The following is a 57,671-nucleotide window of genomic DNA, read 5'->3' on the forward strand; positions in this document are numbered from 1 at the left end:
AAGCTTGCCACCCACTTGTGCCTTCGCCTCGTAGGTCAGCACAGTTTCAGCACCGTCTTCTTCCAGCTTGACGTCAGCGGACCCCTTGGCGAAGCCGGCCACGCCGCCCTTACCTTCACCGGTTATGGTGTAGCTTTCCGGAGCATTGATGTTTTCAAGGGTGACAGCACCTTTGAACTTCGCCTTGACCGGCCCGATCTTCGTGGTGACCTGCGCGTTCATCTCGGTATCGGACGTCTTTTCCAGACTTTCACAGCCAGGAATGCAGGCCTTCAGAACCTCCGGATTGTTGAGAGCCTCCCAGACGGCTTCTCTTTTCGCCGGTATCCGGCGGGAGCCGTTCATGTCCATCTTGTTCTCCCTCAGATCACACTTATCCAAGTCGTCTGAATGCCGCCCTTTGGGAGTGTTTAAGACATTCCCCAAAGCAGGCATTCACGTTATGAGAGCCTGCTTTATCTCAAAATTCAATCACTTATGTCGGGAGAAAGGAAGAAAAGACTGTTTCACCAGGCAGCAGGTAGCAGAACCTGAAAGTTTCTCCGGCATTTAAGGGAAAAGACTGACCAGCGGAAACTCAGTGCGGCGGCGTTTCCGGATCGCCGCCACGTCTTATGAAGGAACCAAGTTCGGGACCGGGTAGCGGTTTGGCATAAAGGTAACCCTGCAGATAATTGCACTTCAGCTCCTGCATCAGCTTGCGCTGGTCAACCGTCTCAACACCTTCGGCAGTTATACTCAGATCGAGTGCCTGCGCCACGGCAATGATCGACTTGACCACTGCCAGGGCATCCGGATCCTGTTCCATGTTCATGATGAAACTGCGGTCGATCTTGATACCGTCAACAGGCAGTTTGCGAAGATAGCTGAATGAGGAGTAGCCCGTGCCAAAGTCGTCGATGACCACCTTTGCTCCCTTGTTGCGCAACCAGGTCAGCAGCGACATGGTCACCTGATCATTTGCGACAAAAAGGCCTTCCGTAACCTCGAAGACCAGACGGTCCAATGACAAGTCTGCAGCAGACGCGGCATCCTCTATATCCTTGTAGATCCGATTCGCCTGAACCTGCCTCGGCGACAGGTTTACGTTGAGACGTATCCTGTCCGAGACCCCCTCAAACGTGTTGAACTCCGCAAAGGCCGCCTTGAACATCCAGGCGCCGATTTCGGTAATGAGGCCACTTGCCTCCGCCGCTTCGATCATTCGCGCGGTGTTCAGGAAACTTCCGGAGGGTGTCCTGAACCGCATCAACGCCTCGAAGGAGGCAATGCTCTCATCGCGTGCCTGCATGATCGGCTGATAATTCAGCGAAAACTCCGTCTGGTTGTCCTTGCCCGTTAGGAGCGAAGCAAGGCGCAGCCTTTCCAGGGCCGCTTCCTGCATGAGCGGGTGGAAGATTGCGTGATTGGTCAATCCCTTCTGCCTGACGTCATTCAGCGCAATGGAAGCGAAGCGGACAGTCTCTTCTGCGCCGCGGCCGACGCTTTCCGCCGCCGCAAACCCCAGCCTCAACCTGAGTGTGATCTGGTTTTCGCCAAGTGTAATGGGATCCTGGAACGCTTCCTCCACACGCGCCACAACATCCTGTACCTTGTTTTCGGTACCGCCTTTCAGCAGGATCAGGAACTCGTCTTTTTCCTTGCGGGCGATTGTCAGCGCGTCCGGAAACGTTTGCGAAAGCCTGTGCCCGGTCCGTTTCAGAACAGCGCCCGCCCTTTCATCACCGATCCCATCGACGATCACGCGAAAACGCTGAATGTCGGAATGGACGACCAGCAACGGACGCCCATCGCTCGCGTGTCGTTGGAACGCTTCCAGAAAACCCGAAAACGTGGATAGGCCTGTTGTACGATCGACATAGGCAAGGTTGCGGATGTGTTCCAGAAGTCCCGTCTTTTCGTATCCAAGGGCAACGTTGGATACAAACAGCTGAATCACTTCGGACCCGACTTTCTCGTCGAGTTTCGCCATCGGCAGGCCGGCATAGATTGCACCTGCCATACCATTTCTCGTCACAAGAGGCAGCGCGACACCCTGCGGCGTCGAGAAAGTCGATTTGCTATCGATACATTCGAAGATTGCCTTTCGAACAAGATCCTCGCCCACCACATCCAGCGGCAGGTCCACCTTGTCTTCGAAGGCACCTGCCGATGCCAACACACGAACACGCGAAATGTCGGCGCTGCCGTATTCCGGCAACGCTTCCATGCCGCATAACAATCCGTCAATCGGCTCACCAACGAGATCGGAAAGATGCGTGAGAACCGCGGATGCAAATTCGCTCAGCGCGTTCTTTTCCACAATCGCCGCAAACTGACCATTCAGTTGCTTGAGTTTTTGCCGGTTGGCTTCGAGCGACAAGACCAGCTTGTATCCGCGGAGAGACGTCACGATCGCTGTGATCAGTTTGGTGCGCGAAAGCTCGGCTTTTTCTGCATACCCATCAATATCGAATTTCATGATGACGTCAGTCTGCGGCGCATAGCCGGGCTGACCAGTCCTCAGAACAAGACGCGTGAACGTATTGCCAAGATCGGAGCGTATCCAGCTGACAAGAGCCAGTCCCGCCGTGTCACTTTCCATGACCACATCAATCAGCGCGACCGCAATATCGTCATGCTTGCGGAGCAATTGCCGCGCTTCTTCGGCGGAAAGGGCATGCAGCAGGGCAAACGGACGATCTTCGAAAGAGCATCCTGCGACCGCGATCTTAGTGACTTCATGAACGTCGGGATCGTCATCCACGATCAGGATCTTCCAGGGCGCTTGCGTTGCGCCTTTTCCTTCCGGCTCGGAGGGTGCAAGAAAATCCATCACCATGTTCAGTGTACTTTCTTTCCTGCGGCATCCGCGTCGGCGCGGGAAGCTTTGACCGGCACTTCAATCGTGAATTCGGTACCCGAACCGACCTTTGACGAAACGGAGATCGTACCGTCGAGCGCTTCGGTGACAAGCTGATAGCAAATCGCCATTCCGAGCCCTGATCCGCCTTTTCCGAACTTGGTCGTGAAGAATGGCTCGAAGACTTTCTTGAGATTTTTTTCCGGAATGCCCACACCAAAGTCTTTACAGGAAAGAACGATCTTTTTGCCGTCGTCTTCGGAGCGAGCGGCTCTGCCTGTCGGTAGAACCTTTGAGCATAGCTTGATTCTGCCGTTACTCTGGCCTTCGTAGCCATGTTTCATAGCATTTTCAACCAGGTTGGAAACCAGCTGGCTGACTGCACCCGGGTAACTCTCCATCATCGTATCAGCATTGAGATCGAGTTCCAGATCGAATGAGGTTTTCTTAAGTGTCGGCTGCAAGGTCGCAAGGGTCTCCCTGATAATGTGGTCGAAGTTGAACGACCGCATCCTTTCGCTCTGCCGGTCCACCGCCACCTGTCTGAAGTTGCCGACAAGCTCACGTGCGCGCCCTAGCGTCTTTTCGATGATATGGGCGGTGTCGGTAATCCGCTGGACTTCGTTTTCGAGCATTTCCTTGCTGAGGCGTTCTTGCTCAAGTTCGGTTTTGAGAAACTCGGTCGAATCCGAGATTGTTGTGGCTGCCACCAGCGCATTCCCGAGCGGCGTGTTCAGTTCGTGCGATACGCCGGCAACAAGGGCACCAAGCGCGGCAAGATTGTCAGCCTGGATGAGCTCTTCCTGCACAAGCTTAAGCTGTTCGGTTCGATGAGCGACAAGATCTTCAAGATTGGTCTGGTATTCCTGGATCTTTTTCAGGTCCAGATGGCGCCTGCGGACCATTGATTGCAGACTTTCGGCAAGAATACCGATTTCGTCTGCGCGCTCTGGCATGATCCGCGCTTCGGGTGGGTTCTCAATGAGGCGCGGCGTTGAGAGGTAGTCAACGATTGCGGACAGCGGCCGTCCTATCAGGCGACGGAAAACCGCTCGAATAACGACTGCCAGCAGCAGAAGGTAAACGATAATCGCCGCTACAATGTATCCGACCGTCAATACGATTTCGTGCGAAATCGTATTCTGGTCGATCAGGATGAAAACCTGCCCGATTGCGTCTTTGTGCAGGATCGTGCTCGGGGAATTAAGCGTATAGCTGAGCGCTTCACTGCGGCGCGGCCCATCGACCGGCTCACCGAAATCGCCAGTGTCGGGAGTTTCAACCCAGACCCGTTCGACGACTTCCAGACTTTCCAATCCCCTGATTAGTTGCAGAGTTGCATCTGCATTCACGGTCCAGATCGCCCTTTCAAAGGGGCGCTTGGTTGCCTGAAAAAACGCTTCCGTAACTCGAATTGCGCGCTCGTGCGAAGCATCCCAGGTAATTTTGGTCAATATAGCTATGAAGACGATGCCAAGCAGTGCAAACAGTCCGAGCGTATAGAGGATGAACGTTCGAGACAGGCTGACACGGCCCATCTCCTTGGGAGCATATGGCAACGACGCACTGCCGCTAACACTCAAGACCTTCACCTCTGATCTGCGGAGACGGCTTCTCCGGTTTTTCGCTGCAGTTGGGACCTGGAACTGTGTTCTGAGAAACATAACTGACGACCGCTTTTGGGTGTCGCAAGATATGCATCAACAGGATTTTACATGTTGTTGGCGCCGTGTATTGAATAAAGTCTCTTAGCCCGCCGCTTCTGCTTTTACACAATCGCACACATACTGCGTAGATTTTCTAAATTTTCTATAAAAATCAATTGTTAATTGAAACAGTCTCTCTGGTATTCTGCTTCGAAAACTTGGCTCGATAGATCCAATTTGATGATGCGGTTTTTTGCAGGCATTCGCATTCGCGCTACTTGAACATTGCCATAGAACTCAATCGAAAGAATTCTCTTAAGTTAATTCTTATCTCCCAAATAATAAAATAGACCATTCAGTCCGGAACCGTACGTGATAAGTTTGATTACGCAGTCTTACGTATAGATTTAGCGAAATATCCAGTGTCTTAAATCATGAATAATATGATAAATACTTTAGTATCCGAGACGTCTGAAGGAGACAAATTGTTGTTTGAATTGCCGGACAGAGTGCTGACATCCCTGCCAACGGGAGCCGTCAAAGACACTGTGGAACAACTGGGCCGGCGAATAACACTTGGATACTATCCGATCGGCCAAACTCTGCCCAAGGAGGATGAACTGGTAAGTTCTCTCGGTGTCTCCAGAACAGTCATTCGGGAGGCAGTCAAAGTGCTCTGCGGCAAAGGCCTCGTCAGAACAGCGCGCCGTTACGGTTCAAAAGTCTGTTCGTTCGATGACTGGAACCTTCTGGACCCCGATGTCATCCGATGGCACACGCCTGAATGTCCGATGACGGCCAGAATATATGTCGAGGCAACGCAGTTGCGGGCGATTTTGGAGCCCGAAGCAGCTGCTCTGGCTGCTCTCAACGGCACCCAGAGCCAGAAAGAAACAATTCTGACCGCAGCGCAAGGTGTTCATTCCGACCATGGCCTGGAAGCAATGATCGGCGCTGACTACGCGTTTCACTCCACTATTCTTCAGGCAAGCGGAAATCTGATGCTTGCACAATTTCAGAACCTCATCCACGCTGTGCTCGTGTCTTCATATAGGGCTGGCAAAGACCGGGTTCCGGAGGAAAAGGTTTCGCGCAAAAACCATATCAGCGTCGCGACCGCAATTCTGTCGGGCGAGCCTGAAGTGGCCCGCACAAAAATGCAGAACATGCTTCAGTTAAATCAGGAAATTGCCGACCGGATTACCGGCATTGCCTGACACGCGCTGCGCGTCAAACGATTAGCGAGACAACAGAACATCAGTCAACTCGCTGTCCGCATCCAGCAAATCGTCAATGACATCGAAATGATGCTTGCCAGGCGCTGCGTGAAATTTCGCATTTGGCCATGCGTTCGACAGCAATTCCGATTGACGAACAAACTCAGGCCGTTCTTGTGCGCCGACCCAGGCAGTTACTGCGCATTCGATTGCTGGCTGTGTTAACGCGGCACTCTCGGCGATCGCCTGGTCCTCCGACATCTTGAAGGATGCGTTCATGCTGGTGTTGCGTAGCGGCCGAAGATCATGGAGCCCGCTGATTGACAAAACGGCTTCCACTCGATCAAGAACACTCGTTGCGACAGGTGCGTTTTGACAGACCATGCGGGTCACAAGGTGCCCGCCTGCTGAATGCCCCGACAAACGGATCGGGCCCTCAACTTCCTTTGCAGCAAACTGTATTGCCGATCCGATCTGGCGGGTTATCTGCGCAATTTCCACATCCGGCGACAAATCGTAGCTGGGGAGACAAACCGTCCAGTCCCGCTCCAGGGCACCTTGCGCAAAATGCGACCAGTAGCTCTTGTCAAACCGTAGCCAGTAGCCGCCATGCACAAAAACCACCAGACCTCTGGACGAGTGCTTGGGGAAGAACAAATCGAAGCATTGCCGGGGTGAGTTTCCGTAAGAAACATCGATGTCCTTGTCAGCCCATGATGACCTGAATTTTCCGGCGTCAGCTGCCCATTTGGGCGGATAGGCTTCCGCGCCTGGGATATGGGCTGCATTGGCGTAGGCATCATCCCAGTCGGTAATCGTCGTTTCATTCATGGCAATGTTTCCCACCCTTGTCGCAGATAGACGCTAAGGCTGTTCGGCACTGCAAGCGCAGCGACTTGTCAAACGACACATGACGCGCCTAACGTCCTTCGAAGACATACGAGGAAGAGGAATTGGTCGTCAAATGACGGAGCGCTGTTCAAATCGTGTCCCGAACCTGTCGCATCACCTGACGAAGAATGCCCGTCGCTGGCCGGCCCATCCCGCGATCATCTGGGAAGACAAGACCTGGACATGGAGCGAACTCGACCAAAGAGTGAGCGCGCTTTGTCATGTCCTGCAACAAAAATTCGGCCTGGCGAAAGGTGACAGCATTCTGGTCCAGGCGCAAAACTCAAACCAGATGTGTGAGACAATGCTGGCGGCTTTCCGCCTTGGCGCTGTCTGGGTCCCCTGCAATTTTCGTCAGGCACCGGGTGAAACCGCATTTGCCGCCCATAAAGCCGCTGCGAAGGTCTTTGTATGTGACGCAGATTTTGAAGAGCAGGCGAATGCCGTTAGAACCGAGATCCCTGACCTCGCCGGTACCATCAGCATTGGCGCAAGCAGCTTTGGCGCATCTTACGAAGACCTGATTTCAGGATTTTCCGGTGAACCGTTTGCAGACGAAGCCGTCGACTACAATGATCCGTGCTGGCTGTTCTTCACGTCCGGCTCAACCGGCAAACCCAAAGCAGTCGTCCTCACGCATGGTCAGATCGGCTTCGTAACCGTCAACTACCTGGCGGATCTTATTCCCGGCACGAGCGAACAGGACGCCTCGCTCGTAATTGCTCCACTGTCTCACGGCGCCGGATTGCAACAAATCGCGCAGCTCCCGCGGGGAACAACGCATGTCCTGATGCCAAGCGGTGGTTTCAATCCTGCAATCGCTTTTGAGTTGATCGAAAAACATCGCGTGAGCAACATGTTCACGGTTCCGACAATCGTAAAACGGCTGGTCGAGGATCCGTCGGTTGACCGGTATAACCATTCGAGCCTTCGCCACGTCATATATGCCGGTGCGCCGATGTATCGGGAAGACCAGAAATACGCGCTTGAAAAGCTCGGACACGTCCTGGTCCAATACTATGGCTTGGGCGAAGTCACCGGGAACATCACGGTCCTGCGCCCACAAGACCATTTTCTGGAGGACGGACCCGAAACCAGGGTCGGAACATGCGGCACCGAACGCACGGGAATCGAGGTCAGTATCCAGGATGACGATGGCAACATACTTCCGGCCGGTGAGACCGGCGAGGTATGCGTGATAGGACCAGCGGTCTGTGCAGGTTATCTGGAAGACGATGCAGCGAACCAGGCGTCGTTTCGAAATGGTTGGTTCCGAACCGGTGACATCGGACATCTTGATGAGAATCGCTATCTTTATCTGACCGGACGTGCGTCAGACATGTACATTTCCGGTGGCTCGAATGTGTATCCGAAGGAAATCGAAGAGGTTCTATTGACGCACCCTGGGATTTCGGAAGTCGCTATCCTTGGCATCCCGGACCCGCAGTGGGGCGAGACAGGACTGGCGGTTTGTGTTGCGACAGGCGAAGATCACGGCCTGCAAGATGAACTGATGAGTTACCTTTCCGGCAAGATCGCCCGCTACAAGATGCCGGCCAGGTACCTTTTCATCGAAACGATGCCAACCAGTGCCTATGGAAAGATCACCAAGAAGCTCGTTCGGGAATATCTCGTCGAAGAAGGCCTCTTATGAGACGGCCGCCACCAAACAGCCTTGCCGAGATCCGGCACCCGGGACCGCCGAACAAGACAAGACGCCCCTTCGCACGTTGCAACGCGACGCGAATTGATCTGCAGCTTTCGGCAGGACAATCATTGCTCGGCGCTTTGGGAGATTGGGCTGAACGCGAAGGCTTCTCTTCTGCGATGCTGGACTTGTCCGGTCTCAGACTGAAGTCGTTTGAGTACGTGATGCCGGACCGAGCGATCGATGACCGGCACGTCGCATGGTACAGCGACACTCAGCATTGCGAATCTGCAACCCTGCAGGAAGGCGTCGCCATACTGGGCCGTCGAGATGGTCGTTGGTTCGCACATGTTCACGCGTACTGGACCAACAAAAACGCTGAACACCTGGGGCATTTGCTGCCGGACACACTCATTGTGGATCAGGCGAGCCTGATCAGCGGCTGGGGGTTAACCGGTGCGTCTTACGTTGCCGAGGAAGACCCGGAGACTGAGTTCACGCTTTACAGGGTCAGGCAGGAAAATCGCGTCAAATCAGATATAGCCAACGCGCTGATCACCACGCTGGCACCTTTTGAGGATCTTGCTGCAAGCGTATCTGATCTGGCTCAGCAGCTGGATAGCGAAACGTTTGAAGTGTCGGGTCTTGGAAGTCTCGCGGGAGCAACTTTCATGGACGGTGAACCCATGACCGGCCTGATCTCCGAGATCCTGCTCCAGCCTGGTGGCGGACGGCAGAGTAACGGGGAACGGAAAATACCGATTCGGTGCATCGATCTGGAAGGCCGTCTTCATCAGGGAAACGTTCTTGAAGGCGGTGCACCGACACTCGTCACCTGCGAACTGCTCCTGGTGTCACGAAGCTAAAGTCCGAAAGAAATCAGTAGCTTTTGGGAGAGAGCGCCGTCCAAAAAGAACAGTAAGAGAACATTTACCCTTGCAGAACACAATAGGAACAGGTAGATTGTTCTCGATTTGTACCAGCCTGTTCTGTGGTCAGGGGAAGCCAAAAATGCTCACGCGCAAGCAGTATGAACTGCTCATGTTCATTCACGAGAGACTCAAGGAAACCGGTGTTCCACCGTCTTTTGATGAAATGAAAGACGCTTTGGACCTTCGTTCCAAATCCGGTATCCACCGATTGATCACGGCGCTCGAGGAACGCGGCTTCATAAGGCGGCTGCCGAACCGTGCCCGCGCAATGGAAGTTGTGCGCCTTCCCGACTCCATCGCACCTGGTTTGGGCACTCCGCGACCGCGGGGCAGTTTTTCACCCGAAGTCATCGAGGGATCACTCGGGAAACCTGAAGCCCCTCGCCCTGCCCCTGCTCCTGAGCCGGTGCATCAGGGAACGGAGATCCCGGTTATGGGACGCATTGCGGCGGGTGTTCCGATTGAAGCTATCCAGACCCACAGCCATTCAATCTCCGTACCGCCTGAGCTTCTGGGTAAAGGCGAACACTATGCCCTGGAAGTGCGCGGCGACTCCATGATTGAGGCTGGAATTCTGGACGGTGATACGGTCCTGATACGCAGGACAGAAAGCGCCGACAGCGGCGATATTGTCGTGGCACTGGTTGACGAGGAAGAGGCCACGCTTAAGCGCTTGCGCAAGAAAGGCGCATCCATCGCTCTTGAAGCGGCCAATCCTGCATATGAGACGCGCATCTTCGGACCTGGCAGAGTGCGTGTTCAGGGGCGCCTGGTTGCCCTCTTCCGCCAATACTGACGCATAAATGCGCAGCACTGCGGACCCGCCTTGATGTTAGTGAGCAGGTCTGATCCATGACCGGGCATCTCAAGGGACCGCGGGCTGTTTATGGCATCTATCGCAGGCTCGCGCGCGTGACCTCACCTTTCTTGTGCCAGGGCCTCGGTATGATCGGTATGGCATATTGGATCGCGTCGATCTGGGGCGCCGCAGCCTTCTCCTCAGAGGGTAGTCGCAATCTATTGTTTTCCTGAATGGCTCGGTCGGAATTCACCTGACGAGATAACCACAAGGAGATTGCGCCTCGTCGCTCACGCACCTCGCGATCGATCACGAGGCTTGCACCGCACACACCTGGCACGACTAAGTCGCTTACGATAAGATCGGCATAACGGCAATCCATGACAAGAGCATCCAATGACTTTGGCATGGCGATGTAAAACGGTCTGTCGGGGAAGGATCCCTTTGGTTCGAACGGCCGTTTTTCAAAAGCTTTGATGACGCACCCGCTTGGATCACATACTCTTTGTGGCGACTTCATCTTGCGCGACTTGACCGCGTCACCCGTTATACCCTCTGCCTGATACCAGATGTCTGTCTGGAAAGAACCTCGCGCGCCATTCCAGTTTAAGTTCCCGCCGGCATCACGTGCCGCGATGCGACCGCCAGAGGCGGAAATCTGAATGTCGGGCGGAGGTGACAAGTGCAAGAGCACGCCTCCAACAACAAGCGGAAGAACCGCGCTGAACCGCCACTTGCCCCGCAGCAACAACGCCGCGAACAGGGCTGCGCAAAATGCGATGGTTTCGACTGCGGTCAACTGACCGATCGCACCGATACCACCGTCGAGCTCTGCCACGAAGGCCGCGATTTCAAGCAAGAGTGTGAGGCCAAAGGACATGATTGCGAGAGGAATTGCGGCCAGCCCTAGAGGCATGAGTACCAGGGACAGAACACCCATCGGCATGACAAGCAGCGTGAAGACAGGCATTCCAAGCATGTTTCCAATCAACCCGTAGGGCGCAATGCGGCCAAAATGGTGCGCGGCGATAATGCCGGTTGCGACCCCAGCTACTAGCGCCGTTATCAAAAGCCCTGTCATCCACCGGCCCACGAACAGGGCAATCTTGCCGGAAAGCGTTTTGCGGTATCTTTGCCCGGCTGCGAGTGGTTCAACGCGGTCCCGCCACGTCTCATAAACAGCAATGAGACAGATCACCGCCGCAAACGACATCTGGAACCCCGGGTAAAACAAACGCTCCGGCGCTAAAACAAGGAGGACAAGACCAGCAAACGCGACACTGCGCACCGTCAGGCCGCGGCGCCCGACAAGAATGCCGAGAAAGACGAGCGAGATCATCAGGAAGGACCGCTGCGTTGCGACAGAGCCCCCAGAAATGAGCAAATAGAAGAAGGCTGCGGAAAGAGCTGCAATGGCTGCGAATTTGTGAATGGGAAATCGCAGCGCCAAAGGTGGAAGCAAAGCGAATAGGAAGAGCGCGGCAGCGTAAGTTCCGCCTGCAAAAAGGGCCATGTGAAGACCCGATATTGCAAGAATGTGCGCAAGCCCTGCAGCTCTGAGATTCTCCTGCTGGAGCCCGTTTATTCCTCCGCGATCACCGACAAGCAGCGCGACGATGAGAGCCGCTTCCTGATCATCAGGCAGACTGGCGCGTATTTTCGTTGCTATGCGATCTCTGATTGCCTGGATCCACGTATCTGGATGCGGCCCAATCGCAACATCTTGTGCTGGTAGAACTTCCGGCGGCCCGAAACTGAAACCCGTCGCGCCGAGTTGCATGAAATAGGCTCGGAATGAAAAATCATATCCTCCAGGAGCAACCGGCCCCGCCGGTGGAAAAAGGCGTGCCCTTGTTTTGATCCTGTCTCCAACACCAATTTTTGTGTCTCCAGGAACGCGCAGGCGCACTCTTGACGGAAACACAATTTCTTCGAGCGCACGGTCATTGATGGTTTCAATCTGTATGAGCAACCTTTTGCCATTGGGCCGGTCAGAAAGCTCCAGAACCTCGCCGGTCAAACCGACATTCATTTCCTCACCTATCCGAGGGCCGTCCACATATGCCGTTCGAAGGCTCGACGTCGTCAGGCCCGCAAAACATGCAAGGACCAACAGAAGCGCCGGTGACAGATATCGTTGGCGTGCGTGCCAAACGACAAACAGTACCAGTCCCGTGAAAAAAACAGAGAGCAGCAGCCATGATGGTTCTTCTGGAAGCGCCGCGTAAACTCCGATCCCGACTGCAAAAGAGAAGCTGAACCAGAGTAAGGCCTGATTTTCCCAAGGTGAGCTTGTCGCACTTGAAGGATCACGTTCTCCGGCACCTGATTGCTTTGACCAGAAAGGCTTCAGGCCGAAACTGCGGCGCGACCCGTCTGCGTCGTCACCAGGCGATGCCAATTCAACATAGCGAATGGAATTCGCCCGGTTCTTGCGGCCGTCTTCTGCTTGCAAAGTGTCTTGGCGATAAACCAACGCGCATTACTTTCCGTGCCGAAACGAGAAACGGGCAAGGCACTGTTTTGCCCCGGCTAAGCCTGTGCTAAGACCGCGCCACGCAACCGGCGCGGTCCGCGCCTTCATTCCAGATGAGACTTTCAAATAAAGCACCATGACACAAGAGATCGTCACGCGCTTCGCACCTTCTCCGACCGGATTCCTGCATATTGGCGGCGCTCGTACTGCGTTGTTCAATTGGCTTTTCGCCAAACACAGCAGCGGAAAGATGCTGCTCCGCATCGAGGACACGGACCGGGCCCGCTCCAGCAAGGAGGCGGTTGATGCCCTGATTGACGGTCTGTCATGGCTGGGCCTTGATTGGGAAGGGGATCCGATATCCCAGTTCTCGCGCGTGGAAAGGCACAAGGAAGCCGTCGAACAGATGCTTGCCGATGGCGCTGCCTACAAGTGTTACTGCACACCGGAAGAAGTCGAAGCAATGCGTGAAAAAGCACGCGCAGAAGGTCGCCCGCCGCGCTACGACGGCACTTGGCGGGACAGGGATGCTTCGGAAGCCCCCTCGGGAGTTGATCCTGTCGTTCGCCTCAGGGCACCGCAAGAGGGTGAAACAGTCATTGAAGACCTGGTGCAGGGCCGCGTTGTAATTCCCAACAAGGATCTCGACGATCTTGTTCTTTTGCGTTCCGACGGAACCCCGACCTACATGCTGGCCGTTGTCGTGGACGATCACGACATGGGGGTTACGCACATCATCCGTGGAGTAGACCATCTCACGAACGCCGCAAGGCAGACGCTCATCTTTAAGGGACTTGGTTGGAATGTACCCCAAATGGCCCACATTCCGCTGATCCACGGCCCGGACGGAGCCAAGCTCTCAAAGCGTCACGGAGCGACTGGTGCAGAGGCTTACAGGGCATTGGGCTATCTGCCGCAGGCCATGCGCAATTATCTGGCGCGGTTGGGGTGGAGCCACGGGGACGAGGAAATCATGTCGTTGCAGGACATGATCGACTGGTTCGGCCTCGATGCGGTCGGGCAATCCCCTGCCCGGTTCGACTTCAAGAAACTCGAAAATCTCAACGGCCACTACATGCGTTCGACCGAAGACGCGGAGTTGCTCAGCCACTGGAAGATCTATCTTCAGCACGCTGAAGACGGCTCAAAGGTCCTTTCCTGGCTTTCACAAGGCAACAACGGACAAACAGCATTAAAGGCCCTGCCCGGATTGAAAGAGCGCGCGAAAACACTGGTCGAATTGACCGAGAGCGCGTCATACCTTTGGCGCGAGCGACCGTTGGACACGGATGAAAAGGCTGAGAAAATTCTCACTGATGACGCTAGGAAAATCCTGGGCGACCTCTACGGTGTTCTGGAAGCCGCCCCACAGTGGGAAGCAGAGCCGCTGGAAGTCGCGGTGAAGGCCTATGCAGAGCAGAAGGATTTGAAACTCGGCAAAGTCGCCCAACCACTGCGCGCTGCGCTGACCGGACGTGGAACGTCACCGGGCATCTACGACGTTCTTATAGCGCTTGGCCGAGAAGAATCGTTGGGTCGCATCCGCGATCAAGTTTCCTGACACATCGTGCGGTTGATTCAGAAAAACTGAGTGGTGTCGGTAAGTGGCAGCTTCCGGACCTCCCGGGAGCTGCGAACTGGCTCAATAGACAAAAGAGCAGCCCGGGCGACTTAACCTGCATTATGGCTTGATAAGTCCCTTTTGTATGGCAATCGCCAGTGCTTGTTCCCGCGTTTTTGCACCCAGCCGGTGGCGCGCGTTGCGAACATGCATATCCACGGTGACCGGTCTGATGCCAAGCTTGTAGGCTATCTGGTCTGTGCGCATTCCGTTCGCCAGCCACAAAAGGCATTCAGCTTCCCGATTGGTCAATCGAAGGTTCCTGTTTTGCTTGCCGACAGAAAGCATTTTTTGATCTGCAAGCGCTGCACAGACTTGAAAGAGCGAGCCGGACCGTTGCCTGAGCTCCTCCATCTGCTTCCGGTTCATATCGGAAAGCAGGTTCCAACCCCGGCGCATCTGAGGGTTTTCGCTTGGCATTTTCATTGCCAAACCACTGATCAATCCAAAGTCGGACGCGCGGTGGATTACCGCTTTTTCTTCAGCCCCCAAAAACGGATAGTCGCAGAGAAACTCCCGTCCGGTTGCAAACATTTCGGGGGTGTGCTCGCTTCGGGTGAAAAGAGGATCAATGAGATCGTCTTCTTCTGAAAAATAGGCTGCCTGCCAATCGGCAACAGAGGTGGATAGCCGCGTATCTTCTTCAGTCAGCCTGACCCTGCCATTTCTGACACCATGCTGTACGCCAACGAACCCCTGGTTCTCGAAAAACTCGCACGTTGCGCTCCAGACTAGTTCAGTATCTTCGGCAAAAACAATTTTCGTAGCAAAATCTTCGAGCACTCGATTCATTCAAAATTCCTGAAAGACGGCTAAGGTTCATACAAACCGTAACAGCTAACTATACGGAAATCGATAACGCCACAAAGTTAGATTGCGCCAAGACTTGCTTGAAATTCTCTGCGTGCAAATAACACTAGAAACAGAGGAAATCTTGGCTTTTTTAAACCTGTCAAATTTGAAAATCGATGTATTCCGGCAAGATCGGCCCTTAGTTTTTCTCTAAAGTGATGCGGAAGAGTTGGAATTACCCAAAAAGCGTTTCGTACTAAAATTACGCGGCAATGGTCAAATCCTAAGGTATCTTTACAAGGTAGTGAACTGCTTTTCGAGCACAGAACCTGTCTGTTCGCACCAGGCAAGGCCAAACCTGAACCGTTATTTCTCACCTTTGACCAAAGCGTTATATTGGCCAGCTTGCGGCACTGCAGTAAATGGGCTACGCAAGACCCGAAAATTTCTCAGGTGCAGGTCGGGATTGAGCCCGTAAGCGTGACGGGCAGTTAAAATCGGACAGCACATCAGGATAAACAAAAGGGGTTTCTGTATGGCCGACAACAACGCCAAGCTCAACGTCGGTGGCGCCGACCACGATTTCGACGTTCTTGACGGATCCATCGGACCGTCAGTCATGAACATTTCGTCCTTGTACAGGGACACCGGCATGTTCACATATGACCCGGGCTTTACGTCAACGGCATCCTGTGAATCTAAGATCACATATATCGACGGCGACGAGGGCACGTTGCTGTATCGCGGATATCCCATCGATCAGCTTGCTGACCATGGTGACTTTCTCGAATCCTGTTATCTGCTTCTCTATGGCGAACTGCCGACCAAGGCGCAAAAGGACGACTTTGTGAATCGCGTGACCTATCACACGATGATTCACGAGCAGATGAACCGCTTCTTCTCCGGTTTCCGCCGCGACGCCCACCCGATGGCCATCATGGTTGGAACCGTTGGCGCACTATCGGCGTTTTACCACGACTCGACAGACATCACGGATCCGCACCAGCGCATGGTGGCATCGCTACGCATGATCGCAAAGATGCCGACAATTGCCGCTATGGCCTACAAGTACCACGTCGGTCAGCCTTTTGTTTATCCGCGCAACGATCTCGGCTATGCGGCGAACTTCCTCCATATGTGTTTCGCGGTTCCGTGTGAGGAATACAAAGTCAATCCTGTTCTCGCCCGTGCAATGGATCGAATTTTCATTCTCCATGCGGATCACGAACAGAATGCGTCAACCTCAACCGTGCGGCTGGCCGGCTCATCCGGCGCGAACCCATTCGCCTGTATCGCTGCAGGCATTGCATGTCTGTGGGGACCGGCCCATGGCGGGGCAAACGAAGCCGCACTGAACATGCTTTCCGAAATCGGGTCCGTGGACAACATCCCTGAGTACGTCGAGCGTGCCAAGGACAAGGACGATCCGTTCCGCCTGATGGGTTTTGGCCACAGGGTCTACAAGAATTACGATCCGCGCGCCCGAATCATGCAGAAGACCACACATGAGGTCCTGGGTGAGCTTGGCATCAAGGACGATCCACTACTCGATGTGGCCATTGAGCTCGAAAAAATCGCCCTGAACGACGAGTATTTCATCGACAAGAAGCTCTATCCTAACATCGACTTCTATTCAGGGATCACACTGCGGGCTCTCGGCTTTCCTACGACGATGTTCACTGTTTTGTTTGCGCTCGCAAGAACGGTTGGCTGGATCGCCCAGTGGAAAGAGATGGTTGAAGATCCGTCACAGCGAATCGGACGTCCACGTCAGCTCTACACTGGGGCGACCAAACGGGATTACACGCCGATCGACCAACGCCGTTAAGGCCCGTCGAACCAACGCTATTTCAGGCACGCTAAAGAATATTGCCCCCGGTTCGCCGGGGGCATTTTTTTGGTACGGGCCCAACATGAAGACACTAAACGGAACTGTCGGTGACGCGCTTCAAGATGCCTGACGCTTCTGAAACGCGCTTCGAGCTCTAGTGGCTCGCAGTGCCGAAACACACCTCGGTCTTTAGTCTACAAGCAGCTACGAGTGCCTTGTCTTCAGGCCTGCGCCGCAGTTTTCATAGTCCGAATGACGACATCGGCAGCTGCGTCTTTCTGACTGTGACCATCCGGCAAACGCATGAGATCATCCAAGCGCCTGAGCTCGCCCAGCTGTTGATGCCGCTCCGGCCCATCGGTCAGCAGGCCAATCAGATGTGCTGCAAGGATCTTCGCATCAACTTCTTCATCAAGGAACTCCGGTATAGCTTTGTTTTTTAATATGATATTTGGTAAAACGAACGAGTCAATATTGGCAAGTTTGAAGAGCTTATTGAGTTCTTTCAACCTACGAAAAAACCAGTCAACCCTGTAGGCAACCACCATCGGAACACCTGATATCGCAAGTTCGAGCGAGACTGTGCCCGAGGCTGCCAGAGCAGCATGCGCGCGCCGAAATGCCGCTTGCTTTTCGTCAAGGCCACTGAGAACCGTCGGCTCAAATTCCCAACTTCTGACTTCCTGCCTGATCCGTTGTTCCAGGTGTCCGACAGCTGGCAGCAACACTTCAAGATCCGGCATTTCCCGCTTGACGAGCGCGACCGTTTTGCCGAAATCGCCCAACAACCGGTCGATTTCACTGCGGCGGCTCCCCGGAAGCACCACAAGAACGCCGTTGTCCGCCGACAAGGGCACACGCTCATTTCCAGCCGGGCGAAGGTCATCCACGTTCTCAATAAGCGGGTGGCCGACATAATGCGTCGGCGGCCCGCCCAGCTTTTTGTGCGCCTCCGGCTCAAAGGGCAACAATGCCAGCAACTGATCGACATAGGCACTCATTTTCTTCGCCCGTCCCGGTCGCCAGGCCCAGACCGATGGGGAAACGTACCCGACGATGGGAATATGCGGTGCACGTTTGCGAACCCGGCTTGCGACATTATGCGTAAAGTCGGGACTGTCGATGATTACAAGAACCGCAGGATCTGCAGCGACTATCGCATCGACCGTCTGATAAACGCGCCGAACGATAAGCGGCAACCGCGCCAGAACGGCGCTCAGGCCCATAACCGATACATCCGACATGTCAAAGAAACTTGTGAGCCCAAGGTTCGTCATGCGTTCACCGCCAACGCCGCAGTAACGTATTCCCTCTCCAAGCTTTGCGTCGAGTGCTCTGATCAACTCCGAACCGAGCTGATCTCCGGACTCTTCACCGGCGACCAGACAAATCGTCGGCCCCATGCTCATCGTGTCCCGGTATCCCCGGGCTCCGTTGTCCGCTCAATACCAAGCACGAATATGTCTGAAGCATCAGCTTTTTGGAGCGTTTCGTCCTTGTTCGCAATCAGAGCTCCCTGTGCCTCGACAGCAATTCCCGCGAGACCCGCCGCGACAGCAAGCTCTATTGTCCTTGGACCAACAGTCGGTAGGTCGACGCGAAAATCCTGATCGCGTTTGGCTGTCTTCACGAGCACGCCGGCGCGACCCTTTGTCCTGACGCGTCCGTTCCGCTTCAATTCACAACAGCGCTCCAGCATCGCATCTGTGCCTTCTGCGCCCTCAAGTGCAACCACACGACCTGCAACGGCCACCGCAGCCTGCCCGATATCAAGCTCGCCAAGTTTTTCCGTAGCCCTCATAGCAAGATCAAGATCGTGCATGTCGTCCGAGCTCGGCTGAACCCGTCCTAGCACACCGCTGGATGCCAAGAGCTGCGGTGCTACATCCTTGATACCCACAACACGAAACCCCTCGATCTCAAAAAGACGTATCACTTTCGTCAAAAGGCTGTCGTCACCACCGGTTAATGCCCGAATTATAGTCGGTAGTCTTTTCAGTGTGCCGAAATCGCCAAAAATGGACGTGAAATCAGGTCTGCTGGAAACACCCCCAATGAGAAGCACATCGCGGCATCCGGTTTCGTCCAGGAAACTGTAGAGCCTGCCGACTTCCCCCCATCCGAGTTCAGCGCTTGCCCGCTCTCGTGTCGCGGCGTCGGCCTCGCCTTTGATTGCGACAATCTCAAAGTCGCGCCCGGCCATAGTTAGCGCATCAGCGATCTGTCCTGGAAGGTCTCCGTTGCCGGCAATAAGAGCAAGGCGCTCACCTTGCTCTCCGTTCGGGTGGGACATGGCCCTAGTCTTCGTTGCGCGGCGTACAAAAACGCCGGTCTTCCTTTTCCAGAATGAAGTCCGTTACGGTCTTCACCAGGGGTTGATCGCCCGTTTCCTGCGCAAGTGTTTCTGCGCGGCTACGGAGCGTGCCTTCCTCGCTCTCAAACAATGTCCGATAAGCGGCGCGCAGAGCATGGATCTGCTCGCGCGGGAAACCTTTGCGCTTAAGCCCAATGAGATTCAGTCCGGCAAGCCGTGCTCTGTCACCTATGACGGACCCGAAAGGAATGACGTCAAACTCAACGCCCGTCATACCACCGACAATCGCACCAGTCCCGATACGCGACCATTGCCGAACTGCGCTCAATCCACCAAGGATGACAAAATCATCGAGTTCAACGTGACCCGCCAGCGTTGCGTTGTTCGCCAATATGGCATTGTTTCCAACCTGGCAATCATGGCCAATGTGGGAACCCATCATGAAAAGGCCATTGTCCCCGACCTTGGTCAGGCCACCACCGCCCTCGGTCCCCGGGCTCATGGTTACATGTTCGCGGATCTGGTTGTTCGAGCCAATTTCAAGTCGTGTCACCTCGCCTGCGAACTTGAGATCCTGTGGTTTGTGCCCGATGCTCGCAAACGGAAAAATGTGGGTTCCAGCCCCCACCGTCGTATGTCCCGCGACCACGACATGTGCCTCAAGGATCACGCCCTCAGCGAGACTCACGTTCGGTCCGACGATTGAATAAGGACCGATGCGAGCTCCCTCGCCGATCACGGCCCCGTCTTCAACGATGGCCGTTGGATGTATTTGTGTCATATGTCCTCACGCATCTACCAGCATGGCGCTGACTTCTGCTTCCGCAACCTTTGTTCCGTTCACCTGAGCGACGGCATCGAATTTCCAGATATTGGAGCGTTGCTTGATTTTCTTTACGTGGAAATGCACCTGGTCCCCGGGTTCCACGGGTTTGCGAAACTTGGCCTTGTCGATGGTCATGAAGTAGACCAGCTGCGGTGGTGCATCGCTTCCACGAGCATGAACACACAACGCACCGGCCGTCTGCGCCATCGCCTCGATGAGCAAAACACCCGGAAACACCGGTCTTTCCGGAAAATGACCAATGAAATGCGGTTCGTTGATGGTGACGTTCTTTATTCCAATGCAACTGTTATCGCCATCCATCTCAATGATTTTGTCGATAAGCAGGAAAGGATACCTATGCGGCAGAAGCTTCATGATCCTCATGATGTCTGCGCTGGCAAGCGTCTTTTGTTCTGCGTCTTCCATGAAGTGCCCCTTGGCGGATTAACTCCGTAAAGTTCTAGTTCGTCAGCCCGTTTACGATCCGTTGCCGCGTTCTGCAAGCTTTCTAACAGCAGCAACCTCTCTGAACCACTGCTTTACCGGTTTGGCAGGCGTCCCGCCATATCGGCCACCTGGCGCCAGATCCTCGCTGACCACACTGACAGCAGCAATCTGTGCACCCATTCCGATGGTTACGTGGCCGCGCACACCCGTCTGCCCGCCGATCGCGACAAAGTCTTCCAGCGTGCAGCTCCCGGACAACCCGACCTGAGACACCAGAACGCAGTGTCGCCCGACGATCACGTTGTGACCTATCTGAACCTGATTGTCGATTTTCGTGCCTTCGCCAATCATTGTGTCCCGGTTGGCACCACGGTCGATCGTCGTGTTGGCCCCGATTTCCACATCGTCCTGGATAATTACGCGCCCTATCTGCGGGACTTTCAGGTGACCTTCCTGGCCCATCGCATAACCAAATCCATCCTGGCCACAGCATACGCCAGGATGAAGGGCCACCCGGTTCCCCAAGACAGAATGCTGAACCGTGGAATTCGCACCGATTACGCAATCGCGTCCAATTTTCGTGCCGCGACCGATCACGGCATTCGCCCTAACCACTGTACCGGATCCGATTTCAACATCCGCGCCGATGATCGCCCCCGGTTCAACCGTAACATTTTCCTCCAGCACCGCGGTCGGGTCAACGACGGCCCGCTCTGATATACCTGTGTGTTTGGTGTCTTTGGGCGACATCGCCTCCGGATAGAGCTTGGCAAGAACCTGCGCCCAGGAGCGGTAGGCGTCGGGACACACAAGAACGGCCACCCCCTCTGGCACCTTGTCCTTGTGTCTCTTGCCAACAAGACACGCAGTCGCGCCCGTCGCCTCAAGTTGCTTCAGGTAAGCAGTGTTATCAAAAAACACCAGGGCTCCCTCGCCGGCATCTTCAAGCGGAGCGACCTCGGAAACTTCAAGATCTTCGTGCCCGCGAACGAGCTCTGCATTTGCCCATTCGGCAATGGTTTTTAGCGAAACAGGATCGGGTACTTCAAAGAACCTCGGCTCGGACATGGTCTCATCCTTGTAGAAAGCCAACAAAAAAGGCCGCCGTAGGACCCGGCGGCCGTTTTCTAACGCAATTGACCACAGTTTAGAAGCGGGTACCACCACTCAGTCTGAACAACTGCGTTTTGTCCGAGTCTTCTTTCACAAGCGGATAAGCGAAATCGGCGCGAATGGGCCCGAATGGCGACCGCCAGCGGATACCCGCACCCACAGATGCCCTGATCGACAAATCATTGGAGTCGATGCGACCGCCATTGTTTTCGACAAGGTTCACAAGATCACTGTCGGCATCCCATAGGGAACCTGCATCAGCAAAGACCGCACCACTCAGGCCCAGTTCCTTGGGAATGATCGGGAACGGGAACGTGCCTTCGGCCGTCGCAGCGAAGAAGAACCGGCCTCCGATCGCATCGTCAGTCGACGCGTCACGCGGTCCGATGCCCTGGTTTTCGAAGCCGCGCACCAGATTGCCACCAAGCATGAACTGCTCGGAGACCCGCAGCCGCTCGTCGCCAATCGCCATGATGTTGCCGCCGCGAACCCGGAGACTTCCAACCAGACCATAGTCGGCCAGGATTTCCTTGTAGGCACGCGCCTGGGCTTCCGTCTTGATATAGTAGCTGTCGCCGCCGAGACCAGCGAACTGCTGACCGAACGAGGCGAAGAAGCCGTCGGAAGGATCTATGTTCCTGTCAAGAGTGTTGTAACGCAGATCATAGCCAACAAGAGACGTCAGAAAAGTACCGAGCGAGTCACAAACTGCAAGCGAGAGATTGTTCGTATTACAGTTGTTGATGCTCGTAGACTGGCTGTCCGGGTCCGAGTTCTCTTCCTGGAAGATGTTGTAGAACAACCGCAGGGTTAGCTCTTCTTCGCGAAGCGGAAGTGTGAAACCAAAGCCACCACCTGTCTTCTTCTGGTCAAAGGACCGAAAATCGTTGGCATCGTCTACACGCCGGTAGACATCAAGGTCCAAGGCAACGCGACGCCCTAGGAAAAACGGCTCGACGAAGCGGAATTCATAGGACTGGGTATCTGTACCGCCACCGATCGAAAGCTTCACGAATTGTCCGCGGCCGAGGAAGTTTTTCTCGGTCAGGGAAACGTCACCGATGATGCCGTCAACCGTCGAATAACCCACACCGAAAGAAATCTCGCCGGTCGGCTTTTCTTCCACACGCACGTTCACGACGACACGGTCCGGCGCACTTCCCTGCTGGGTCGTGATCGAAACATTTTCGAAGAAGCCAAGATTGCGCAAACGGCGTTCGGCCTTGTCTACAAGCGCCCTGTTGAAGGCATCACCTTCGACAATATCAAACTCACGACGGATAACGTATTCCCGTGTCCGGTCGTTTCCGATGATGTTGATCCGCTCGATGTAAGCACGCGGGCCTTCTTCGATGTAATAGATCAGCGAGATCGTGTTGTCGTCGTAGTTGCGCGAACCCCTGGGGCGCACTCTGGCGAAGGCATAACCTTCTTCAGACACCCGCAACGTGATCTCTTCAACCGATTGCTCAACGCGCAGGGAGTTGAAGGTCTGCCCGCTTCGCGTCCGGACCAGCCTGCGCAGATCCTCAGGATCGACCTCAGCAATGGTCGAAACGAGTTCGACATCGCCCACTTTATATTTCTCACCTTCGTCAACGGTGAATGTGACGTAGAAGATGTTCTGCTCGCGGTCGAGATCGGCGCTGACCGAAACGATGCGGAAATCCGCATAACCCTTTTGATTGTAGTAGCGACGCAGCAATTCCTCGTCGGCGGCCAGGCGATCCGGATCATAGGTGTCGGTGCTGCGAAGAAAGCTCAGCAGTCCACTCTCACGTGTGCGGATAACATCCCGAAGACGTCCGTCACTGAACGCTTTGTTACCGATGAAGCTGATGCGCTCAACACCGGTCTTGGCGCCCTCATTGATTTCAAACACCAGATCGACGCGGTTCTGACCGCGATCGATGATCTGAGGCTCTACAGATGCGCCGAACCGTCCGGAACGCCTGTACGATTCCAGAATGTTCTGCACATCGGCCTGGACGCGAGCACGCGAGAGGGTCGTTCTCGGCTGCGAACGGATAGATGTCTCGAGCGCGTTGTCCTTGATCTTCTTATTGCCCTCGAACGAAACCCTGTTGATGATCGGATTTTCCGAAACGGTGACAATGACCGTGCTGCCACGCGGGGTGATGTCTACAGTGGCAAAAAGACCTGTTGCATAAAGCGCCTTCAAGGATTCATCGACATCGAAAGCGCTGTACGAGCGCCCCGGAACGATCGTCATGTAACTTATGACGGTTTCATCCTCGATACGGGTGTTGCCCTGCACCTGAATGCTTCTTGCGACAGCCGCTTCCGCAACACTGACAAACGACAGCTGCCCCGCCAATTGAGGCACTGCTGACCCGATCGAAAAAATAGCCGCTACAAAAAATACGGCTCGTGTAAGTTTCTGCAATCGCTGCATTATTGCGCTATGCCTTTTTTTAGTACCCCATCCGAAGAACCTGCACTCACCCAAGCAGATTCTTGGAACCGACGAACGTTTTATAGGTTTTTGCCGATAACGCAACTGCCGTTCGAGGCTGAAAGCGATTTAGTCTGAAGACGTTGCGTCTATGTCACGGCTGTCAGGAATCGTTTGATACGAGACGCAAGATATCCCTCCAGGTTACAAAAACCATAAGCATAAGTACCAAGCCCAAACCGATGCGGAATCCGACGTCCTGAACACGCTCGCTGAGCGGTTTTCCACGCAGCGCTTCGGCGGCGTAAAACACCAGGTGTCCGCCGTCGAGGATCGGCACCGGCGCCAGATTGATCAACCCGATGCTGACGGACAAAACCGCAGCCAAGGAAATCAGCGGAATAATGCCGTGCTCGGCAACTTTTCCGGAAATTTCGGCAACACGGATCGGGCCACCCAACTGGTCAGCGGACTGCCGCTGTGTAATCACACCCCAGATGTAACTGACCGTACCGTCCATGATCCGGTAGGTTTCCTTGGCGCCCTCAGCCAATGCGCCAAGCGGGCTGTATTGGATGCGGACCACGTTTTCAGGATCCGCACTGCCCCTCAGTCCAATGTCCCCGGCCATCTGCCGCTCGCCAAAGAAAACTTCCTTTTCCTTGGCATCAGGTGTCACCGTAAGATCGACGAGCTCGCCGCCGCGGTCCACTTCGAACACAAGCGGCGTGTTGGCACTCATGAGAACGATTTGCCGCAGCTCTCCGAAGGTGTGAATCTCACGGCCGTCAATTTGCTTTACAACGTCACCGGCAAGTATGCCGCCGCGCGCAGCGGCACCATCAGGGAAAACCTCTTCGACAACCGGGACAAGCCCTTGTTTTCCGGCCGACGCGAACAAGGCTCCGAATATCGCTATCGCGAGCAGAAAATTGGCAATCGGACCTGCAGCAACAATCGCCGCACGTTGCCAGACAGGTTTTGCGATGAAGGCTGTTTTGCGTTCTTCTTCACTCATGTTTGCAATGAGTTCGCGGTTCGGAACACTGGCCGCGTTTTCGTCGCCGGCAAATTTCACATAGCCGCCAAGCGGAATCATGCACAATTTCCAGCGTGTACCCCTCTTGTCATTCCAGCCGAAGATTTCGCGACCGAAACCAACAGCGAATGCATCAACCTTTACGCTGCACCAACGCGCGACGGCGAAGTGCCCAAGCTCATGGAAAAAAACCACAATTGTCAAAACAAACAGGAAGGGAATGATCGTTCCGACAATGAGGGAGTAAGCAGAAACTATGAGATCCATGAAGGGGCCCGATCTAACGCAACTAAGCCTTTATCGCACCACTCTATTAATAAGAGAATTACGGCGCGTTAATGGTAGGATTATATTTATTGAAGCGACATCAGTGTGATGACTGCCGCGTCGCGATCCATTCTAGGGTCTTTTCCCGCGCTTCCCAATCCAGAGCAATGACGTCTTCAACACTTTTTGAAGCCGACAACCTACCTGACCCTTCAAGGTGGTCCAGAACAGCGTCTATCGCCGCGGAAATCTCCAGGAAACCGATTTTCCTATTGAGAAAAGCATCAACGGCAATCTCGTCGGCAGCGTTCATTGCGGCAGGTGAAGCACCGCCTGCCCGCATGGCGTCTAGCGCTGTTCGCAATGCAGGGAAGCGGTCGGGATCCGGCTTTTCGAATGTCAACGTCCCAAGCTCAGCGAGATCCAGGCGCTTTACGGCGACCGGCATGCGTCTTGGAAACGCCAGGCAATGTGCGATGGGTGTTCGCATGTCCGGGCTTCCCATTTGCGCAAGCAGGGAGCCGTCCTTGTACTGCACAAGGCCATGCACCGCAGACTGGGGGTGAACAAGAATATCCAACTGCGCTTGGTCAACTGGGAAAAGATGCGATGCTTCAATCACTTCCAATCCTTTGTTCATCATGCTTGCACTGTCGATTGTGATCCTAGCACCCATATCCCAGTTGGGATGTTTCAAGGCCTGTTCCGGCGTGACATTCGCCATGTCAGCTTTCGACCAGGATCTGAAAGGCCCGCCCGATGCCGTCAGGATGACTTTCTCGATCTGATCAGCCTGCGCGTTCTCGAAAACCTGAAAAATAGCATTGTGTTCACTGTCGACCGGGAGTAGCTCCGCGCCCGTCTCGCGGACCCGCGCCATGAAGAGATCTCCGGCACACACCAGGCATTCCTTGTTGGCAAGCGCAATGCGCCTTCCAGTCTGAATGGCACGAAAAGTCGGCTGCAGGCCCGCGGCCCCGACAATCGCGCCGACGACGAGATCGGTTTCGCGATCGACCGCATCATTCACCGCGTTGCTGCCGGCAGCCGTTTCAATGCCCTTTCCAGCCAGTCTTTCAACCAGTTCGCCGTATCGGTCTTCTTCTGCAAGAACCGCAAGGGAAGCATTCAGGCGTATTGCCAGGTCAGCGAGCCCCTGCGCGTTCCTGTTTGCAACAAGGGCGACGACCTCGAAGCGGTCCGGATTTCGCTCGATAAGGTCAGCAAGACTTTGACCAATGGAGCCTGTCGCCCCAAGAACAGTTATTTTGACGGTGTCCTGCCCGTTCGACTGTTCGGCTTGAGACCACTTCGACACTTCCCCAACCTTAACCAAGCTCCATCCCCGCTATCGGATCCGAAATCGAACCGCCTGCAAGAAACCCAAGAAGAACCGCGAAGATCGCGGCGGCAACCAATCCGTCCACTCGGTCCATGATGCCACCATGACCGGGAATGAGCCGGCTGGAATCCTTGACGTCGAATCTGCGCTTAATTGCCGATTCCAGCAAATCACCAGCCTGTGACACAATCGACAGGACAATGGCCAGCCCGGCCCAGGAAACGAGATGGCTTCCTCCCGCTAACGCGACCACACCCGTGCCAAAGAGCGCCGCACAAATGAGTCCGCCGACTGCGCCAGACCAGGTCTTTTTCGGCGACACGCGCTGCCACAGTTTAGGACCGCCAATGGCACGACCGGTAAAGTACGCAAAGATGTCTGTCGCCCAAACCACGAACATCAGGAAGAATGTGAACAGCAATCCATTTTCCCCTTCCCGGATAACGAGAAGGGAAAATAGCGCAAGACCGCTGTAAAGAACGCCCTCGGCACCCCAGCGGCCAGCCTTGTTGAAGCCGCTCACGGCAAATGTTGCTGCGGCCCCAAGGAAAAGGACGGCAAGACCAATTTGCGGCAGCCCGGCATATTCAAGAACGGCGAGCACTACAAGCGTTAGAAGACTGATGACAGTCGCCGCATGCGCTTCGCGTGCGCCTGTAATTGTAATCCATTCCCATAGAAACAAGGTCGCGGCCAGCAAGGTCAGCAACGCAAATGCGGTTCCGCCCCAAAATGTGATAAGCAATACCAGCGGTCCAAGAATGACGGCCGAGATGAGCCGCAGCTTCAGGTCTGCAGTTTTTGTATTCGATTTTGCGCCGTCAGCCATCACACGGGCCGAACATCAAAGCGCCTTGGCATCAAGGCCGCCATAGCGTCGCTCGCGATTGCCAAAACACTGAAGTGCCTCGTCGAATGCCGCCTCGTCAAAGTCCGGCCAATTCACGTCACAGAAATAGAATTCCGAGTAAGCCGCCTGCCACAGGAGAAAGTTTGAAAGGCGCATCTCTCCGCTCGTCCGGATAATCAGGTCAGGATCCGGCAACCCACCTGTATCAAGGTTTCGCGAAAACGCGTCTTCGGAGATCTCCTCGACACGCAGTTTTCCGTCTGCAACCTGTTGCGCAAGATGCTGCGCAGTGCGCACGATTTCCGAGCGCGAACCGTAGTTGAACGCGACGACAAGATCGAGGCCGGTATTTCCGCGGGTTACGTCTTCGGCTTCTTCCAGCAAGGCCAGGATGCCCGGTTCAAGATCGCTCCTGCCACCGATTATGCGAATCCGGACATTTGCTTTGTGCAGCTCGCTGAGATCCCGTTGCACGAAGCGCTTCAGCAGTCCCATGAGAAACGACACTTCGCTCGCCGGCCGATTCCAGTTTTCGGACGAAAAACTATAGATCGTAACGATCTTCACGCCTACGTCACCAGCGTGTCTGATAGCTGTACGCAGCGCTTCAAGTCCTTGCCGGTGCCCCTCCGTTCTCGGAAGGCCGCGCTCGGTTGCCCATCGTCCGTTGCCATCCATAATAAACGCGACATGCTGTGGTAACCGGGTAGGACTGCCCTCGATGGCAGGTGCCTGCGGGTTGGGATTCGCGCTGACGCTCATTGGCTCCCCCAATTCACTGGTCCGATAGCCAATCAGACCTGTGCAACTTCCTGTTCTTTTTTCTCTAGCATGGCGTCGACCTCTGCGATCATCTGATCGGTCAATTTCTGGACTTCGTCCGAAGCAACTCTGCTGTCGTCCTGCGAAATTTCACCGTCTTTCTCGGCCTTTTTCGCGTCATCCATTCCGTCGCGGCGTACGTGCCTGATCGCCACCTTCGCCTGCTCGGCATATTTGTGCGCGACCTTGATCAACTCCTGGCGCCGCTCCTGGTTCAATTCAGGGATAGGCAGGCGCAAAAGCTGACCGTCGACGACCGGATTAAGCCCGAGATTTGATTCGCGGATCGCCTTCTCCACCGCGGCAACCATGCTCTTGTCCCAAACCTGTACAGCCACCATCCTGGGCTCGGGAACGGAGACGGTCGCGACCTGGTTGATAGGCATGGACTGTCCGTAGGCGTCAACAGAAACCGGGTCCAGCATCGAGGCCGATGCGCGACCTGTGCGAAGGCCGGCAAATTCGGTTTTCAGCACCGAGAGCGCGCCTTGCATGCGACGCTTCAAATCGTTCAGATCGACACCTTCTACCGACATTTTGTCCTCACTGTTCTTTTATGTGTGGCTAAATGGAGTCTCAGCGCGCGCCAACATGGCACAAACGCGCTGAAACACAAGGGCTTGCACAAAAGATCAGGATTAAAAGTTTCAGTCACCCACGACTGTGTAAGTGCCCGTTTCCTGAAGCACACTGACAAGCGCACCTGGGGTGTGAATGGAAAAGACGATGACCGGAATTGAGTTATCGCGGGCTAGCGCAATTGCCGTCGTATCCATGACTTTCAGGTTCCGTGTGATCACTTCCTCATAGCCGAGCGTCAAATAACGTTCAGCCTCAGGATTGTCCTTGGGATCTTCTGAATAGACGCCGTCTACTTGCGTGCCTTTCAAGAAGGCATCGCACTTCATCTCAGCTGCCCGAAGCGCCGCGCCGCTGTCCGTCGTGAAGAACGGATTGCCCGTCCCGCCTGCAAACACGATGACATCGCCGTCTTCCATATAGCGGTCAGCCACACGTTGGGAAAAGGTCTCGCAGATCGAGGGAACTGCAACCGCGGACAATACGCGTGCATTCACCTTCAAACGGCGCAAAGCATCGGCGAGCGTGAGGCTGTTCATGATCGTTGCCAGCATACCCATGTGGTCACCGGTGACCCGGTTTCCACCCTTTGCAGCAACAGCGACCCCCCTGAATATGTTACCGCCGCCGACCACGACGCCGACCTGTGCGCCGAGCGCCACAGCATCTGCAATTTCTTTGGCAATTCTTTGCACAATCGCCGGGTCGATCCCGAAGGCCTGCGAGCCCATAAGGGCCTCGCCGGAGAGTTTCAGAAGGATCCGTTTCCAGCGCAAAGAATTGGTCATGAGTTCACCCGATTTAGAATTGTCTTTCTAAAAAAAAAGCGCCGGTCTTGCCGGCGCTTTCATTGAGCTTACTGCCCTGTGGCTGCCGCCACTTCCGCGGCGAAGTCCTGCTCTTCCTTCTCAATCCCCTCACCCAAGGCAAGGCGAACAAAGCCGGTAAGCTTGACTTCCGTTCCCAGGTCCTTTGCAAGCGCCTCAACGGCCTGCTCAACGGTTTGATCAGGGTTGATGACAAAGGCCTGCTTAACGAGCGTAACTTCCTCGTAGAACTTGCGCAAACGTCCTTCCACCATTTTTTCAATGATGTTGTCCGGCTTGCCGGACTCGCGCGCCTGCTCGGAAAAGACAGACTTCTCGCGCTCGACAACCACAGGATCGAGCTCTTCTGTGTTCAGCGCCAGCGGGCTTGTTGCAGCGACATGCATGGCAATCTGCCGGCCCAGGCCGTCGAGCTTCGCAGCATCAGCTGAAGATTGGAGCGCAACGAGCACGCCGATCTTGCCGAGACCGTCAGCAACCTTGCCGTGGACATAGGTCGAAACGACGCCCTGATCGACGGACAGAAGCGCTGACCGGCGCAACGTCATGTTTTCACCGATCGTCGCGATCGCGTCGGTGATTGCATCGGCGACCGGTTTGCCGTCGAGATCGGCAGCCGCGAGAGCTTCAACAGAACCGTCGGTCGACGTGGCGACCTTGGCCACCTTCGCGACCAGTTCCTGGAAGCCTTCATTGCGAGCAACGAAATCCGTTTCGGAGTTCAGCTCAATAACAGCAGCCTTGTTGCCTTCGGATGCGACGCCAACAAGGCCTTCAGCGGCAACACGGCCGGCTTTTTTTGCTGCCTTTGCCAGACCCTTTGTGCGCAACCAGTCAACAGCTGCTTCCATATCGCCGCCCGATTCATTCAGAGCGGTCTTACAGTCCATCATGCCAGCGCCGGATTTTTCACGGAGCTCTTTTACCATCGCAGCGGTAATGCTCATCGATTGCCTCGTGGATGGGGGTTTCAGATGAGACACGGTTTAGCCCATTGCTTCCCGCGTCTTTATGACGGGACTGCAACAAAGTGCAGTCCGCCTTGCGAATTCAACATAAAACTGCCGCCGATTTACTGCGGCAGTCCTTGACCTCAGCTCTCAGCCGGAACCGGCTCGGCTTCAGCAGCTGCTTCTTCGGTCGCAGCTTCTTCGGCAGGAGCCTCTTCAGCCGCCGCTGCCTCACCGGCTTCTTCAACCAGCGCTTCTTCGAGCGGAGCCTCTTCAGACTCACCGACATCCATGCCGGCTGCACCTTGTGCACGGGAGATACCGTCGATGGCAGCGCGCGCAATCAGGTCGCAATAGAGCGAAATGGCACGGCCCGCATCGTCATTGCCCGGGACCGGGAAAGTGATGCCGTCCGGGTTCGAGTTGGAGTCCAGGATTGCCGCGACAGGAATACCGAGGCGACGCGCTTCCTGGATGGCAATCGCTTCACGGTTGGTATCGATGACAAAAATCAGGTCCGGGATACCACCCATATCCTTGATGCCGCCGAGGTTCCGCTCAAGCTTCTCGCGCTCGCGATCCATGAACAGACGCTCTTTCTTCGTCAAAGCGTTTGCTGCATCCGACGACAGGGTTTCTTCGAGTTTACGAAGACGCTGGATCGACTGCGAGATGGTTTTCCAGTTGGTGAGCATGCCGCCAAGCCAGCGGGCATTCACGAAGTACTGGGCAGAATTGCGTGCAGAGGAGGCAACTGCATCCTGTGCCTGACGCTTTGTGCCAACAAGCAGAACGCGTCCACCGCCGGCGACTGTGTCAGAAACGGCCTTGAGCGCCTGATGCAGAAGCGGAACGGTCTGTGAAAGGTCCATGATGTGAACATCGTTGCGTACACCAAAGATGTACTGGCCCATGCGCGGGTTCCAACGGTGTTTCTGGTGACCAAAGTGAACGCCGGCTTCGAGCAGCTGACGCATGGTAAAATCGGGCAATGACATGGCCCTTAAACTCCTGAGTTTTCCGGTTTAACCTCCGCAAGAGGAGTAAGGGCCGTGAGAGTGCTCTCGCCGACCACCGGATGGATCCCGATAAGCTCAGGTTCCGCCCCTTGCGTGTGGAATGGGCGCCTTATAGTTGGCGAGGGATTTTATTTCAAGTCCCAAAACCCGGTTATGTTTCTTGTTTTTCAATGTTCAGGCAATGCTCACGGCAGAAGGAACCGCATGCGACCGCCTTGAGCGATGTGGGAACAAAATCCCGATGCAACGACACTCGTGCAGCTACAGTTGCACATCAAAATGAGGCAAGGGCTCGCTGGCGGGCAACAGTCAATCTATGGAATTGACCCCGTTGGTCGCGCCGACGGACCAATGATCGGGATGAACACGCACAAAAACCTGCGAACGCCGGCGCTCGCTCACTTCGGCGTTTTCCGCCGAATCTTCAGCGCTTCGCAAGGCGAGAGCAATCGACCCGACCTGCTGCGCCTGAACGACAACTTCGGACTGGAACAGGGTCAGTTCCAATGTTGCGGTCCTCTTTGGAGACAGGTTCTTTGCGTCCTGCTCCCCGGCGGTTGTCGTGTCGATTGCGAGAACACGGATGTTTTCAAGAATTGTTTCACTGGTGACGCCAACACCATCGAGCTCTCTTGTCAGGATAAGATCGACCTTGTCCCCCGGCAGAATGAACCCACCGGCGGAGGTCTCCTGTTCCACTCGTACGGCAATCGCCCGCTTTCCCTTCGGCAGGATCGTTGCCATGTAGCCCTTGTCTGTCTGGATCAGCCTTTCGCTCCGGATCGGTTCTCCGGAATAGATCGCGGTCTTCGCTATGCTTCCGACGACATTCTGGGTTTCGGCATCATCTTCCGATTTCGTCAGAGCGCCCTCCGGAATGGCATTTTTGGGCCACTCGATCCAGGCGAAGTCACGATCGGAAATCTTGCCGCCTTGCGGAATGTCCTTGGCCGCGACCAGAACCCTGGCCTGCGCAACAGGTTCCGGTGGCGGAGGCGCAACAACCACTTCCACTTCAGACTGAGTCACGAATTGGAAGGCCTGATAACCAGCGCCGAGGGACACGAGCAGTACAAAAATCCTAGCGAGTTTCGTCCACAATTTGAATATTCCCAGCACACGTCTTGATTTTCCAAACAAGAATACAGGGAAATTGCCTATCACTTAAACAATATCTAGAGAGAAAATGCTTATACTATTAACAGTTTGCGAAAATTTCTTTTATCCTTCAAAACATTAAGAAATCAAAATATAAAATTTCTTAAAACTCGTTTCATATCATTTTATGTATTCTCTAAATCTCTGTCGCGATTTCATTATTTCTGTCTAAAAATCATTCGCAAAACAACTGATGTCCATGCGGTATCCAGGCAATACACACAATCAGTGATCGTGAACTTGAAGAATACAGCTTTTCCGGGACATCACGCCATCTGCACGTCAGTCACACCTGGCACGGCCTTCAGCGCGCCGGCAATCTCCGGCGACAGGCGGAACCTTCCTGGGAGTTTGACCTCAACCTCCTGCGCACCGTTCTCCAGAAGAATGACAACGGTGACGTCACCCTCGCCTTTCAGCCGGAGCTGCTTTGCGAGACTTTGGATCGGACGCTCATCCCTCAAAAAGACGCGCATGCTCTTTTGCAGCCTTGCCGCAACCTTGTCGATCGGATCCACCTGCTCGATGCGCAAGGACGGTTCTTCGTCCCGCATATCAGCGCCGACAAGCACGACGACAGATCGGCCGGGCTGAAGCACGTCGCGGTATTGCTCAAGTTTTTCGCGGAAAAGAAGGGCTTCATACTGACCTGTAGCGTCGGAAAGCCGCGCAATACCCATGCGGGTTCCGGTGCGCGTCTTGCGCTCCTGCATGGTCACAACAGTCCCTGCCAGCCGGCCATGAGACGCGCCGCGTTTCACAGCCTCGGAAAACTGGCTCCAGGGTTGCGCCCGCATCTTCTCCAGCACAGCGGCATATTCATCGATAGGATGCGCCGACAGATAAAAACCAATGGCTGAATGCTCACGCTGGAGTTTCTCATCATTGGTCCAACCGTGGACCTCATCAAGCTGCAGCGGTTCTTCGCTGTCGCTGCCGCCAAAAAGTTCGTCCTGCCCGAGTGTCCGGTTTTCTTCGGTACGCTGCGCCAACCCCATCATCCGGTCGATGCCCTCAAAAACCCGCGCCCGATTGGCCTCAAGTTCATCGAATGCACCGGCTGCAACAAGGTTTTCAAGCGTGCGCTTGTTGAGGAACTTTGGCGAAATGCGCCTTGCGAAATCACCAAGGCTCTTGAACGGTTCTTCGCCGCGCATCTCCACGATATGCTCGACCGCCTGTTCGCCGACGCCTTTGATGGCACCCATCGCGTAGAGAATTTTCCCTTCGGCCACGTCAAAAAAGACATGGCTCCGGTTGATCGAGGGCGGCACAATCTCGATGCCCATCCGCCGCGCTTCCTGACGGAAATCGCCCAACTTGTCCGTATTCCCGAGGTCGAGCGTCATAGAAGCCGCCATGAACTCAACCGGATGGTTCGCCTTGAGCCAGGCTGTATGATAGGACACAAGCGCATAGGCTGCAGCGTGCGACTTGTTGAAGCCATAGTTTGCGAACTTGGCAACGAGATCGAAGATCGTCCCGGCCTGGCTCTTGTTGATGCCGCGCTCGACGGCGCCGTCCACAAACCGGGCACGCTGGATCTCCATTTCGGAGGCAATCTTCTTACCCATCGCCCGCCGCAGGAGATCCGCCTCACCCAGCGAGTAACCGGACAGCACCTGCGCGATCTGCATCACCTGTTCCTGGTAGACGATAATGCCGTTCGTCTCCATCAGAATCGATTCCAATTGCGGGTGGAGGCAATCGGGCTCCTGTTCTCCGTGCTTCACCGCATTATAAACGGGAATGTTCTCCATCGGACCGGGACGATAAAGCGCGACAAGTGCGATAATGTCCTCAAATCTGTCAGGCTTCATCCCGGCAACAGCGCGGCGCATGCCCTGACTTTCCAGCTGGAACACGCCAAACGTCTCAGCCCGGGCCAGCATTTCGTAGGTTTTGACATCGTCGATCGGCAATCCGGCGATATCAACCTCTACGCCCCGGCGTTTAATCAGCGCAACAGCGGTATCAATGACCGTCAACGTCTTCAGGCCGAGAAAGTCGAACTTAACGAGACCCGCGTCCTCGACCATCTTCATATTGAATTGCGCGACGGGCATATCCGAACGCGGATCTCGATAAAGCGGAACGAGCTGTTCCAGCGGACGGTCCCCGATCACGACACCCGCTGCGTGGGTGGAGGCGTGCCGGTAAAGCCCTTCCAGCTTTTGGGCCATCGACAACAGGCGTTCGACAATCTCCTCTTCCTTGGCAGCTTCACGCAGACGCGGTTCATCCTCGATTGCCTGTGCAAGCGTCACCGGGTTCGCAGGGTTTGCGGGCACCAGCTTGCATAGCCGGTCCACTTGTCCGTATGGCATTTGCAGCACGCGGCCGACATCTCTCAGCACGGCGCGCGCCTGCAGCGATCCGAACGTGATAATCTGTGCGACTTGTTGGCGCCCGTACTTCTCCTGAACGTAGCGGATAACCTCTTCGCGGCGGCTCTGACAAAAGTCGATATCAAAGTCCGGCATCGAAACACGTTCCGGATTGAGAAAGCGTTCGAACAGGAGCGAAAAGCGCATCGGGTCGAGGTCGGTAATCGTCAATGACCAGGCGACAAGCGACCCGGCACCCGAGCCACGTCCGGGCCCGACGGGAATGTCCTGGGCCTTTGCCCATTTGATGAAATCGGCGACGATCAGGAAGTACCCTGGAAACTTCATCCGCTCGATGATACCGGTCTCGTAATCGAGCCGTTCCCAGTAATCCTTTTCCTCCAGGCCCGGGGCCAGGCCGTGCGCATCCAGCCGCGCTTGCAGCCCTTCGCGGGCCTGACGTTTCAGCTCCTCGGATTCCGCGCGTTCGGCCTCCTCAGGATCGGCTTGCGCGCCTGCAAATCTTGGCAGGATCGGTGCCCGCTTGAGCGGTCTGAAACTGCACCGTCGCGCGATTTCAAGCGTCGACTCAAGTGCCTCCGGCAAATCCGAAAACAAGGCACACATTTCGTCTCGTGTCTTGAAGTAGTGCTCCGGTGTCAATCGCCTCCGGTCGTCTTCGATAAGCACCCGGCCTTCTGAAATGCAGATTAGGGCGTCGTGCGCCTCGTAGTCTTCGCGTTTCGGAAAAAAGGCTTCATTGGTGGCAACGAGCGGAAGGTTGAATTCGTAAGCAAGGTCGAGGAAAGCATCTTCCGTCTTGCGCTCAGCTTCCATGCCGTGCCGCTGAAGTTCAACATAGCAGCGATCCGGGAACCCGCTTGCCAGCTTAGAAAGGCGTTCCCTGGCATGATCCTTTTGTCCTGCCAGCAATGCCGCTCCGACCGGACCGGAATGCGCGCCGGTCAACAGGATCACGTCTTTCGATCTGGAAAGAAGGTCTTCAACGCTCACATGAGGCTTCAGTCCGGTTTCTGTGTCGAGAAAGGCCTTGGACGTCAGCTCCATGAGATTTTCATAGCCGGCTTCGCTCATCGCGATCACAACGACATCGGCAAGTGCCAGCTCGCCCTTGCGACCGCTGTCGAGACCGTCATCGAAAAATACCGAAAGCTGGCACGCCGTGATCGGCTGGATGCCCGCACTCCAGGCTTTGCTCGAAAACTCCTGTGCGCCAAAGAGATTGTTCGTGTCAGCAACTGCAAGAGCAGGCTGTGAATCCGCTTTGGCAAGATCCAACAGCTTCTTGATGGGCAATGCGCCTTCCAGCAACGAGAGTGCTGAATGAACTCTCAAATGCACAAAGCCCGGTCCGTTGCCAGGACGCTCACCTGTCGCTGGATGTTCGATATGCGTTGCAGATTCGCTTTCACCACCGGTCATAAACTGGTCCGTCTCAAACAGAGGAATCAGCGCCAAGTGAAGCGCGTCTCGATAATTGAGTCGACCCTTACGACCGATTGTACCCGTTGTTCTTTTTCTTCAAGAAAACACTTCGTGCGCGTCTGGTGCGCAGCGCGAGTAACCGCAAGGCAGAATTGCTTCAATGCGTGCGATTCAGAAAGAACACCGCCGCTTAACCGACCGCGAACAGAACTTCGCCCCAAACAGCGATCGTTGTGCAGAAACAGACCAGGGAAGCAAACGCTGCAAAATCACGTGCAATGTGGAACATATCGCCCTCCAACACTCAATCACTCCATAAATCGAATATGTTCCATCTTTGTTCTTTTTGCAAGCACTTTTTGTTCCCCTTGTGCCGTCGAGGTAGAAAAACAATTAAACGATGCGTTTTTGATTTGTTCCTGAAACCGCTTCACTCAGCCTGGAAAGATGGTTTCAGGCCTTTGTGACAAGGTCCTTCACCAGACCATCCTCGAGCGTGATCGCCCGGTCCATACGCCCGGCCAGTTCCAGATTGTGCGTGGCGAACAATGTCGCAACACCGGAGGCACGCACAAGCGCTGCAAGTGCATCGAACACATAATGTGCTGTATTCGGGTCAAGATTTCCGGTTGGCTCGTCGAGAAGCAATATGCGCGGCGCGTTGGCGACAGCACGCGCGACGGCCACACGCTGTTGTTCACCGCCGGACAGCTCCGACGGTCTGTGGCTTCCGCGATCGCCGAGCCGCATGTATTTCAGCAACTCGTCTGCCCGTTCCGCGGCCACCTTTTTCGGCAGGCCCCGGATCAGTTGCGGCATCATCACATTTTCCAGGGCCGTGAATTCAGGCAACAGGTGGTGAAACTGATAGACGAACCCGATATCGTTCCGTCTGATCGCCGTTCTTTCATCGTCTGACAGATCAGAACAATTCACAGGACCAAGAAAGACGTCACCTTCATCTGGACGCTCCAATAGCCCTGCAAGATGCAACAGGGTCGATTTCCCGGTGCCTGATGGTGCAACAAGAGCCACCATCTCACCCGGCTCTATCCTCAGATTGGCACCCTTCAGGATGTGAAGCTTGCGGTCTCCTTCATCAAAGCTCCGGACAATCGAGGAAAGTTCAATTGCTGCAGGTGCGGCACCGGACGCCCGGCGGGGATCAACTGCCATATTCATCTCCCGCCTCCTCATTCATACCGAAGAGCTTCGACCGGATCGAGACGCGCTGCGCGCCAGGCTGGATAGAGCGTCGCCAGAAGCGACAGCAGCAAAGCCATCAGCAGAACCGTGATCGTCTCGCCGCTGTCGATTTCAGCCGGCAATTTGGAGAGAAAATAAAGTGTCGGATCGAAAAGTTGAGTTGAGGTCAGCCAGGAAACGAACTGACGGATACTTTCAATATTGAGACACACAATCAGGCCAAGAAAAAACCCTGCCAGTGTTCCCACAATGCCGATACTTGCACCAGTGATCAGGAAGATCCGCATGATGGCACCACGCGTTGCGCCCATGGTGCGTAATATGGCGATGTCCCTACCCTTGTCTTTGACCAGCATGATCAGACCGGAAATGATATTCAAAGCCGCAACCAGGACAATCAGCGTCAGGATAATGAACATCACGTTGCGCTCGACTTCCAGCGCGGAAAAGAATGTGGCGTTGCGCTGCGTCCAGTCCGTGACAAATGTCGGCCTGTTGGCCCCCTCCTCGATCGCCTTTGTCATGACTTTGACATTGTCCGGATCGACGACATAGATCTCGATGCCCGTCGCCCTGTCGCCCATGTTGAAATAGGCTTGGGCTTCTTCCAGCGGCATGAACAGGAACGTCGCGTCGTATTCGCTCATTCCGATCTCAAAGATCGCAGACACCGGGTAAGCCTTGACCCGGGGCGTAACCCCCATCGGCGTCACGCTGCCGCGCGGCGAGATGATCGTGATGTTATCGCCGACGGTCAGGCCCAATTGCTGGGCCATCCGCGAACCGATCACAACGCCGACGCCTGCATCGAAACCATCTATGGATCCTGGATGAATGTTCTCGGCGACCAAAGGCATCCGGCGCAGATCGCTTTCATAAACACCGCGGACCAACGCACCAAGATTGCCCGCCGGGCCGGAAACCAGCGCCTGTCCCTCGATAAAGGGAAACGCTGCTACAACGTCGGGCACCCCTTCGAGGCGCTCCGAAACGGCATCATAGTCGTTCAGCGGCAAGTCGATCGGCTGCACCAGCATGTGACCGTTGATGCCCAGGATCTTGTCGAGCAGTTCGGACCGGAACCCGTTCATCACCGCCATGACGATGATCAGGGTTGCAACTCCCAGCATGATTCCGGCAAAGGAGAAGCCCGCAATCACCGAAATAAAGGTTTCCCGCCGACGGGAGCGGAGATACCTTCCCGCGATCATCCACTCAAATGTGGAAAATGGGCGCGTAGGCGCTTCCGCTTTTTGGCTGTCGCCAATTTCCGCCGTGTCTGCTGCCGTCATTGTCAATCCACTTCAGCAATGCCCAAGCGCCCGCACAACAAAGCGGCCGAATCCCCAACCAAAGGATCACCGGACTGGGTCACTCCGTCAATGCCGCCGTCAATTTGTTGAAGGTGGCCTCCGGGGTCAGCATTTCCTTTTCCCCAGTTGACCGGTCCTTCACCTCCAGGAGACCATCCTTCAACCCTCTTGGTCCAGCGACGACCTGGAACGGAAGACCAATCAGATCCATCGTCGCAAACTTTGCACCTGCGCGCGTGTCGGTCTCGTCATAAAGGACTTCCAGCCCCGCTGCCTGAAGTTTCGAATACAGGTCTTCGGACGTGTTGTCTGTCAGTTCATCGCCTGGTTTCAGGTTGATCAGGCCAACGTGAAACGGTGTAACGGATTTCGGCCAGACGATGCCCGCTTCGTCATGATTGGCTTCGATCAAAGCGCCAAGAAGGCGCGATACGCCGACACCGTAGGAGCCCATGTGAACCGGAACTTCAGTTCCCTCTGCGGTCGCAACCTTGGCACCCATTGCATTGGAATACTTGGTCCCGAAGTAGAAGATATGTCCAACTTCAATCCCGCGTGCCGAAACACGGTTCTCTTCGGGCAGACGTTCAAATGCCGAAGCGTCATGCATTTCATCGGTTGCCGCATAAGGCGTCGTCCAACCCGTCACAAGTTGTGTCAGGTCCGCGAAAAAATCGGTGCTTTCATCTGGAATGGGCATCTCAAGCAGCGACTTGTCGCAGAAGACCTCGCTTTCACCGGTCTCAGCCAGAATGATGAATTCGTGGCTCATGTCTCCGCCGATCGGTCCCGTATCAGCCTTCATCGGGATGGCCTTCAAGCCCATACGATCGAATGTACGCAGGTACGCGACAAACATTCTGTTGTACGCGTGACGCGCGGCCTCCTTGTCAAGATCGAAGGAATAGGCATCCTTCATCAAAAACTCGCGGCCGCGCATGACACCGAATCGCGGGCGGACCTCATCCCTGAATTTCCATTGAATATGATAGAGATTGAGTGGCAGATCCTTGTAGGAGCGCACGTAACCGCGGAAGATATCTGTGATCATCTCTTCGTTGGTGGGCCCGAAAAGCATATCCCTTTCATGCCGGTCGGTAATGCGCAGCATTTCCTTGCCATAGGCATCATACCGCCCGCTTTCCCGCCACAGGTCCGCCGACTGTATTGTCGGCATCAGCAACTGAATGGCGCCAGCGCGTGCCTGTTCTTCCTCCACAATCCGCTCAATCTTGCGCAAAACCTTCAGGCCGAGCGGCAGCCAGGAGTAGATACCGGCGGATTGCTGCCGAATCATCCCGGCGCGAAGCATCAGACGATGCGAAACAATTTCCGCTTCCTTCGGCGTCTCTTTCAAGATGGGGAGAAAGTATTTGGACAAACGCATGAATGCACTCTCGATCTGGGCATAGCTTGAATTGTGCGCAGTCAAACCGCATGCAGCGCCTAAAAACAAGCCCCTTGCAAAAACCGTCTGACGATCTGCAGAATTTGCTGTCGAAATGCGCCTAAGTTGAGGAAATGTCTTTTGTCTGCCTGCTCAATTTCAGTAGTTCTTGGAAGCACGAATACCAGATGTGATACTGCAGACTAATTAGGCAAGCAAAAAAAATAGGCTCTTTACGACAAACAGGTGACAAGGCCGAAGAGTTCGGCTAGGTTTCCGTTCCATAACAACAAGATGCCTCAGCAGAAATGCTTAGATGCTCAAGGACATCGCGGTCTGAGTCTTGGGAGGAAGGACCCTCTGGCGCATCGTCAGATCTGCAGCCGCCCAGCTGGATTGTTTAACGATCGGTAAGGGAACAGGGTCAATTTAGACGCGGAACTTTATAAAGGCAGAGCTTTGCTCTGCCTTTTTCTTTTGTGGCTAAGTATAAATCTCTTTCAAAATTCCGCTACGTCATTTTTTCTACAACTCAAATAAACAACACGACAGAATAAAATCGTCTCGGCAATGATTGTGCGGCACAGAAAACATGGGCTAATCAAAGTTGACCTAGTCAGAAAATTAGATTTAAATTGCATTGAAATTTATACTAAGTGTTGTTCTTCAGGGAGTTCTCCAACCCATGCTACATCGGTTCTTGAAATCTGCAGTCCTCGTGGCCACCGGTGTTCTGTTCTCCGGAACGGTCCAGGCAGCCCCAGTCAACGGAACCGGTTTGGTAACACCGGAAGTCATCTTCGGATCCGGCAACACAAACGGCTCATTCACCGGCGTAAATACGGGTGATGTCGAATTGGGCCTGCGCGGAAAGGTTCGTTTTAACAGCAGCAGTCTGCCAGAGAACACATTCAATTACGACGGTGATCGGACCTACACGTTTTCTCCCGCTTCGAGCAATGCGCCGTCGAATTATTCGGCATTCAATTTTGAATGGTCGATCAACGTAAATGCATCCGGAAGCAGCTCATATTTCCTGGATGATCTGACCTACCTTCTGGAAATCGATCTCATCCCGACATCGGGAACGAGCTTTTTGTCATTTGACCCGGTCAACCAGCTCTATGTCGACAATGCACTCGGCGACAATTCCACTGGGAATGGCGGTGGTACCGTTGCTGCGGGGCCGATTGACTATGCGAGCGGGATTGCAACCCAAAACGTCGCTCAGAATTCCTGGAACATGGGCTTCTTCACACCAGACTGGATCGACCCTCAGGCGGAAGGTCTCTACACCATCAACCTGTCGGCCGCGCTGAACGGCAATATCATCGCATCAACGTCAATTGACATCCAGTACGGCGTCACGCCAGTGCCCGTCCCTGCGGCGTTGCCGCTTTTGGCCGGCGGGATCGCAGCATTGGGATTCATCGGTTGGCGTCGCCGGAAACAGCAAGTCTAACTTCAAGGCGTTCATGGCGCGAAAAAGAAAAACGGCTCCTCAGGGAGCCGTTTTTTGTCTGGCAAACGTAAATGCCGCTTATCCCGGCAGCGATTCGCTCCCGAACGACTGAGCGGAACTGCTGCTTGGCGGTTGGAAAAATGGGATATCGTCGAGCCCGAACCCCGATTGCCTTAGGGTGAGGTAAGCGGAAAACACGATTGTCGTCACGATCGTCGTCAGAAGGATGACCTTCAGAAATTTCGGCTTGCTGGGTGCGCTCGGCTCTGTCCCCGGCACGATCTCGCCCGCCTCTTCTTGTGTGCGATGCAGTCCAAAGGGAAGCATGGCAAACAGGATGATCCACCAGAGCATGAAGAAAATGGCAATGCCAAACGCCACGGACATCGATCAGGCCTCTTCAAGTTCCGTGAGCGTCCCCAGAAAGTCCTTCGGGTGAAGAAACAGGACCGGCTTTCCGTGCGCACCGATCTTCGGCTCTCCGTTGCCCAGCACCCTCGCACCATCGGCAACCAGCTTGTCTCGCGCTGCAATGATGTCGTCGACCTCGTAGCAAACGTGATGAATGCCGCCTGACGGATTCTTTTCCAGGAACTTGGCAATCGGCGAATCTTCTCCGAGCGGCTCAAGCAATTCAATCTTGGTGTTTGGGAGGTTGATGAATACGGTACTCACACCGTGATCGGGCTGCTCTTCCTTGGCCGACACCTCGGCGCCGAGCGTGTCCCTGTAGACCGCTGTGGCAGCCGCGATATCCGACACCGCAATGGCAACGTGATTCAACCGTCCGATCATTTCAATACCTCCACATGGCTGGCCTCACAGGCCGCCCGCATGAACTATAGTTGCGTCACCATCACCTTGCAGAGCGTCTTTTTGCCCCATACGTCCAGAACCTCTGCACGTGCGGCACGCCGCGCTGCTTCGGCAACCAGGTCCTTGTCCCTGCGCCGCGACTTCGGAATGCTTCGAACCGCCCCGGTCACCGCTTTGATGACGATGTCCTCCATCGGTTCACCGTCATCGTCCGTATCGGGCAGGCCAAGTAGAGTGACGTCGGGATCATTCAGCAGTTCTCCTGCGCGGTTTATGACCAGCATAACCACGGCAGCACCCGCAAAGGACAATTTGCGCCGCTCTTTCACACCGGTAACCTCCGGATCGTCGAGAATGTCACCGTCCTTGACGAGAATTCCGGACGGCGCTTCATCTATGATGGCGGCTCTGCCGGCATTCAGGCAGATGATGTCTCCATTCTTGCCGCGCACGACCTCAGGAACACCCTGCTCCTTTGCGAACGCCGCGTGAGCTGCAAGATGCATCGGTTCGCCGTGAACGGGAAGTACGACGTTCGGCTTAACCAGCGCGTATAGCTGCTGAAGTTCACCACGCCGCGGATGCCCGGACACATGCACGAGCGCGTCCTTGTCGGTCACGGTCTCAATATCCTGGTCCGCCAGGTTGTTGAGGACGTCACCAACCGCCTTTTCGTTGCCCGGGATTGTGCGTGATGAGAAGATCACCATGTCGCCTTTGGACAAGGCAACATTCCTGTGATCGCCCGCTGCGATTCGGGCCAGAGCCGCCCGGCTCTCACCCTGCGACCCCGTGCAAAGCAGCACCGCCTTCTCGCGCGGCAGATACCCAAACGCATCCTCGTCATGAAAGTGCGGTAGCCCGTCCATGTAGCCAAGCTCGCTCGCGACCTCGATAACACGGCGCATGGAGCGCCCGACAACCACGACATCACGCTCATTGGCGGCAGCTGCCGTCGCAATTGCCTTCAGTCTAGCGACATTTGACGCAAAGGTTGTCACCGCAACCCTGTGCTTGGCATTGGCAATTACCTTCTTCAGTTCTTCGGCAACGTCCGCTTCGCTGGGACTGACTCCGTCGCGCACTGCATTGGTGCTGTCGCAGACAAGCGCCATCACGCCCTCGCGTCCGAGCTCGCCGAACCGCTTCATGTCTATGGGAAGACCCACGCCCGGTGTCGGGTCGATTTTCCAGTCCCCCGTATGAAGCACGAGACCGGCCGGTGTACGAATCGCGAGTGCACAGGGTTCGGGAATCGAGTGCGCCATTGCGATAAACTCAACTTCGAACGGACCGATCGTGTGGCGTTCGCCCTGTTTGACCACCGTCACCGGCACCTCTTCGGCGCCGGGCTCGCTCTCAGCTTTGGCTGCCAGCAGACCTGCGGTAAACGCCGTTGCGTAAACGGGCACCTTCAGATAAGGCCAAAGGTGCAGAATTCCGCCATAGTGGTCTTCGTGTGCATGGGTAATCACCATGCCGGCAATGTTTTTGACCTCGTCTTCGAGGAACTTGATATCCGGGACAATGAGATCAATGCCGGGTAATTCGGGTCCGGCAAAGCTCACCCCGCAATCGACGATCAGCCATATTCTTTCCTCTTCCGGGCCAAAGCCGTAGAGGCCGAGATTCATTCCTATTTCCCCAACGCCACCCAGTGGCAGAAAAACGATTTCGTTCTTGTTCTTTCTGGCCGAAGCCATGGATCGCTCCTTCAAACCTTTCGGCAGGCTGGTTCCGGCGCTTAGTCGCCGGACAAAAACACATCGCCTGCGTATATGGTGCGCTGCCGGCCATCATCCTGTTTCAGGACAAGATGACCATGCGCATCCAAGTCGGCAAAAATGCCGGTAATGTCTTCTCTGGCCGTTTTGACGGATATCTCTTTGCCCAGGTGCGTCGCCCGTTTGAGCCAGTGCCTTCGCACGTCTTCAAACCCGCCCGGTTTCTGCCAGTTCCGGTAGTGAACCGAAAAGGCAGAAGCAAGTGCTTCGAACAAGGTTTCGACAGGAACCTGATAACCCAGGCTCCTGAGATCGGTCGCCTTGTACAGCGAAAGCGGCGGGTGAGAGATACAATTGACCCCGAAACCGATAACGACAGCCTGTCTGTCATCGGAAAGAACTTCCGCCTCAAGCAGAATGCCTGAGAGCTTTGCCCCGTTCACCAAAAGATCGTTTGGCCATTTCAGCCCCACCAGATGGAGTGTTCCGGCCGCTTTGTCAACTGCGTCAGCAAGCGCAACGGCCGCAACAAGCGGCAGTTCTCCGATCCGGTCTACCGGTTCAGGATTGATCAGGAGCAAACTGGTGAAGAGGTTTCCAGCCGGTGACGACCAATCCCGGCCCCGGCGTCCCCTGCCCTCTGTCTGTTCGTCAGCCCGTACCCAAAGCGACCCGTTGTGCCCCTGGCGGGCTCTCTCGAAGCACACGGCGTTTGTCGAGCCGACGCTTTCGTGTTCTTCATAGAGAAAATCCGGCGCACCAGGCGCCGGACATTCAGATGCTTGACGTGTCATGGCCGTTGTCAGAAGAGAGATTGCGCCGCAGCGCTGGCAGCGTTCACAACCTGTCCGGGAGCAAGCCAGAACAGAACCACGAAGATGCTCGAGAGCCCGAGAACAACCTTCAATTCCATCGGCATGGCCTCGAACCCTTCAACCGGTTCGTCGAAGAACATGACCTTGACGATCCGAAGGTAGTAATAGGCACCGACGACCGACATCAGAACGCCGATGATCGCAAGCGGGTAAAGACCCGCCTCGACGGCTGCGACGAAGACATACCACTTGCCGAAAAAACCGACGAGCGGCGGAATTCCGGCGAGGGAAAACATCAGCAAACCAAGCAGAATAGCCATTGGCAGGTTGGTCTGTGACAGACCCGACAAATCGTCTATTTCCTCAACCATCCCGTCTTTGCGGCGCATCGACAAGATGCAGGCAAATACACCAAGCGTCATGCCGAGATAGGCGATCATGTAGAAGATCACGCCTTCGACGCCTGTCTGTGTTCCGGCAGCCAGCCCGACCAGCGCGTATCCCATATGACCGATCGAGGAATAAGCCATCAGCCGTTTCAGGTTCCGCTGACCGATGGCGGCGAATGCGCCAAGTGCCATCGAGGCGATGGAGACAAAAACCACGATCTGCTGCCAGTCGCTGGTGACAGGCTGGAACGCTTCGATGACGATCCTGACCAGCATCCCCATCGCGGCGACCTTCGGAGCAGCCGCAAGAAACGCCGTCACCGGTGTCGGGGCACCTTCATAAACGTCGGGTGTCCACATATGGAACGGAACCGCCGAAATCTTGAAGGCAAGTCCGGCCAGAATGAAGGTCAGACCGATCACCAGACCGATATTGGCGCCGTCATGCGACAGGACACTTGCGATGCCCTCGAAAGAGACCTGGCCGGTGAAACCATAGACGAGCGACATGCCGTAGAGCAGCATGCCGGACGAGAGTGCGCCCAGGACGAAATATTTAAGCCCGGCTTCGGTTGAGCGGACACTATCCCTGTTGATGGCCGCGACCACATAGAGCGACAGACTTTGCAGCTCCAGTCCCATATAGAGCGCGATCATATCGTTTGCCGAAAGCATCAGCATCATGCCGAGTGTCGCCAGCACGATCAGGATCGGATATTCGAAATGGTCGAACGACTGGCTCTTCGCGTAGGCCCAGGACATCGCTATCGCAAAGAACGATCCGGCGAGCACCAGAAGCTTGAGCAGGTAGGCGAATTCATCCAGAACGAACGACCCGCCAAACGTTTCGCCGAAGCTCGGAACCAGCATGAGCACGAGGAAGGCGGCGCCGAGCAATCCCATGGCAAAACCAAAAACCGCGTAGCTCACGCCCTTGCCGCCAAATGCGCCGATCATCAACAGCACCATGGCTCCGACAGCCAGGATGATCTCCGGTAGTACCGGCATGAGATCTGGCAATTGGGTCACATCTGACATAACTCTGTCTCGCCCCCGAACCCTTAGTGCGACGCTGCAGCTGCTGCCGCATGCTGGGTTACCCCGGCGGCCTCAAGCGCTGCAGTGTATTGATTGATGAGATTGTCCACCGACCCCTGGGTCACGTCGAGGATCGCCATCGGATAGAACCCGAAGAAGATCGTCAGGACGATCATCGGGAACAGGATAACTTTTTCCCGAAGATTGAGATCCAGCATCGATTTCAGGCTTTCCTTTTCCAGGGCGCCAAACACGACCCGGCGGTAGAGATAAAGCGCATAGGCCGCCGACAGGATCACGCCGGAGGTGGCAAAGAACGCGACCCAGGTGTTGACCTGGAACGCTCCCATGAGCGTCAGAATTTCGCCAACGAAACCAGACGTGCCCGGTAGCCCGACATTGGCCATGGTAAAGATCAGGAAGGCGACGGCGTATTTCGGCATCCTGCTCACAAGCCCGCCATAGGCAGATATTTCGCGCGTGTGCATCCGGTCATAGATGACCCCGACACACAGGAAGAGCGCACCCGACACGATGCCGTGCGACAGCATCTGGAAGATGCCGCCCTGAACACCCTGTTCGGTCATCGTGAAGATACCCATCGTCACGTAGCCCATGTGGGCGACGGATGAATACGCGATCAGCTTCTTGATATCCTCCTGGGCGAGCGCCACAAGCGAGGTGTAGATGATCGCTACAACCGAAAGCGTGAAGATGAACGGCGCAAACATGTCCGAGGCGATCGGGAACATGGGCAGAGAGAACCGCAGGAAGCCGTAACCGCCGAGCTTCAACAGAATACCTGCCAGGATCACGGACCCCGCCGTCGGAGCTTCAACGTGTGCATCCGGCAGCCAGGTATGCACCGGCCACATCGGCATTTTCACTGCGAAGGACGCAAAGAATGCCAGCCATAGCCAGGTCTGCATGCCCGACGGGAACGAATGCGCCAGCAGCGTCTCGATATCGGTCGTCCCGGCGTCCCAGTACATAGTCATGATCGCGATCAGCATCAGGACCGAACCGAGCAACGTGTAGAGGAAGAACTTGTACGACGCATACACACGACGCTTGCCGCCCCAGACGCCGATGATCAGGAACATCGGGATCAGGCCGGCTTCGAAGAAGATGTAGAACACGAACAGATCGAGCGCGCAGAACACGCCGATCATCAGCGTTTCCAGCACCAGGAACGCGATCATGTATTCCTTCACGCGGTTCTGAATGCTTTCCCATGACGCGAGAATGCAGAACGGCATCAGGAATGTGGTCAGGATTACGAATAGGATCGAGATCCCGTCGACACCCATCTTGTAGCTGATGTCGCCACCGAGCCAGTCCCGGTTCTCAACAAACTGGAAGCCTGGATTTGAATAGTCGAAATTGCCCCAGATGAACAAGGACAACAGGAACGTCACCCCGGTGGTCACAAGTGCGACCATCCGGATATTGCGCTTGCTGCCTTCGTCTTCTCCTGGAACCAGAAGAATGAAGAGGACACCGAGCAACGGCAGAAATGTCGTGAGTGACAGAATTGGCCAGTCAATCATTAGTGTGCACCCCCGCCGGTGCCGGCACCGGTGAACATTGACCAGGTGATCAGCGCAGCCACACCGATCAGCATTGCAAATGCGTAGTGGTAAAGATATCCGGTCTGGAGCCTGACCACCCAGGACGTCACGTTCTGTACCCGCGCGGAAATCCCATCGGGGCCAAACCCGTCAATGACTGTGCCGTCACCCTTCTTCCAGAGCATTCTGCCAACCCACATCACCGGGCGGACAATAAGGAAGTCGTAGATCTCGTCAAAATACCACTTGTTCAGGAGGAATTTGTAGAGACCCTGATGACGCTCGGCGAGCTTCTTCGGCATTTCAGGGGAGCGGATGTAGAACTGGTACGCGACGAGGAAGCCAATCACCATCATGACGAAGGGTGATACCCTGACCCATGCCGGAACATCGTGCATGGCATGAAGCACATGGAGATCGCCAAAGGCGGGCAATGCGCCATCCCAGAACGCCGTGTAGGCCTCTTCGGAATAGAAGAACGAATTGTAGAACACCATTCCGGCCAGCACCGCGCCGATCGACAGGATGAACAGGGGCACTGTCATCACAAGTGGTGATTCATGGACATGTTTCATGACATCGACCGGTGCGCGCGGCTTGCCGTGGAAGGTCATGAATGTGAGACGCCAAGAATAGAAGGACGTGAGCGCAGCGGCAATCACGGTCAGCCAGAAGCCGTAGAGCGCCATCGGATTTGCGTGCTCACCCCCGGCCCCTGCAAAGGCGGCCTCGATGATCCCGTCTTTCGAAACAAACCCGGCAAAGCCGATATGCGTAAACGGAATGCCGACGCCGGTCAGGGCCAACGTGCCGATCATCATCGTCCAGTAGGTGATTGGAATGTGTTTCCTGAGCCCGCCCATCTTGCGCATGTCCTGTTCGTCAGACACCGCGTGGATCACGGAACCGGCACACAGGAACAGGAGCGCCTTGAAAAAAGCGTGTGTGAACAGGTGGAAGATGCCGATCGAATAGGCGCCGACCCCAAGGGCGACGAACATGTAGCCAAGTTGGGAACACGTCGAATACGCGATCACACGCTTGATATCGTTTTGAACCAGACCGACTGTTGCCGCGAAGAAGGCCGTGGTCGCTCCGAAGAAAACGATCACGGCAAGCGCGGTGTGGGATAGCTCCATCAGCGGCGACAGGCGCGCCACCATGAAGACACCTGCGGTCACCATCGTTGCAGCGTGAATGAGAGCGGACACCGGCGTCGGGCCTTCCATCGCGTCCGGCAACCAGGTGTGGAGCAGGAACTGTGCGGATTTCCCCATCGCGCCCATGAAGAGCAGCAGGCAGACGATGGTCATCGCTCCTTGCGGGTCAAGCTGATATCCGAGGAACGACATGACCGGCTCTTCGCCCTCGATGAAGGACGGCGCATCGTTGAAGATCGTTGTGAATTCAATGCTCTGGAAGAGGTAGAAAACACCGAAAATCCCGAGCGCAAAGCCGAAGTCACCGACGCGGTTGACCACGAACGCCTTGATGGCCGCAGCATTGGCTGACGGCTTCTTGTACCAGAAGCCGATCAGCAGATAGGACGCCAATCCGACGCCTTCCCAGCCGAAGAACATCTGCAGCAGGTTGTCGGCAGTCACGAGCGACAGCATCGCAAAGGTGAACAGTGACAGATAGGCGAAGAAACGAGGACGGTGCGGATCGTGATGCATGTACCCGATGGAATAGACATGCACCAGCGCGGACACCGTGTTGACCACCACCAGCATGACTGCGGTCAGCGTGTCCACACGGATAGACCAGGACACTTTAAGGTCGCCCGCGTCAACCCACCGGAACAACTCAATGATCTGCAGTTCCGAGCCGCCGAGCCAGAAGCCGAAGAAGCTGACCCAGGACAAAAGCGCCGCGAGGATGACTAGACCGCTTGTGACGTACTCACAGGCTTTGTCCCCGATGGTGCGGCCAAAAAGGCCTGCAATCAGGAAGCCGATAAGCGGCAGGAACAGAATTGCGGAATACATCAGCTCCTAGCCTTTCATCACATTGACGTCTTCAACAGCGATGGAGCCACGGTTCCGGTGGAACACCACCAGGATCGCAAGCCCGATCGCCGCCTCAGCAGCGGCCACGGTAAGCACCAGCATCGTGAAAATCTGTCCCATCAAGTCTCCGAGGAACGACGAAAAGGCGACGAAATTGATGTTCACCGACAGCAGAAGCAGCTCGATAGACATCAAGATGACAATCACGTTCTTCCTGTTCAAAAAGATCCCGAAGATCCCGATTGTGAACAGGATCGCCGCGACCGACAGATAATGCGACAGACCGATTTCCATGGGCGCCTCGCCGTGCTCCCCTCATTTACCCCAACCGGAAGCCGCACGGAGGAGCGTGCCTGTTTCCGGACTTTCCTAAAGTGACGCGTTCCCGCCGCGTCAGATTCCCTTGCCCGTCTCCACCTTGCGGACCTCGATGGCAGTTTCGCGGGTGCGCGCAACCTGATCCGGAATGCTTTGACGTTTGACGTTCGGCTTGTGACGGAGCGTGAGCACAATCGCCCCGATCATCGCCACCAGCAGCACCAGGCCAGCGACCTGGAAGAAGTAGATGTATTTCGTGTAGAGCACCGAGCCGAGCGCTTCGATGTTGCTCTTGTCGGCCAGATCCGGCGTTGGTTCCGCACCGTGCCTGAGTGCCTCGGGCGCTATGATCCAGGCTCCCAGACCCATCAGAAGCTCGACCATCAATATGAGGCCGACCAACCCGCCGATCGGCAGATATTGCAGGAAGCCTTGCCGCAATTCGACAAAATCGACATCCAGCATCATGACCACAAACAGGAAGAGAACAGCAACTGCACCGACATAGACAACGACAAGAAGCATCGCCAGATATTCAGCGCCCAGAAGCACAAACAGACCGGCAGAGTTTACGAAGGCCAGGATCAGAAACAGAACCGAAGTCACCGGATTGCGCGCGGCAATCACCATCAGTCCTGATGCCAGTGTGACACCGGCAAACAGATAGAAAAAAAGGGCTTCCAGGATCATATCATAGACCTGCCTGTCGAGTGGCCCGTCCGGACCGGAGATGCGGGGCCCGGCCGGATTGCCGGGCTGATGTCGAAGTGTCGGGTATGCTCCTAACGATAAGGCGCATCAATTTCAATGTTGCGGGCGATTTCGCGTTCCCAACGGTCCCCGTTGGCAAGCAGCTTTTCCTTGTCGTAGTAGAGCTCTTCACGGGTTTCCGTTGCGAATTCGAAGTTCGGTCCTTCGACGATCGCGTCCACCGGGCAGGCTTCCTGGCAGAAGCCGCAATAGATGCACTTGACCATATCAATATCGTATCGCGTGGTCCTGCGGGTGCCGTCGTTGCGCCGAGGACCGGCTTCGATCGTGATCGCCTGTGCGGGACAGATCGCTTCGCAGAGTTTGCAGGCAATGCAGCGCTCCTCACCATTCGGATAACGGCGCAGTGCATGCTCACCCCTGAAACGCGGGCTCACCGGGCCCTTTTCGAACGGATAGTTGACCGTTGGCTTCGGCTTGAAGAAGTAACGCATCGCCAGAACGAACGCCGACACGAACTCTTGCAGAAACAGCGATTTGACGGCTTGACTAAGTCCCATCGCTTCTTGCCTCTCTTTCCTCAACCAGCCAGCAGGCTGGCGGCCCAATACCCGACAATCGGGAAACCGATCACCGGAACTCCAAAAATCAGCACGCCCAATGGTGCTTTGTACCTTGCGACAGCACCGCCGTCGCCGCCGGCCTGCCTGTTTTTCATCTCTGCGGCCTGAAGCATTCCCTTCAGGATCTTGTAATCGAGCCAGCCGACATAAAGCCCGATGCAGGCACCGATCACTCCGGCAAGCGATACACTCACGCGGCGCCCGGTGCCCAACCGGTGGCCATCAGCACGGCGGCGACAACGACAACCATCGCCAGCGACAGCGGCAGGAATACCTTCCAGCCAAGGCGCATCAACTGGTCATACCGGTAACGCGGCACCATTGCCTTCACCATTGCGAACATGAAGAAGCCAAGCAGACACTTCAAAATGAACCAGACGACGCCCGGTACCCAGGTGAATGGTGCGAAATCAAACGGCGGAAGCCATCCACCCATGAAGAAGATGGTCATCAGGGCGCACATCAGGCAGATGGCCACGTATTCGCCCAGCATGAACATCATGTACGGCGTCGAGCCGTATTCGACCATGAAGCCCGCAACCAGCTCGGATTCAGCTTCCGCAAGGTCGAACGGCGGACGGTTCGTTTCCGCAAGGGCGGACACAAAGAACACCACAAACATCGGGAACAGCGGCAGCCAGTACCAGTTCAGGAACGACAGCCACGGTACGCCAAGCATTGTCGCAAGACCGGTTTGCTGAGCCTCGACGATTCCCGTCAGGTTCAAGGTTCCAGCGCAAAGCAGCACCGTCACGATTACAAATCCGATGGAAACCTCGTAGGAAACCATTTGCGCCGCCGAGCGAAGGGCCGACAGGAACGGATACTTGGAGTTGGACGCCCATCCACCGATGATTACGCCATAGACTTCCAGAGAAGACACGGCAAAAACAAACAGAACGCCAACATTGATATTCGCGATGACCCATCCGTCCGCGACTGGAATAACCGCCCACGCTGTCAAAGCGAGCAGAACCGAAATCAGCGGCGCGAGCAGAAACAGAACCTTGTTGGAACCATCCGGAATGACCGGTTCCTTCAACACGAATTTCAGCAGGTCGGCAAAACTTTGCAGCAAACCAAAGGGCCCGACCACGTTCGGTCCCCGGCGGATCTGAACAGCGGCCCAGATTTTCCGGTCTGCGTAAAGGATATAGGCGACGATCACCAGAAGCACGACCATCAGCAGAATGCTCTGCATGGCTATCAGGAGGAATTGCCCCAGATAGGTCGTTGTGAAGAACTCAACCATTCCGTCCCCTGCCCCTTATTCAGCCGCTTCCGCCGCTCGCGTTCGGGCGAGCGCCGAGCACTCGGCCATCGTCCTGGACGCGCGAGCGATCGGGTTGGTCAGGTAAAAGTCCTGAATTGCGTTCGCAAAGCCGGCACCATCCATCTTCGCGGACGTGTCGGCAAGCTTTTCAACATCTGCCCCGTCGCCAGGCTCGATCGCATCAATCCCCGTCATGTGCGGATGGGCATCAAACAGCTTGGCGCGCAGCTCAGAAAGCGAATCGAATGGAAGCGTCTGGCCGAGGCTTGCCGACAGGGCCCGCAAAATGGCCCAGTCCTCTCTCGCTTCGCCCGGAGGAAACGCCGCGCGATCCGCCATCTGAACACGACCTTCCGTGTTGACATAGATCGCGGACTTTTCGGTGTAGGCTGCGCCCGGCAGGATCACATCGGCGCGGTGCGCACCCCGGTCGCCATGCGTTCCCTGGTAGACGACGAATGCTCCTTCAGGAACCTCGAGTTCGTCAACACCAAGCAGAAAGAGAACATCGAGCGCGCCCGGTTCAAGCATCGCTGAAGTATCCTTGCCGCCTTCACCGGGAACAAAACCAATGTCCAGCGCGCCCACCTGCGAAGCTTCCGTATGAAGGATGTTGAAACCGTTCCAACCGTCCTTGATGACGCCAAGCGACTTGGCGGCAGCTGCGATATTTGCCAACACCGCTGCCCCGTCGGGCCTGTTGAGCGCACCCTGTCCAACGATGAACATCGGCCGCTCGGCGTTCGCTGGTGCGTGATCGACAAACTGCTTCAAACTGTCCGGTCCGGCCCCAAGATAGGTTACCGGATAGGTCAGGTCGGCGTTTTCGCCAATCAGGCCGATATGAAGATCTCCGCGTGTCCAGCGCTTGCGGATCCGGGCATTGAGAACCGGCGCTTCCTGGCGCGGGTTCGTGCCGATCAGCATAATCGCGTCTGCTTCTTCAATGCCTTCGATTGTCGAATTGAAGACGTAGCTTGCACGCCCGTTCTTGGGATGAAGCGGTGACCCCGGAAAGCGGCTGTCGAGATTTACGGCGCCAAGGCCTTCCATCAGGCTTTTCAGGGCGAACATGTCCTCGACGCCGGCCAACTGTCCGGCGAGCGCACCGATCTTGTCAGCAGATGCTGCTTTGACCTTCTCTGCAATAATCTGAAAGGCCTCAGACCAGGAAACGGGCTGCAGCTTGCCGTTTTTCTTGGCATAGGGCCGGTCAAGCCGCTGCGTCTTAAGTCCATCCCAGATGTAGCGCGACTTATCGGAGATCCACTCCTCGTTGACCTCTTCATTGAGGCGCGGCATCACGCGCATCACTTCCTTGCCACGGGAATCGACGCGGATGGCAGACCCAACCGCATCCATAACGTCAACACTCTCCGTCTTTGTCAGCTCCCACGGGCGCGCATGGAATTCGTACGGCTTGTGCGTCAGCGCGCCGACCGGACACAGGTCAGCAACATTGCCCTGCATTTCCGACGAAAGCGCGGCTTCCAGATATGTGGTGATTTCAGCGTTCTCACCGCGGCCCACCAGCCCCATATCGGTCACGCCGCACACTTCGGTCGTAAAACGAACGCAGCGCGTGCAATGAATGCACCGGGTCATGATCGTCTTGATCAGCGGACCGATTTCCTTGTTTTCAACAGCCCGCTTGTTTTCGTGAAACCGTGAACCGTCGACCCCATAGGCCATCGCCTGGTCCTGCAGGTCGCACTCTCCGCCCTGGTCGCAGATCGGACAGTCGAGCGGGTGGTTGATGAGCAGGAACTCCATCACCCCTTCCCGCGCCTTCTTGACCATTTCGGACTTCGTCTCGACGACCGGAGGTTCGCCATTCGGCCCGGGGCGCAGATCCTTCACGCCCATCGCGCAAGATGCTGTCGGCTTCGGCGGACCGCCTTTGACCTCAACAAGGCACATGCGGCAATTGCCGGCGATTGACAGCCGGTCGTGGTAGCAGAAGCGCGGAACCTCGGCGCCCGCCTCTTCACAGGCCTGTAGCAGCGTATAGTCTGCCGGGACCTCTACTTCATTGCCATCGATGATGAGCTTCGTCATCCGTTGCTCCTCGGTTCCCGTTCCGCTTACTCAGCCGCAACCATGGTCGAAGACGCCTTCGACTTGGCGACATAATCATCGATGCGCTGCTCGATGACCGGCCGGAAATTCTTGATCAAACCCTGGATCGGCCAAGCGGCCGCATCTCCAAGCGCACAAATCGTGTGGCCTTCGACCTGCTTTGTCACCTTGAACAGCATGTCGATCTCCTCATAGGAGGATTCGCCTTTGACCATGCGCTCCATGACGCGCCACATCCAGCCCGTACCTTCGCGGCACGGTGTGCACTGGCCGCAGCTTTCATGCTTGTAGAAGTAGGACAAACGCGCAATCGCCTTGATGATATCGGTGGACTTGTCCATCACGATCACGGCCGCCGTTCCCAGTCCCGATCCCATGCCGCGCAGGGTGTCGAAATCCATCGGCGCGTCTTTGATCTCGTCCGCTGTGCAGCACGGCACGGAGGACCCGCCCGGGATAACCGCCAGAAGATTGTCCCAGCCGCCGCGAATACCGCCGCAATGCTTGTCGATCATCTCGGAGAACGGAACACCCAACTCTTCCTCGAAGGTTGCCGGCTGGTTGACGTGCCCGGAAACGCAGAAAAGTTTGGTTCCTGTGTTGTTCGGGCGCCCCAGTGCCGAGAACCACGCTGCGCCCCGACGCAAGATCGTCGGCGCTACGGCTATCGATTCCACGTTGTTCACGGTTGTCGGGCAGCCATAAAGCCCGACGTTGGCCGGAAACGGCGGTTTCAGGCGTGGTTGCCCTTTTTTGCCTTCCAGGCTTTCCAGCAATGCCGTTTCTTCACCGCAGATGTAAGCGCCTGCGCCATGATGAACGTAAACGTCAAAGTCATAGCCGTTCTTGTTGTTCTTTCCGATCAGACCGGCATCGTAGGCCTGGTCGATCGCCGCCTGCAGGCGTTCGCGCTCGCGAATGAACTCACCGCGCACGTAAATGTAAGCAGCAATGGCGCCCATGGCAAAACCGGCAACAAGGCAGCCCTCGACAAGCGTATGGGGATCGTGACGCAGGATCTCCCGGTCTTTGCAGGTTCCCGGCTCGGACTCGTCCGCGTTGACGACCAGATAGGCCGGGCGGCCGTCAGACTCCTTGGGCATGAACGACCATTTCAGTCCCGTTGGAAAGCCAGCTCCGCCGCGGCCACGCAGGCCAGAATCCTTCATTTCCTGAATGATCCAGTCACGGCCCTTGTCGATCAGGGCTTTTGTGTTGTCCCATTGGCCACGCTTTTTCGCGCCGTCGAGACCCCAGTCATGCAGACCGTAGATATTGGTGAAGATCCGATCCTGATCTTGCAGCATCTCTTCCCCCTAGTCTTCGCTCTTTGAGGAAGCCACTTCACCGGCATCCACACGCTTGGAAAATTCAGTATCCTCACCGGCAGCGAGGATCTTGGCCTGCTCAATCCAGCCGTCACGCTCAATGCGGCCCTTGAACTTGAGGCGGCTGTCCACCCAGGCGACCTCAGCGGGTCCCCAGTTGGCAACCTGATCGAAATGATAGAAGCCGAGCTCATGAAGCGTTGCTTCAAGTTTCGGCCCTACGCCCTTCAATTTCTTCAGATCGTCGGCTTTGCCTTCTCGCGGTCCGGTCAGCGTTTCCGGCGCTTTTTCCGCAATCGCTTCGCTGCTGGCAGGTGCCGCCACTTCTTTTGGCTTTGCGGGTGCGCTTTTTTTCGCAGCTTTCGGCGTTTCTGCGTCTTCTTTCTTCGGCGTGTCCGGCTTCGCCTTTTCGGGAGCTTTTGCTTTTGCTGGAGCCTTGGCCGGTTTTGAAGGAGCGGTGTCCGCTACCTTTTCACTCTTGGCGGCATGCTCGGCAATGACTTTCGCGACAGCATCTTCGGCCGGCGTTGGTACGCCGTCATAGTCGTTCCCACCGGTATTGATCGCAGCACCGGCAAATTCGTGGGACGCCTTTTCGGCGCCGTCGACGACATGTGCCAAAGGCAGCTCGCCCTTGGTGTCGTCGTTCAGCTCGGTCAGGCTGGTCAAGCCCCCCTCGGCCATCGCGAAACGCCTGCCGTTTTGAGGTCCGGGCGTCACCTTGTTGCCCGCCGATATGTCGTCAAGCAGCTTTTCAAAGCTCTCCGGTGTCAGGTCTTCGTAGGTATCCTTGTAGATCTGGACCATCGGCGCGTTGACACAGGCACCGAGACATTCGACCTCTTCCCAGGAAAACATGCCGTCTTCGGAGATCTCGTGCATGTGTTTGGCAATGCGCGATTTGCAGATCTTGATCAGATCTTCAGATCCGCGCAGCTGACACGGCGTTGTACCGCAGACCTGGATATGAGCTTTCTTGCCCACCGGTTGCAGCTGGAACATCGTATAAAATGTTGCCACTTCGAGGACACGGATGTTCGGCATGTCGAGCAAGTCGGCCACGCACCGTATTGCAGGTTCACTCACCCAGCCGTCGTTCTGTTCCTGCGCGCGCCACAGCAGCGGAATGACCGCGGAGGCCTGCCGGCCTGCCGGATAACGGTCGATAAGCT

The 57,671-nt window shown here is 55.6% G+C and carries 47 protein-coding genes (1 of these 47 running past the window's edge); 7 read left to right on the plus strand and 40 right to left on the minus strand.

The annotated features are described in order from the left end of the window. The 3 genes from ABVF61_RS00005 to ABVF61_RS00015 form a co-directional block, all read right to left on the minus strand. Positions 1–351, minus strand: a 351-nt coding sequence (locus ABVF61_RS00005) for an SRPBCC family protein (RefSeq protein ID WP_353991500.1), incomplete at its 3' end; no start/stop codon positions are given. A gap of 226 nt (positions 352–577) precedes the next feature. Then, the gene (locus ABVF61_RS00010; protein ID WP_353991501.1) at positions 578–2,815 is read right to left on the minus strand and encodes a GGDEF/EAL domain-containing response regulator; all 2,238 of its coding nucleotides are present in this window, start codon (positions 2,813–2,815) and stop codon (positions 578–580) included. 8 nt (positions 2,816–2,823) lie between these two features. Next, a complete protein-coding gene (locus ABVF61_RS00015) occupies positions 2,824–4,425 on the minus strand; it encodes a sensor histidine kinase (RefSeq protein ID WP_353991502.1) in 1,602 nt (533 codons plus the stop codon). Positions 4,426–4,976: 551 nt separating this feature from the next. On the opposite strand from ABVF61_RS00015, the gene ABVF61_RS00020 reads away from it, so the two are divergent. Beyond that, positions 4,977–5,705, plus strand: a complete 729-nt coding sequence (locus tag ABVF61_RS00020) for a FadR/GntR family transcriptional regulator (RefSeq protein WP_353991503.1) — start codon at positions 4,977–4,979, stop codon at positions 5,703–5,705. A 21-nt stretch (positions 5,706–5,726) separates the two neighbouring features. On the opposite strand, the gene ABVF61_RS00025 is transcribed toward ABVF61_RS00020, so the two are convergent. Next, on the minus strand, positions 5,727–6,536 hold the full coding sequence (locus ABVF61_RS00025; RefSeq protein ID WP_353991504.1) for a hormone-sensitive lipase: 810 nt from the start codon (positions 6,534–6,536) through the stop codon (positions 5,727–5,729). 133 nt (positions 6,537–6,669) lie between these two features. Between ABVF61_RS00025 and ABVF61_RS00030 the strand changes: the two genes are divergently transcribed. The 3 genes from ABVF61_RS00030 (at position 6,670) to lexA (ending at position 9,972) form a co-directional block, all read left to right on the plus strand. Then, positions 6,670–8,250, plus strand: a complete 1,581-nt coding sequence (locus ABVF61_RS00030; protein ID WP_353991505.1) for an acyl-CoA synthetase — start codon at positions 6,670–6,672, stop codon at positions 8,248–8,250. Beyond that, complete coding sequence (locus tag ABVF61_RS00035; protein WP_353991506.1) at positions 8,247–9,110, plus strand: hypothetical protein; 864 nt, start codon at positions 8,247–8,249, stop codon at positions 9,108–9,110. The genes ABVF61_RS00030 and ABVF61_RS00035 overlap by 4 nt, the downstream gene beginning before the upstream one ends. A gap of 145 nt (positions 9,111–9,255) precedes the next feature. Beyond that, positions 9,256–9,972, plus strand: coding sequence for a transcriptional repressor LexA (gene lexA, locus ABVF61_RS00040; RefSeq protein ID WP_353991507.1), 717 nt, complete (start codon positions 9,256–9,258; stop codon positions 9,970–9,972). Between the two features lie 97 nt (positions 9,973–10,069). Here the strand turns inward: lexA and ABVF61_RS00045 are convergent, their stop codons facing one another. Beyond that, positions 10,070–12,451, minus strand: a complete 2,382-nt coding sequence (locus ABVF61_RS00045) for a ComEC/Rec2 family competence protein (protein ID WP_353991508.1) — start codon at positions 12,449–12,451, stop codon at positions 10,070–10,072. A 136-nt stretch (positions 12,452–12,587) separates the two neighbouring features. Here ABVF61_RS00045 and gltX point away from each other — a divergent pair, with 136 nt between their 5' ends. Beyond that, positions 12,588–14,012, plus strand: a complete 1,425-nt coding sequence (gltX, locus tag ABVF61_RS00050; protein ID WP_353991509.1) for a glutamate--tRNA ligase — start codon at positions 12,588–12,590, stop codon at positions 14,010–14,012. 120 nt (positions 14,013–14,132) lie between these two features. Here the strand turns inward: gltX and ABVF61_RS00055 are convergent, their stop codons facing one another. Further along, on the minus strand, positions 14,133–14,864 hold the full coding sequence (locus ABVF61_RS00055; RefSeq protein ID WP_353991510.1) for a helix-turn-helix transcriptional regulator: 732 nt from the start codon (positions 14,862–14,864) through the stop codon (positions 14,133–14,135). 535 nt (positions 14,865–15,399) lie between these two features. Here ABVF61_RS00055 and gltA point away from each other — a divergent pair. Next, positions 15,400–16,692, plus strand: coding sequence for a citrate synthase (gene gltA, locus ABVF61_RS00060; RefSeq protein WP_353991511.1), 1,293 nt, complete (start codon positions 15,400–15,402; stop codon positions 16,690–16,692). A gap of 224 nt (positions 16,693–16,916) precedes the next feature. Here gltA and lpxB read toward each other — a convergent pair whose 3' ends face one another. The 19 genes from lpxB to proS form a co-directional block, all read right to left on the minus strand. Continuing rightward, on the minus strand, positions 16,917–18,098 hold the full coding sequence (gene lpxB / locus ABVF61_RS00065) for a lipid-A-disaccharide synthase (RefSeq protein WP_353991512.1): 1,182 nt from the start codon (positions 18,096–18,098) through the stop codon (positions 16,917–16,919). Positions 18,099–18,100: 2 nt separating this feature from the next. Further along, positions 18,101–18,988 (minus strand): LpxI family protein, encoded by an 888-nt coding sequence (locus tag ABVF61_RS00070; RefSeq protein ID WP_353991513.1) that lies wholly within the window; start codon positions 18,986–18,988, stop codon positions 18,101–18,103. 4 nt (positions 18,989–18,992) lie between these two features. Further along, on the minus strand, positions 18,993–19,790 hold the full coding sequence (gene lpxA, locus ABVF61_RS00075; RefSeq protein WP_353991514.1) for an acyl-ACP--UDP-N-acetylglucosamine O-acyltransferase: 798 nt from the start codon (positions 19,788–19,790) through the stop codon (positions 18,993–18,995). A gap of 6 nt (positions 19,791–19,796) precedes the next feature. Beyond that, on the minus strand, positions 19,797–20,261 hold the full coding sequence (gene fabZ, locus ABVF61_RS00080) for a 3-hydroxyacyl-ACP dehydratase FabZ (protein ID WP_353991515.1): 465 nt from the start codon (positions 20,259–20,261) through the stop codon (positions 19,797–19,799). 51 nt (positions 20,262–20,312) lie between these two features. Continuing rightward, complete coding sequence (gene lpxD / locus ABVF61_RS00085) at positions 20,313–21,350, minus strand: UDP-3-O-(3-hydroxymyristoyl)glucosamine N-acyltransferase (protein ID WP_353991516.1); 1,038 nt, start codon at positions 21,348–21,350, stop codon at positions 20,313–20,315. Positions 21,351–21,429: 79 nt separating this feature from the next. Then, positions 21,430–23,742, minus strand: coding sequence for an outer membrane protein assembly factor BamA (bamA, locus tag ABVF61_RS00090; protein ID WP_502949921.1), 2,313 nt, complete (start codon positions 23,740–23,742; stop codon positions 21,430–21,432). A gap of 232 nt (positions 23,743–23,974) precedes the next feature. Further along, positions 23,975–25,117 carry an RIP metalloprotease RseP gene (gene rseP / locus ABVF61_RS00095; RefSeq protein ID WP_353991518.1) on the minus strand — a complete coding sequence of 381 codons (1,143 nt, stop codon included), beginning with the start codon at positions 25,115–25,117 and terminating at the stop codon, positions 23,975–23,977. 100 nt (positions 25,118–25,217) lie between these two features. Next, entirely contained in the window at positions 25,218–26,453 is a 1,236-nt protein-coding gene (locus tag ABVF61_RS00100) for a 1-deoxy-D-xylulose-5-phosphate reductoisomerase (protein ID WP_353991519.1), read from the minus strand. Then, positions 26,446–27,288 carry a phosphatidate cytidylyltransferase gene (locus ABVF61_RS00105; RefSeq protein WP_353991520.1) on the minus strand — a complete coding sequence of 281 codons (843 nt, stop codon included), beginning with the start codon at positions 27,286–27,288 and terminating at the stop codon, positions 26,446–26,448. Before ABVF61_RS00105 ends, ABVF61_RS00100 begins: the two co-directional genes overlap by 8 nt. A gap of 15 nt (positions 27,289–27,303) precedes the next feature. Further along, complete coding sequence (locus ABVF61_RS00110) at positions 27,304–28,071, minus strand: isoprenyl transferase (RefSeq protein WP_353991521.1); 768 nt, start codon at positions 28,069–28,071, stop codon at positions 27,304–27,306. Positions 28,072–28,103: 32 nt separating this feature from the next. Next, positions 28,104–28,667 carry a ribosome recycling factor gene (gene frr, locus ABVF61_RS00115; RefSeq protein WP_353991522.1) on the minus strand — a complete coding sequence of 188 codons (564 nt, stop codon included), beginning with the start codon at positions 28,665–28,667 and terminating at the stop codon, positions 28,104–28,106. 111 nt (positions 28,668–28,778) lie between these two features. Continuing rightward, the gene (pyrH, locus tag ABVF61_RS00120) at positions 28,779–29,498 is read right to left on the minus strand and encodes a UMP kinase (RefSeq protein ID WP_299484037.1); all 720 of its coding nucleotides are present in this window, start codon (positions 29,496–29,498) and stop codon (positions 28,779–28,781) included. Positions 29,499–29,566: 68 nt separating this feature from the next. Further along, positions 29,567–30,484: a translation elongation factor Ts gene (gene tsf / locus ABVF61_RS00125; protein WP_353991523.1), complete on the minus strand. Its 918-nt coding sequence runs from the start codon at positions 30,482–30,484 to the stop codon at positions 29,567–29,569. A gap of 146 nt (positions 30,485–30,630) precedes the next feature. Next, entirely contained in the window at positions 30,631–31,485 is an 855-nt protein-coding gene (rpsB, locus tag ABVF61_RS00130) for a 30S ribosomal protein S2 (RefSeq protein ID WP_353991524.1), read from the minus strand. Between the two features lie 330 nt (positions 31,486–31,815). After that, positions 31,816–32,625, minus strand: a complete 810-nt coding sequence (cpaB, locus tag ABVF61_RS00135; protein ID WP_353991525.1) for a Flp pilus assembly protein CpaB — start codon at positions 32,623–32,625, stop codon at positions 31,816–31,818. A 305-nt stretch (positions 32,626–32,930) separates the two neighbouring features. Next, the gene (gene dnaE, locus ABVF61_RS00140) at positions 32,931–36,434 is read right to left on the minus strand and encodes a DNA polymerase III subunit alpha (protein ID WP_353991526.1); all 3,504 of its coding nucleotides are present in this window, start codon (positions 36,432–36,434) and stop codon (positions 32,931–32,933) included. A 456-nt stretch (positions 36,435–36,890) separates the two neighbouring features. Next, positions 36,891–37,619 (minus strand): ABC transporter ATP-binding protein, encoded by a 729-nt coding sequence (locus ABVF61_RS00145; RefSeq protein ID WP_502949922.1) that lies wholly within the window; start codon positions 37,617–37,619, stop codon positions 36,891–36,893. An 11-nt stretch (positions 37,620–37,630) separates the two neighbouring features. Next, the gene (locus ABVF61_RS00150; RefSeq protein WP_353991528.1) at positions 37,631–38,935 is read right to left on the minus strand and encodes a lipoprotein-releasing ABC transporter permease subunit; all 1,305 of its coding nucleotides are present in this window, start codon (positions 38,933–38,935) and stop codon (positions 37,631–37,633) included. 79 nt (positions 38,936–39,014) lie between these two features. Beyond that, positions 39,015–40,343 (minus strand): proline--tRNA ligase, encoded by a 1,329-nt coding sequence (gene proS, locus ABVF61_RS00155; RefSeq protein WP_353991529.1) that lies wholly within the window; start codon positions 40,341–40,343, stop codon positions 39,015–39,017. 685 nt (positions 40,344–41,028) lie between these two features. Here proS and ABVF61_RS00160 point away from each other — a divergent pair. Continuing rightward, on the plus strand, positions 41,029–41,805 hold the full coding sequence (locus tag ABVF61_RS00160) for a PEP-CTERM sorting domain-containing protein (protein ID WP_353991530.1): 777 nt from the start codon (positions 41,029–41,031) through the stop codon (positions 41,803–41,805). A 78-nt stretch (positions 41,806–41,883) separates the two neighbouring features. On the opposite strand, the gene ABVF61_RS00165 is transcribed toward ABVF61_RS00160, so the two are convergent. From ABVF61_RS00165 to ABVF61_RS00235, 15 genes are all read right to left on the minus strand, one after another. Continuing rightward, on the minus strand, positions 41,884–42,192 hold the full coding sequence (locus ABVF61_RS00165; RefSeq protein ID WP_353991531.1) for a DUF1467 family protein: 309 nt from the start codon (positions 42,190–42,192) through the stop codon (positions 41,884–41,886). 3 nt (positions 42,193–42,195) lie between these two features. Further along, positions 42,196–42,600 (minus strand): methylmalonyl-CoA epimerase, encoded by a 405-nt coding sequence (mce, locus tag ABVF61_RS00170; RefSeq protein WP_353991532.1) that lies wholly within the window; start codon positions 42,598–42,600, stop codon positions 42,196–42,198. Between the two features lie 44 nt (positions 42,601–42,644). Continuing rightward, complete coding sequence (locus ABVF61_RS00175; RefSeq protein WP_353991533.1) at positions 42,645–44,324, minus strand: ribonuclease J; 1,680 nt, start codon at positions 44,322–44,324, stop codon at positions 42,645–42,647. 41 nt (positions 44,325–44,365) lie between these two features. Then, complete coding sequence (locus ABVF61_RS00180) at positions 44,366–45,139, minus strand: biotin--[acetyl-CoA-carboxylase] ligase (RefSeq protein WP_353991534.1); 774 nt, start codon at positions 45,137–45,139, stop codon at positions 44,366–44,368. Between the two features lie 8 nt (positions 45,140–45,147). Then, on the minus strand, positions 45,148–46,587 hold the full coding sequence (gene nuoN, locus ABVF61_RS00185; RefSeq protein WP_353991535.1) for an NADH-quinone oxidoreductase subunit NuoN: 1,440 nt from the start codon (positions 46,585–46,587) through the stop codon (positions 45,148–45,150). 23 nt (positions 46,588–46,610) lie between these two features. Then, positions 46,611–48,137 (minus strand): NADH-quinone oxidoreductase subunit M, encoded by a 1,527-nt coding sequence (locus ABVF61_RS00190; RefSeq protein WP_353991536.1) that lies wholly within the window; start codon positions 48,135–48,137, stop codon positions 46,611–46,613. Next, positions 48,137–50,146 carry an NADH-quinone oxidoreductase subunit L gene (nuoL, locus tag ABVF61_RS00195; protein WP_353991537.1) on the minus strand — a complete coding sequence of 670 codons (2,010 nt, stop codon included), beginning with the start codon at positions 50,144–50,146 and terminating at the stop codon, positions 48,137–48,139. Before nuoL ends, ABVF61_RS00190 begins: the two co-directional genes overlap by 1 nt. A gap of 6 nt (positions 50,147–50,152) precedes the next feature. Next, entirely contained in the window at positions 50,153–50,461 is a 309-nt protein-coding gene (nuoK, locus tag ABVF61_RS00200) for an NADH-quinone oxidoreductase subunit NuoK (protein WP_029063407.1), read from the minus strand. A 99-nt stretch (positions 50,462–50,560) separates the two neighbouring features. After that, positions 50,561–51,175, minus strand: coding sequence for an NADH-quinone oxidoreductase subunit J (locus tag ABVF61_RS00205; protein ID WP_353991538.1), 615 nt, complete (start codon positions 51,173–51,175; stop codon positions 50,561–50,563). A 92-nt stretch (positions 51,176–51,267) separates the two neighbouring features. Beyond that, positions 51,268–51,756 (minus strand): NADH-quinone oxidoreductase subunit NuoI, encoded by a 489-nt coding sequence (gene nuoI / locus ABVF61_RS00210; protein WP_353991539.1) that lies wholly within the window; start codon positions 51,754–51,756, stop codon positions 51,268–51,270. A 20-nt stretch (positions 51,757–51,776) separates the two neighbouring features. After that, complete coding sequence (locus ABVF61_RS00215) at positions 51,777–52,013, minus strand: hypothetical protein (RefSeq protein ID WP_353991540.1); 237 nt, start codon at positions 52,011–52,013, stop codon at positions 51,777–51,779. Then, on the minus strand, positions 52,010–53,071 hold the full coding sequence (gene nuoH, locus ABVF61_RS00220; RefSeq protein ID WP_353991541.1) for an NADH-quinone oxidoreductase subunit NuoH: 1,062 nt from the start codon (positions 53,069–53,071) through the stop codon (positions 52,010–52,012). The genes ABVF61_RS00215 and nuoH overlap by 4 nt, the downstream gene beginning before the upstream one ends. 15 nt (positions 53,072–53,086) lie before the next feature. Continuing rightward, positions 53,087–55,150: an NADH-quinone oxidoreductase subunit NuoG gene (gene nuoG, locus ABVF61_RS00225; protein ID WP_353991542.1), complete on the minus strand. Its 2,064-nt coding sequence runs from the start codon at positions 55,148–55,150 to the stop codon at positions 53,087–53,089. A gap of 26 nt (positions 55,151–55,176) precedes the next feature. Next, the gene (nuoF, locus tag ABVF61_RS00230) at positions 55,177–56,478 is read right to left on the minus strand and encodes an NADH-quinone oxidoreductase subunit NuoF (protein WP_353991543.1); all 1,302 of its coding nucleotides are present in this window, start codon (positions 56,476–56,478) and stop codon (positions 55,177–55,179) included. Between the two features lie 9 nt (positions 56,479–56,487). Then, positions 56,488–57,671 carry the 3' portion of an NADH-quinone oxidoreductase subunit E gene (locus ABVF61_RS00235; RefSeq protein WP_353991544.1) on the minus strand. The gene runs 76 nt beyond the window's last position, so 1,184 of the gene's 1,260 nt are visible here — the last part of the coding sequence; its start codon lies beyond the right edge, outside the window — the gene reads right to left on this strand; its stop codon occupies positions 56,488–56,490.

The organism is Roseibium sp. HPY-6, from assembly GCF_040530035.1.
In the GTDB taxonomy this organism is placed as follows: Bacteria; Pseudomonadota; Alphaproteobacteria; order Rhizobiales; family Stappiaceae; genus Roseibium.

Bases quoted from the DNA above. Each gene is read 5' to 3' on its own strand.
- ABVF61_RS00010 (WP_353991501.1), bottom strand. From the start codon at position 2,815: ATGGATTTTCTTGCACCCTCCGAGCCGGAAGGAAAAGGCGCAACGCAA.
- ABVF61_RS00025 (WP_353991504.1), bottom strand. From the start codon at position 6,536: ATGAATGAAACGACGATTACCGACTGGGATGATGCCTACGCCAATGCA.
- ABVF61_RS00030 (WP_353991505.1), top strand. From the start codon at position 6,670: ATGACGGAGCGCTGTTCAAATCGTGTCCCGAACCTGTCGCATCACCTG.
- ABVF61_RS00035 (WP_353991506.1), top strand. From the start codon at position 8,247: ATGAGACGGCCGCCACCAAACAGCCTTGCCGAGATCCGGCACCCGGGA.
- lexA (WP_353991507.1), top strand. From the start codon at position 9,256: ATGCTCACGCGCAAGCAGTATGAACTGCTCATGTTCATTCACGAGAGA.
- gltX (WP_353991509.1), top strand. From the start codon at position 12,588: ATGACACAAGAGATCGTCACGCGCTTCGCACCTTCTCCGACCGGATTC.
- ABVF61_RS00055 (WP_353991510.1), bottom strand. From the start codon at position 14,864: ATGAATCGAGTGCTCGAAGATTTTGCTACGAAAATTGTTTTTGCCGAA.
- gltA (WP_353991511.1), top strand. From the start codon at position 15,400: ATGGCCGACAACAACGCCAAGCTCAACGTCGGTGGCGCCGACCACGAT.
- lpxB (WP_353991512.1), bottom strand. From the start codon at position 18,098: ATGGGGCCGACGATTTGTCTGGTCGCCGGTGAAGAGTCCGGAGATCAG.
- ABVF61_RS00070 (WP_353991513.1), bottom strand. From the start codon at position 18,988: ATGTCCCACCCGAACGGAGAGCAAGGTGAGCGCCTTGCTCTTATTGCC.
- lpxA (WP_353991514.1), bottom strand. From the start codon at position 19,790: ATGACACAAATACATCCAACGGCCATCGTTGAAGACGGGGCCGTGATC.
- fabZ (WP_353991515.1), bottom strand. From the start codon at position 20,261: ATGGAAGACGCAGAACAAAAGACGCTTGCCAGCGCAGACATCATGAGG.
- lpxD (WP_353991516.1), bottom strand. From the start codon at position 21,350: ATGTCCGAGCCGAGGTTCTTTGAAGTACCCGATCCTGTTTCGCTAAAA.
- rseP (WP_353991518.1), bottom strand. From the start codon at position 25,117: ATGGATCTCATAGTTTCTGCTTACTCCCTCATTGTCGGAACGATCATT.
- ABVF61_RS00105 (WP_353991520.1), bottom strand. From the start codon at position 27,288: ATGGCTGACGGCGCAAAATCGAATACAAAAACTGCAGACCTGAAGCTG.
- ABVF61_RS00110 (WP_353991521.1), bottom strand. From the start codon at position 28,071: ATGAGCGTCAGCGCGAATCCCAACCCGCAGGCACCTGCCATCGAGGGC.
- frr (WP_353991522.1), bottom strand. From the start codon at position 28,667: ATGTCGGTAGAAGGTGTCGATCTGAACGATTTGAAGCGTCGCATGCAA.
- pyrH (WP_299484037.1), bottom strand. From the start codon at position 29,498: ATGACCAATTCTTTGCGCTGGAAACGGATCCTTCTGAAACTCTCCGGC.
- tsf (WP_353991523.1), bottom strand. From the start codon at position 30,484: ATGAGCATTACCGCTGCGATGGTAAAAGAGCTCCGTGAAAAATCCGGC.
- rpsB (WP_353991524.1), bottom strand. From the start codon at position 31,485: ATGTCATTGCCCGATTTTACCATGCGTCAGCTGCTCGAAGCCGGCGTT.
- dnaE (WP_353991526.1), bottom strand. From the start codon at position 36,434: ATGACCGGTGGTGAAAGCGAATCTGCAACGCATATCGAACATCCAGCG.
- ABVF61_RS00145 (WP_502949922.1), bottom strand. From the start codon at position 37,619: ATGAATATGGCAGTTGATCCCCGCCGGGCGTCCGGTGCCGCACCTGCA.
- ABVF61_RS00150 (WP_353991528.1), bottom strand. From the start codon at position 38,935: ATGACGGCAGCAGACACGGCGGAAATTGGCGACAGCCAAAAAGCGGAA.
- proS (WP_353991529.1), bottom strand. From the start codon at position 40,343: ATGCGTTTGTCCAAATACTTTCTCCCCATCTTGAAAGAGACGCCGAAG.
- ABVF61_RS00160 (WP_353991530.1), top strand. From the start codon at position 41,029: ATGCTACATCGGTTCTTGAAATCTGCAGTCCTCGTGGCCACCGGTGTT.
- ABVF61_RS00165 (WP_353991531.1), bottom strand. From the start codon at position 42,192: ATGTCCGTGGCGTTTGGCATTGCCATTTTCTTCATGCTCTGGTGGATC.
- mce (WP_353991532.1), bottom strand. From the start codon at position 42,600: ATGATCGGACGGTTGAATCACGTTGCCATTGCGGTGTCGGATATCGCG.
- ABVF61_RS00175 (WP_353991533.1), bottom strand. From the start codon at position 44,324: ATGGCTTCGGCCAGAAAGAACAAGAACGAAATCGTTTTTCTGCCACTG.
- ABVF61_RS00180 (WP_353991534.1), bottom strand. From the start codon at position 45,139: ATGACACGTCAAGCATCTGAATGTCCGGCGCCTGGTGCGCCGGATTTT.
- nuoN (WP_353991535.1), bottom strand. From the start codon at position 46,587: ATGTCAGATGTGACCCAATTGCCAGATCTCATGCCGGTACTACCGGAG.
- ABVF61_RS00190 (WP_353991536.1), bottom strand. From the start codon at position 48,137: ATGATTGACTGGCCAATTCTGTCACTCACGACATTTCTGCCGTTGCTC.
- nuoL (WP_353991537.1), bottom strand. From the start codon at position 50,146: ATGTATTCCGCAATTCTGTTCCTGCCGCTTATCGGCTTCCTGATTGCA.
- nuoK (WP_029063407.1), bottom strand. From the start codon at position 50,461: ATGGAAATCGGTCTGTCGCATTATCTGTCGGTCGCGGCGATCCTGTTC.
- ABVF61_RS00205 (WP_353991538.1), bottom strand. From the start codon at position 51,175: ATGATCCTGGAAGCCCTTTTTTTCTATCTGTTTGCCGGTGTCACACTG.
- nuoI (WP_353991539.1), bottom strand. From the start codon at position 51,756: ATGGGACTTAGTCAAGCCGTCAAATCGCTGTTTCTGCAAGAGTTCGTG.
- nuoH (WP_353991541.1), bottom strand. From the start codon at position 53,071: ATGGTTGAGTTCTTCACAACGACCTATCTGGGGCAATTCCTCCTGATA.
- nuoG (WP_353991542.1), bottom strand. From the start codon at position 55,150: ATGACGAAGCTCATCATCGATGGCAATGAAGTAGAGGTCCCGGCAGAC.
- nuoF (WP_353991543.1), bottom strand. From the start codon at position 56,478: ATGCTGCAAGATCAGGATCGGATCTTCACCAATATCTACGGTCTGCAT.